This is a genomic window from Rhodobacter sp. P2_H5 (genome assembly GCF_056403335.1).
Genome location: NZ_JBFUFS010000005.1, coordinates 1 through 55,400, shown reverse-complemented (window position 1 = coordinate 55,400; position 55,400 = coordinate 1). Strand labels below are relative to the sequence as shown.

General features: G+C 65.2%; 52 protein-coding genes, 2 tRNA genes and 1 other RNA gene (1 of these 55 running past the window's edge). 21 read left to right on the top strand and 34 right to left on the bottom strand.

Features of this window, described 5'->3' with window-relative positions:
• On the top strand, positions 1-1,633 hold the 3' portion of the coding sequence (locus AC1DVR_RS08180; RefSeq protein ID WP_478000061.1) for a sensor histidine kinase. 182 nt of this gene lie to the left of the window's left edge; only the last 1,633 of its 1,815 coding nucleotides appear in the window; its start codon lies off the left edge, out of view; it ends in the stop codon at positions 1,631-1,633.
• Between the two features lie 7 nt (positions 1,634-1,640).
• Positions 1,641-2,969 (top strand): sigma-54-dependent transcriptional regulator, encoded by a 1,329-nt coding sequence (locus AC1DVR_RS08175; protein ID WP_478000060.1) that lies wholly within the window; start codon positions 1,641-1,643, stop codon positions 2,967-2,969.
• A gap of 39 nt (positions 2,970-3,008) precedes the next feature.
• Here AC1DVR_RS08175 and AC1DVR_RS08170 read toward each other — a convergent pair whose 3' ends face one another.
• From AC1DVR_RS08170 to AC1DVR_RS08160, 3 genes are read right to left on the bottom strand one after another with little or no spacing between them, the layout of a single operon-like run.
• Positions 3,009-4,352 (bottom strand): cytochrome P450, encoded by a 1,344-nt coding sequence (locus tag AC1DVR_RS08170; RefSeq protein WP_478000059.1) that lies wholly within the window; start codon positions 4,350-4,352, stop codon positions 3,009-3,011.
• The gene (locus tag AC1DVR_RS08165) at positions 4,349-5,569 is read right to left on the bottom strand and encodes a hypothetical protein (protein ID WP_478000058.1); all 1,221 of its coding nucleotides are present in this window, start codon (positions 5,567-5,569) and stop codon (positions 4,349-4,351) included. Before AC1DVR_RS08165 ends, AC1DVR_RS08170 begins: the two co-directional genes overlap by 4 nt.
• Positions 5,570-5,617: 48 nt before the next feature.
• Positions 5,618-6,358: a cytochrome c biogenesis CcdA family protein gene (locus AC1DVR_RS08160; RefSeq protein WP_478000057.1), complete on the bottom strand. Its 741-nt coding sequence runs from the start codon at positions 6,356-6,358 to the stop codon at positions 5,618-5,620.
• A 112-nt stretch (positions 6,359-6,470) separates the two neighbouring features.
• On the opposite strand from AC1DVR_RS08160, the gene AC1DVR_RS08155 reads away from it, so the two are divergent.
• Positions 6,471-6,698 carry a sulfurtransferase TusA family protein gene (locus AC1DVR_RS08155; RefSeq protein WP_478000056.1) on the top strand — a complete coding sequence of 76 codons (228 nt, stop codon included), beginning with the start codon at positions 6,471-6,473 and terminating at the stop codon, positions 6,696-6,698.
• A gap of 58 nt (positions 6,699-6,756) precedes the next feature.
• Here the strand turns inward: AC1DVR_RS08155 and AC1DVR_RS08150 are convergent, their stop codons facing one another.
• The 10 genes from AC1DVR_RS08150 to ssrA form a co-directional block, all read right to left on the bottom strand.
• Positions 6,757-9,636, bottom strand: coding sequence for an Rne/Rng family ribonuclease (locus AC1DVR_RS08150; protein ID WP_478000055.1), 2,880 nt, complete (start codon positions 9,634-9,636; stop codon positions 6,757-6,759).
• Positions 9,637-10,103: 467 nt separating this feature from the next.
• Positions 10,104-10,340, bottom strand: a complete 237-nt coding sequence (locus tag AC1DVR_RS08145; protein WP_478000054.1) for a ribbon-helix-helix domain-containing protein — start codon at positions 10,338-10,340, stop codon at positions 10,104-10,106.
• Positions 10,341-10,449: 109 nt separating this feature from the next.
• Positions 10,450-10,710 (bottom strand): N-(5'-phosphoribosyl)anthranilate isomerase, encoded by a 261-nt coding sequence (locus AC1DVR_RS08140; protein WP_478000053.1) that lies wholly within the window; start codon positions 10,708-10,710, stop codon positions 10,450-10,452.
• Between the two features lie 37 nt (positions 10,711-10,747).
• Positions 10,748-10,936: a DUF4169 family protein gene (locus tag AC1DVR_RS08135; RefSeq protein WP_478000052.1), complete on the bottom strand. Its 189-nt coding sequence runs from the start codon at positions 10,934-10,936 to the stop codon at positions 10,748-10,750.
• 1 nt (position 10,937) lies between these two features.
• Positions 10,938-12,332: a class II fumarate hydratase gene (fumC, locus tag AC1DVR_RS08130; protein WP_478000051.1), complete on the bottom strand. Its 1,395-nt coding sequence runs from the start codon at positions 12,330-12,332 to the stop codon at positions 10,938-10,940.
• An 87-nt stretch (positions 12,333-12,419) separates the two neighbouring features.
• The gene (locus tag AC1DVR_RS08125; protein WP_478000050.1) at positions 12,420-12,974 is read right to left on the bottom strand and encodes a class I SAM-dependent methyltransferase; all 555 of its coding nucleotides are present in this window, start codon (positions 12,972-12,974) and stop codon (positions 12,420-12,422) included.
• A 3-nt stretch (positions 12,975-12,977) separates the two neighbouring features.
• Positions 12,978-13,430, bottom strand: coding sequence for an SspB family protein (locus AC1DVR_RS08120; RefSeq protein WP_478000049.1), 453 nt, complete (start codon positions 13,428-13,430; stop codon positions 12,978-12,980).
• Between the two features lie 63 nt (positions 13,431-13,493).
• Entirely contained in the window at positions 13,494-14,750 is a 1,257-nt protein-coding gene (chrA, locus tag AC1DVR_RS08115) for a chromate efflux transporter (protein ID WP_478000048.1), read from the bottom strand.
• Positions 14,747-15,547, bottom strand: a complete 801-nt coding sequence (locus tag AC1DVR_RS08110) for a chromate resistance protein ChrB domain-containing protein (RefSeq protein ID WP_478000047.1) — start codon at positions 15,545-15,547, stop codon at positions 14,747-14,749. Before AC1DVR_RS08110 ends, chrA begins: the two co-directional genes overlap by 4 nt.
• A 236-nt stretch (positions 15,548-15,783) precedes the next feature.
• Positions 15,784-16,139: a transfer-messenger RNA gene (gene ssrA / locus AC1DVR_RS08105) on the bottom strand.
• Between the two features lie 69 nt (positions 16,140-16,208).
• On the opposite strand from ssrA, the gene AC1DVR_RS08100 reads away from it, so the two are divergent.
• Positions 16,209-16,769: an NAD(P)H oxidoreductase gene (locus AC1DVR_RS08100; protein WP_478000046.1), complete on the top strand. Its 561-nt coding sequence runs from the start codon at positions 16,209-16,211 to the stop codon at positions 16,767-16,769.
• A 91-nt stretch (positions 16,770-16,860) separates the two neighbouring features.
• Here AC1DVR_RS08100 and AC1DVR_RS08095 read toward each other — a convergent pair whose 3' ends face one another.
• Positions 16,861-17,922, bottom strand: a complete 1,062-nt coding sequence (locus AC1DVR_RS08095; protein WP_478000045.1) for an ABC transporter substrate-binding protein — start codon at positions 17,920-17,922, stop codon at positions 16,861-16,863.
• 389 nt (positions 17,923-18,311) lie between these two features.
• Here AC1DVR_RS08095 and AC1DVR_RS08090 point away from each other — a divergent pair, with 389 nt between their 5' ends.
• The 5 genes from AC1DVR_RS08090 to AC1DVR_RS08070 all read left to right on the top strand — a co-directional run bounded on the left by AC1DVR_RS08090 (position 18,312) and on the right by AC1DVR_RS08070 (position 23,839).
• On the top strand, positions 18,312-19,544 hold the full coding sequence (locus tag AC1DVR_RS08090; protein ID WP_478000044.1) for an aminotransferase class V-fold PLP-dependent enzyme: 1,233 nt from the start codon (positions 18,312-18,314) through the stop codon (positions 19,542-19,544).
• A 64-nt stretch (positions 19,545-19,608) separates the two neighbouring features.
• Positions 19,609-21,021, top strand: a complete 1,413-nt coding sequence (locus AC1DVR_RS08085) for a cryptochrome/photolyase family protein (protein ID WP_478000043.1) — start codon at positions 19,609-19,611, stop codon at positions 21,019-21,021.
• A 52-nt stretch (positions 21,022-21,073) separates the two neighbouring features.
• Positions 21,074-22,285 (top strand): class I SAM-dependent methyltransferase, encoded by a 1,212-nt coding sequence (locus AC1DVR_RS08080; RefSeq protein WP_478000042.1) that lies wholly within the window; start codon positions 21,074-21,076, stop codon positions 22,283-22,285.
• A 41-nt stretch (positions 22,286-22,326) separates the two neighbouring features.
• Positions 22,327-22,770: a TrgA family protein gene (locus AC1DVR_RS08075; protein ID WP_478000041.1), complete on the top strand. Its 444-nt coding sequence runs from the start codon at positions 22,327-22,329 to the stop codon at positions 22,768-22,770.
• Position 22,771: 1 nt separating this feature from the next.
• A complete protein-coding gene (locus AC1DVR_RS08070) occupies positions 22,772-23,839 on the top strand; it encodes an NUDIX domain-containing protein (protein WP_478000040.1) in 1,068 nt (355 codons plus the stop codon).
• A gap of 137 nt (positions 23,840-23,976) precedes the next feature.
• On the opposite strand, the gene AC1DVR_RS08065 is transcribed toward AC1DVR_RS08070, so the two are convergent.
• Positions 23,977-25,155 carry a Gfo/Idh/MocA family protein gene (locus AC1DVR_RS08065; RefSeq protein WP_478000039.1) on the bottom strand — a complete coding sequence of 393 codons (1,179 nt, stop codon included), beginning with the start codon at positions 25,153-25,155 and terminating at the stop codon, positions 23,977-23,979.
• A gap of 4 nt (positions 25,156-25,159) precedes the next feature.
• Positions 25,160-26,215: a sugar phosphate isomerase/epimerase family protein gene (locus AC1DVR_RS08060; RefSeq protein ID WP_478000038.1), complete on the bottom strand. Its 1,056-nt coding sequence runs from the start codon at positions 26,213-26,215 to the stop codon at positions 25,160-25,162.
• Between the two features lie 352 nt (positions 26,216-26,567).
• On the opposite strand from AC1DVR_RS08060, the gene AC1DVR_RS08055 reads away from it, so the two are divergent.
• From AC1DVR_RS08055 to AC1DVR_RS08045, 3 genes are all read left to right on the top strand, one after another.
• Positions 26,568-27,224 (top strand): GntR family transcriptional regulator, encoded by a 657-nt coding sequence (locus AC1DVR_RS08055; protein ID WP_478000037.1) that lies wholly within the window; start codon positions 26,568-26,570, stop codon positions 27,222-27,224.
• 112 nt (positions 27,225-27,336) lie between these two features.
• Positions 27,337-28,731, top strand: a complete 1,395-nt coding sequence (locus AC1DVR_RS08050) for an aspartate aminotransferase family protein (protein ID WP_478000036.1) — start codon at positions 27,337-27,339, stop codon at positions 28,729-28,731.
• Between the two features lie 140 nt (positions 28,732-28,871).
• The gene (locus AC1DVR_RS08045; RefSeq protein WP_478000035.1) at positions 28,872-30,050 is read left to right on the top strand and encodes an MFS transporter; all 1,179 of its coding nucleotides are present in this window, start codon (positions 28,872-28,874) and stop codon (positions 30,048-30,050) included.
• Here the strand turns inward: AC1DVR_RS08045 and AC1DVR_RS08040 are convergent.
• The 5 genes from AC1DVR_RS08040 to AC1DVR_RS08020 all read right to left on the bottom strand — a co-directional run bounded on the left by AC1DVR_RS08040 (position 30,047) and on the right by AC1DVR_RS08020 (position 34,666).
• A complete protein-coding gene (locus tag AC1DVR_RS08040) occupies positions 30,047-30,853 on the bottom strand; it encodes an alpha/beta hydrolase family protein (protein ID WP_478000034.1) in 807 nt (268 codons plus the stop codon). The genes AC1DVR_RS08045 and AC1DVR_RS08040 overlap by 4 nt on opposite strands.
• Positions 30,850-32,013: an alpha-hydroxy acid oxidase gene (locus AC1DVR_RS08035; RefSeq protein ID WP_478000033.1), complete on the bottom strand. Its 1,164-nt coding sequence runs from the start codon at positions 32,011-32,013 to the stop codon at positions 30,850-30,852. Before AC1DVR_RS08035 ends, AC1DVR_RS08040 begins: the two co-directional genes overlap by 4 nt.
• 4 nt (positions 32,014-32,017) lie before the next feature.
• On the bottom strand, positions 32,018-32,596 hold the full coding sequence (locus AC1DVR_RS08030; RefSeq protein WP_478000032.1) for a TMEM175 family protein: 579 nt from the start codon (positions 32,594-32,596) through the stop codon (positions 32,018-32,020).
• Between the two features lie 74 nt (positions 32,597-32,670).
• Positions 32,671-33,462: a tryptophan synthase subunit alpha gene (gene trpA, locus AC1DVR_RS08025; protein WP_478000031.1), complete on the bottom strand. Its 792-nt coding sequence runs from the start codon at positions 33,460-33,462 to the stop codon at positions 32,671-32,673.
• A gap of 232 nt (positions 33,463-33,694) precedes the next feature.
• Positions 33,695-34,666: a glycoside hydrolase family 43 protein gene (locus AC1DVR_RS08020; RefSeq protein ID WP_478000030.1), complete on the bottom strand. Its 972-nt coding sequence runs from the start codon at positions 34,664-34,666 to the stop codon at positions 33,695-33,697.
• A 179-nt stretch (positions 34,667-34,845) separates the two neighbouring features.
• Here AC1DVR_RS08020 and ychF point away from each other — a divergent pair, with 179 nt between their 5' ends.
• Positions 34,846-35,943 carry a redox-regulated ATPase YchF gene (ychF, locus tag AC1DVR_RS08015; RefSeq protein WP_478000029.1) on the top strand — a complete coding sequence of 366 codons (1,098 nt, stop codon included), beginning with the start codon at positions 34,846-34,848 and terminating at the stop codon, positions 35,941-35,943.
• 124 nt (positions 35,944-36,067) lie between these two features.
• On the opposite strand, the gene AC1DVR_RS08010 is transcribed toward ychF, so the two are convergent.
• Together AC1DVR_RS08010 and hisF are read right to left on the bottom strand one after the other, a co-directional pair.
• Positions 36,068-36,376, bottom strand: a complete 309-nt coding sequence (locus tag AC1DVR_RS08010; RefSeq protein WP_478000028.1) for a phosphoribosyl-ATP diphosphatase — start codon at positions 36,374-36,376, stop codon at positions 36,068-36,070.
• Positions 36,377-36,387: 11 nt separating this feature from the next.
• On the bottom strand, positions 36,388-37,149 hold the full coding sequence (gene hisF, locus AC1DVR_RS08005; protein WP_478000027.1) for an imidazole glycerol phosphate synthase subunit HisF: 762 nt from the start codon (positions 37,147-37,149) through the stop codon (positions 36,388-36,390).
• A 150-nt stretch (positions 37,150-37,299) separates the two neighbouring features.
• Here hisF and AC1DVR_RS08000 point away from each other — a divergent pair, with 150 nt between their 5' ends.
• On the top strand, positions 37,300-38,220 hold the full coding sequence (locus AC1DVR_RS08000; RefSeq protein ID WP_478000026.1) for an HNH endonuclease: 921 nt from the start codon (positions 37,300-37,302) through the stop codon (positions 38,218-38,220).
• A 3-nt stretch (positions 38,221-38,223) separates the two neighbouring features.
• Here the strand turns inward: AC1DVR_RS08000 and hisA are convergent, their stop codons facing one another.
• The 6 genes from hisA to AC1DVR_RS07970 all read right to left on the bottom strand — a co-directional run bounded on the left by hisA (position 38,224) and on the right by AC1DVR_RS07970 (position 44,937).
• A complete protein-coding gene (gene hisA, locus AC1DVR_RS07995; RefSeq protein ID WP_478000025.1) occupies positions 38,224-38,943 on the bottom strand; it encodes a 1-(5-phosphoribosyl)-5-[(5-phosphoribosylamino)methylideneamino]imidazole-4-carboxamide isomerase in 720 nt (239 codons plus the stop codon).
• Positions 38,944-39,043: 100 nt separating this feature from the next.
• Complete coding sequence (locus tag AC1DVR_RS07990; RefSeq protein WP_478000024.1) at positions 39,044-39,982, bottom strand: glutaminase; 939 nt, start codon at positions 39,980-39,982, stop codon at positions 39,044-39,046.
• Complete coding sequence (hisH, locus tag AC1DVR_RS07985; protein ID WP_478000023.1) at positions 39,979-40,629, bottom strand: imidazole glycerol phosphate synthase subunit HisH; 651 nt, start codon at positions 40,627-40,629, stop codon at positions 39,979-39,981. Before hisH ends, AC1DVR_RS07990 begins: the two co-directional genes overlap by 4 nt.
• Entirely contained in the window at positions 40,626-41,210 is a 585-nt protein-coding gene (hisB, locus tag AC1DVR_RS07980) for an imidazoleglycerol-phosphate dehydratase HisB (protein ID WP_478000022.1), read from the bottom strand. The genes hisH and hisB overlap by 4 nt, the downstream gene beginning before the upstream one ends.
• Before the next feature lie 373 nt (positions 41,211-41,583).
• Positions 41,584-42,864 (bottom strand): L-rhamnose catabolism isomerase, encoded by a 1,281-nt coding sequence (gene rhaI / locus AC1DVR_RS07975; protein WP_478000021.1) that lies wholly within the window; start codon positions 42,862-42,864, stop codon positions 41,584-41,586.
• 3 nt (positions 42,865-42,867) lie between these two features.
• Positions 42,868-44,937, bottom strand: a complete 2,070-nt coding sequence (locus tag AC1DVR_RS07970; RefSeq protein ID WP_478000020.1) for a bifunctional rhamnulose-1-phosphate aldolase/short-chain dehydrogenase — start codon at positions 44,935-44,937, stop codon at positions 42,868-42,870.
• Between the two features lie 132 nt (positions 44,938-45,069).
• Between AC1DVR_RS07970 and AC1DVR_RS07965 the strand changes: the two genes are divergently transcribed.
• The 6 genes from AC1DVR_RS07965 (at position 45,070) to rhaM (ending at position 50,821) form a co-directional block, all read left to right on the top strand.
• Positions 45,070-45,870, top strand: coding sequence for a DeoR/GlpR family DNA-binding transcription regulator (locus tag AC1DVR_RS07965; protein ID WP_478000019.1), 801 nt, complete (start codon positions 45,070-45,072; stop codon positions 45,868-45,870).
• Positions 45,871-45,901: 31 nt separating this feature from the next.
• Complete coding sequence (locus tag AC1DVR_RS07960; protein WP_478000018.1) at positions 45,902-46,945, top strand: substrate-binding domain-containing protein; 1,044 nt, start codon at positions 45,902-45,904, stop codon at positions 46,943-46,945.
• Between the two features lie 75 nt (positions 46,946-47,020).
• Positions 47,021-48,532 carry a sugar ABC transporter ATP-binding protein gene (locus tag AC1DVR_RS07955; protein ID WP_478000017.1) on the top strand — a complete coding sequence of 504 codons (1,512 nt, stop codon included), beginning with the start codon at positions 47,021-47,023 and terminating at the stop codon, positions 48,530-48,532.
• Positions 48,532-49,539, top strand: a complete 1,008-nt coding sequence (locus AC1DVR_RS07950; RefSeq protein ID WP_478000016.1) for an ABC transporter permease — start codon at positions 48,532-48,534, stop codon at positions 49,537-49,539. The genes AC1DVR_RS07955 and AC1DVR_RS07950 overlap by 1 nt, the downstream gene beginning before the upstream one ends.
• Positions 49,539-50,501 (top strand): ABC transporter permease, encoded by a 963-nt coding sequence (locus AC1DVR_RS07945; RefSeq protein ID WP_478000015.1) that lies wholly within the window; start codon positions 49,539-49,541, stop codon positions 50,499-50,501. Before AC1DVR_RS07950 ends, AC1DVR_RS07945 begins: the two co-directional genes overlap by 1 nt.
• Before the next feature lie 8 nt (positions 50,502-50,509).
• The gene (rhaM, locus tag AC1DVR_RS07940) at positions 50,510-50,821 is read left to right on the top strand and encodes an L-rhamnose mutarotase (RefSeq protein ID WP_478000014.1); all 312 of its coding nucleotides are present in this window, start codon (positions 50,510-50,512) and stop codon (positions 50,819-50,821) included.
• A gap of 7 nt (positions 50,822-50,828) precedes the next feature.
• Here the strand turns inward: rhaM and AC1DVR_RS07935 are convergent, their stop codons facing one another.
• From AC1DVR_RS07935 to AC1DVR_RS07925, 3 genes are all read right to left on the bottom strand, one after another.
• Positions 50,829-52,181, bottom strand: coding sequence for an FGGY-family carbohydrate kinase (locus AC1DVR_RS07935; protein WP_478000340.1), 1,353 nt, complete (start codon positions 52,179-52,181; stop codon positions 50,829-50,831).
• 177 nt (positions 52,182-52,358) lie between these two features.
• Positions 52,359-52,433 (bottom strand) — tRNA-Gly (locus tag AC1DVR_RS07930).
• Positions 52,434-52,732: 299 nt separating this feature from the next.
• Entirely contained in the window at positions 52,733-53,113 is a 381-nt protein-coding gene (locus AC1DVR_RS07925; RefSeq protein ID WP_478000013.1) for a pentapeptide repeat-containing protein, read from the bottom strand.
• Positions 53,114-53,637: 524 nt separating this feature from the next.
• On the opposite strand from AC1DVR_RS07925, the gene AC1DVR_RS07920 reads away from it, so the two are divergent.
• Positions 53,638-54,609: an ABC transporter transmembrane domain-containing protein gene (locus AC1DVR_RS07920; protein ID WP_478000012.1), complete on the top strand. Its 972-nt coding sequence runs from the start codon at positions 53,638-53,640 to the stop codon at positions 54,607-54,609.
• 99 nt (positions 54,610-54,708) lie between these two features.
• On the opposite strand, the gene AC1DVR_RS07915 is transcribed toward AC1DVR_RS07920, so the two are convergent.
• Together AC1DVR_RS07915 and AC1DVR_RS07910 are read right to left on the bottom strand one after the other, a co-directional pair.
• Positions 54,709-54,783, bottom strand: a tRNA-Gly gene (locus AC1DVR_RS07915).
• A 197-nt stretch (positions 54,784-54,980) separates the two neighbouring features.
• On the bottom strand, positions 54,981-55,400 hold a 420-nt coding region (locus AC1DVR_RS07910), incomplete at its 5' end, for a transposase (RefSeq protein WP_478000011.1).

Sequence of the window (55,400 nt, the reverse complement as noted above, 5' to 3'; positions counted from 1 at the left end):
ATTGCGGCTGGCGCTCTACTCGGGCAACGTGGTGTCAGAGTTGCAGCGCACCTCGGTGGTGCCGCTCCTCCTGTCGCGCGACCCCGCGATTTCCGAGGCGCTGACCAAGGGCGATTTCTCGCGCACCACGCAGCGTCTGGTGCAGGTTCAGGCCGATATCGGCGTCGCCTCGATCCTGCTGCTGGACAGTTCGGGGCGCACGGTGGGGGCGACCAACCGCAACCTTCTGGGCACCAATTACCGCAACTCCGACTTTTACGTCGCGGCGGCGCGTTCGGTCGATACGGTGTTTTCGGCGGTGCAGCGTGATGGCGGCGGCTATGATTTCACCTATTCCCGTGTGGTGGTGGTGGATGGCAAGGCCAAGGGCGTCATCGTCGTGGCCGTCGATCTGATGAAGTTCGAACGCGCCTGGGCCGCCCTGCAGGACGTGGTTCTGGTCACCGATTCGGAAGGCCGTGTGATCCTGTCGACCGAACCGCGCTGGCGCGGCCAGATGGTGGAAACCGCGATTGCCGCGCATGATCGGCCCTCGGCCTTCGACCTTGCGCTGAACCGGGCGCTGTCGGTCACCTCGGATCTGACGCAAAACCGGCCCGACACCTATCTGCGCGGCGTGGCCGTTCTGCGCACCGACAACCGGATGACCTTCCGCGGCTGGCGGATGGCCAGCTTCACCGCCTATGATTCGGTGCGCGAGAAGGTGAACGGGATTTTGGCGCTCGAGATCATGGGTTTTGCGATTCTCGCCGCCCTGACCTTTTACCTTCTGTCGCGCCGGGCCTGGTCGCAGACCCTGTCGTTCCGCCGCGAATCGCTGGAACTGCGCCAGCTGAACGCCCGCCTGCAGCGCGAGATTGCTGAACGGGAGAAGGTCCAGAAGGACCTTGCCGTGGCCGAGCAGACCTTGGCGCAATCCTCCAAACTCGCGGCTTTGGGTGAGATGTCGGCCGCGGTCAGCCACGAGCTGAACCAGCCCCTCGCCGCGATGAAGACCTATCTCGCCGGCGCCAGATTGTTGTTGCAGCGCAAGCGGATGGAGGAGGCGCTCTCCTCCTTCCAGCGCATCGACGATCTGATCGACCGGATGGGCGCCATCACCCGCCAGCTGAAGTCTTATGCCCGCAAGGGCGGCGAGGCGTTCGAGCCTGTGGACCTGCGGCTCTGCCTCTCCTCGGCGCTTGCGATGATGGAACCGCAGTTGAAACTGCGCGTTGTCAAGATCACAAGGTCCATCCCGCGCCAGCCGGTCATGGTGATGGCGGACCGGCTCCGTCTCGAACAGGTGATCATCAATCTGTTGCGAAATGCGCTGGATGCGATCAAAGACACGAAGGAACCCCAGATTGATCTGGTGCTTGCGGCGGGAGAGGCCGCCACGCTCAGCGTGCGCGATAACGGCCACGGCATCGCCGATCTGGTGAACCTGTTTGAACCTTTCTACACCACCAAGAAGGCAGGCGAGGGCATTGGTCTGGGGCTGGCGATCAGCTCTGGCATCGTCACCGATCTTGGCGGCCGGTTGACCGCGCGCAACGCCGAATCCGGCGGCGCGGTATTCGAAATGCAGCTCCCGATCCTGCAGCCCGCAACGGGCGAAGATCGCGGGCCAGACGTAAAAGCAGCGGAATGAGGAATTGATGGCGCGGGCAATGAAAGTGGCAATCGTCGATGACGAGGCCGATATGCGGCAATCCATCAGCCAATGGCTGGCCTTGTCAGGCTTTGACACCGAAACCTTCCCCTCGGCGGAAGAGGCCCTGAAGTCGATCGGGCCGGAGTTTCCCGGGGTGATCGTGTCCGACATCAAGATGCCGGGCATGGATGGCATGGCCTTCCTGAAACGGTTGATGGGGATGGATTCGGGCCTGCCGGTGATCCTGATCACCGGCCACGGCGATGTGCCGATGGCGGTGGAGGCGATGCGGGTCGGGGCCTATGACTTCCTCGAAAAGCCCTTCAACCCGGACCGGATGACTGAACTGGCCAAGAAGGCGACACAGGCGCGCCGGATGACCCTGGACAACCGGGCCTTGCGCAAGGAATTGTCCGACGGTTCGGTGCTGATGAAGAAGCTGATCGGCACGTCTCCGGTGATGGAGCGGCTTCGCGAGGATATCCTCGACATCGGTCAGGCCGATGCCCATGTGCTGATCGACGGCGAGACCGGCACCGGCAAGACCTTGGTCGCCCACGCCCTTCATGCCGTGGGGCCGCGGGCGGGCAAGAAGTTCGTGACGATCTCTTGCGCCGCCTGGTCGGAGGATCAGCTGGCCACGCGCCTGTTCGGGCCGGCGGAAGACGGCACGATCCCGATGGTGGAAGAGGCCCGCGGCGGCACGATCTGCCTTGAGGATATCGAGGCTTTGTCGGGCGCCATGCAGGCGCGCCTGCTGACCTTGATCAACGAACAGGGCACCCCGCCCGAGACCCGCATCATCGCGATCTGCAACCACCACGCGCCCGACAAGACGCTGGAAGACACGCTGCGCCCGGATCTGTTCTACCGCCTGGGTGCGATGACCATCGTCCTGCCGCCCCTGCGGTCGCGTGGGGAGGATATCCTGACCCTGTTCAACCGTCTGACCGAACAATTCTCGGAAGAATACGGCTGCGAGGCGCCGCAGGTGACGGCACAAGAGGCGGCGCAGTTGTTGCAGGCGCCCTGGCCGGGCAATGTGCGGCAGCTGGTGAACATCGCCGAGCGGGCGGTTTTGCAGAACCGTCGCGGCTCGGGCTCCATCGCTTCGCTGCTGATGGCCGACAACGAGGCGGCGGGTCCGGCGCTGACCACCGAGGGCAAGCCCTTGAAAGATTACGTCGAAGCCTTCGAGCGGATGCTGATCGACAACACGATGCGGCGCCACAAGGGCTCGATCGTCGCGGTGATGGAAGAACTGTGCCTGCCGCGCCGGACCCTGAACGAGAAGATGGCCAAATACGGCCTGCAACGCCAGGACTACGTCTAAGTCCACGGGGGCGCGGGGGTGGTAAACCCCCGCCCTTCCTTACCTTTTCGTGAGTTTCAGCCAAATCCCATCCCTGGCCCGCACGGTCAGATGCGCCACCGGCACCGGGATTTTCTCAGGCAGCGCTTCCAAGCGGAAGGCCCCGACGAGAAGGGCCAAGAGCAGCGTCCCCTCCACCATCGCAAAGCCCGCGCCCGGGCAGACACGCGGGCCGGACGAGAAGGGCATATAGGCCTCACGCGCGGAATTGCGGTTGGCCTCAGATGTCCAGCGGTCGGGGTCGAAGCTGTCGGGGTCGGGCCAGAAGCGGTCGTGGCGGTGCAGGTGCCAGGGCGAGAGGACGACCTGCGCGCCGGGGGCAACCTTTCGGCTGCGGAAGTCCTCGGGCCTTGCCGTCTCGCGCACCATCATCGGGACGGGAGGATAGAGGCGCAAAGCCTCGCGGAAGGTGTCGCGGGTGAATTTGAGGCGGGAGAGGGCGGAGAAATCTGGGCTTTCGGGGAGGGTGGCGGCCTCGGCTGCGACGCGGGCCTGGGCCTCGGGGTGGGTGGCGAGCAGGTAGAGCGCCCAGGCGAGGGCGGAGGCGGAGGTTTCGTGGCCGGCGAGGAAGAAGATCGCGACCTGGTCGACCATCTCGCTGGTTTCAAAGCATTTCCCGGTGAGCGGGTCGGGGGTGGTCATGATCTTGGTGGCCAGATCATCGGGCGCCGTGCCTGCGGCGATGGTTTTGGCGCGGGCCTCGGTCAGGCGGGTGATCAGGCTGCGGATGATTTTGGCGGAGCGTTTGGTCGCGGCACGGTGGAAGCGCGGGACCCAGCGGGGCAGGGGGAGGAAGGCCGCGAGGTTCAGGATCGGCTGGCTGCGCTGATAGGCCTTGAACTCGGTGAAGGTGGCGGCGGCGATTTCGTGTTCGATCGGGATGGAGAAGAGGGTGCGGAAGATCACGTCGGCGGCGGCGTGGCTGGTCTGCTCCTCGATCTCGACCCGGCCTTCCGGCATGCGGGCCACGGCGGCCTGACCTGCGGCCCAGATGCCGGGGAGGGCGTCGCGGATGCGGCCGCCCTCGAAGGCGGGGTCGATGATGCGGCGCTGGCGTTTCCAGATCTCGCCATTGGTGACGAAGACCGACTGGCCGAGGAGGGGGCGCAGACCCTCGGCGACGCGCATCGACTTGGGGAAGTCGTCGGGGCGTTCGGTCAGGACGCGGGCGATCAGGGCGGGGTCGTTGACCATGAAGCTGCGGAAGAAGGGGGTTCGGAATTCGGCCATCCAGGCGTGGTAGAGGCGGGCGGGCTGGGCCGAGAGGATGTCGGCGCGGAACAGCCGCAAATAGCGCCAGAGCGAGACCTTGTCGGGCCGGGCCTGCGGCTTCGGCGGGGTCACATCGACCGCCAGGGCGAAAGGGGCGTTTCGATCCGCGATCTGGAGGGGGCGCGGTCGCGGTAGCGGTCTGCCAGAGTGATCGGGCCGGCGGTGATCTGGAAGTAATCGTAGTCGCCGGGGCGGTCGAAGGCGCAAAGGTATTGAAAATGCAGGCGGAAGAAGCGCCAGCGCAGTTCGGCCCAGCGTTCGGGGGATAGGGTCTGCGTGAAGGCGGCGGAGATGATGAGGGGCCAGATTTTACCTTCTGGTGCCACGCCTGTGACGGCCACGGGATCGCACAGCGCAAAGGCGCAGCCGTCGCCGGGGGCGGTGACATCGACCCAGGTGAGCTCGGGGCGGGCGGAGAGATAGGCGAGGTCGCGGCGCAGACGTTGGGCTTTGGGCAGGAAAGAGACCATCGGCACGACTTGACCAAGGCTCAGGAAGGCCAGCGCCGGGCGCGGTTCGGGCAGGCCCTCGCGGAGGATGTCCGACAGGATCGACACCGCCAGATGCGCGCCGGAGGAATGGCCGACCACCAGCACCTCGTCGCAATCGTGGAGGGCGGCGCGGATGCGGGTGGCAAATTCAGCCATCCGCGCCTCCAAGGGCGGGGGATTGGCACCGCCGGATTGTGCGGAATAGGCGTAGTCGTGCATCAGGTAATAGGCGAAAAGCCGGTTGTCGTGGCGCCGGAAGCTGCGCAGGATCAGGGCGGGCATCGGCAGGCCCGCCATCAGGCCGAGAAGCGGATGCACCGTGGCGCCGAGCCGGTAGAGGCCGTAGCCGATGCCAAGGGCCACCGCCAGTTGCAGCAAGAGCATCCCGATCGGGTAAAGTGCTGCGATCATCGGCCCCTTGCGCAGCCGCATCAGGCGGAAGAGCGCGCCGGAGCCGATATAGGCCCAGGCGGTGCGCAGAAGCTGGACATAGGTCGCCAGAATCCCCTGCTCCATCGAGCCGCGAACGATGTCGGACCAGATGAGAACCTCGAACTCGGCCTCAGTCGGCCCGCCGATCTGACCTTCCACCCGCCAGCCATAAGGACCGCTGCTTTTGCGCGGCAAAAGCTTCAGGCCATAGCCGGAGATTGCGGCCTGCGCGGCGCCCTCCTTTCGGTAAAGCTCGCGGTAGCGGCGCGGATGGATCGGGTCATAGCCGGGAATATAAAACACCTTGCGGCGGAAGTCGGGCTCCGCCGGCGGGGTCGTCTTGGGGTCTGGTGTCACTGCTTCCATCACGGCCTCCGCGCCACTCTGCGCAGAAAATGCGGCGGATGGAAGGCCTTAGCCGAGCGCCGACAAGGCGGGCACATGCTCCAGCAGCCAGTAGGAGAACTGCGAGAAGCCGCCAGTCAGCATCAACAAGCCGATGGTCCAGAGCATCAGGCCCATCAGCCGCTCGATCCGCTCCATATGCGCCTTCATGAAGGCGAGGACCGGGGCGAGGCGGGCGAAGAAGGTGGCGACCAGGAGGAAGGGCAGGCCGAGGCCGAGCGCATAGACGCCGAGCAGCAGGGTGCCGCGCCCGACCGAGCCTTCCTGCGCGGCCAAGGTCAGGATGGCGCCGAGTTGCGGGCCGATGCAGGGCGTCCAGCCGAAGGCGAAGGCGAGGCCGAGGACATAGGCGCCCAAGGCCGAACCGCCACGGTCGCCGGCATCCATCCGCAGATCCTGGTCGAGGAATTTCAGCCGGAAGATCCCGATGAAATGCGCGCCGAAGATCATCACCACGATGGCGGAGAGCGTCGCAAAGGTTTGCGAGCGGGCGAGGAAGAAGGCGCCGAAGGCCGAGGAAGCGGCGCCCATGAGCAGGAAGACCGTCGACAGGCCGAGGACGAAGAAACAGGCGGCCAGAACGGCGCGGCGGCCGGATTTCATCTCGCCCACGCTGATGCCGGACATATAGGCGAGGTAGGGCGGCACGATGGGCAGGACGCAGGGCGACAGGAAGGAGAGAATCCCCGCCGTCAGCGCCACGAGCGCTGCGGGAAGAAGGCTTGCGTCTAGAAGGTCTATGCCGAACATGTCTCGTGCTTAGCGGGTTTGGCGGGGCAGGTCACGCGAGGAAAGGTCAACTCGCCGTGTGGTGTTTTGGCGCGGCGACCGTTAAGGCGCGGTGAAACGGGGAGTGCGCGCGATGTGGGACGTGGAACTGGACTGCGAGGGGCTTCTCTGCCCGCTGCCAGTCTTGAAGGCGCGCAAGCGGCTGGCGGCGATGGCGCCGGGGCAGGTGCTGTGCCTGCGCGCCTCGGATGCGATGGCGCGGATCGACCTGCCGCATTTCTGCGGCCAGACAGGGCATGTCTATGTTGAGGCGCGCGAGGAGGGCTCGGTCACCCTGCACCTGATCCGGGTCAAGGGGTGAGACGAAAAACGCCCGGCACCAAGGGGTTGCCGGGCGTTCTTCAGTTTTGATCAGGCGCTCAGCGGCCCAAGGACCACCAGCCCTTGCGCTTGGGCTTGTTCGGATCCTCGGCCTCGGCCTCTGCCGGGTCGGCCTGCAGGACGGGTGCAGCGGCGGCCGGGGCCTCGGTCACGCCGGGATCGGCGACGAGGACCGGCGCGGCTGCGGCCATTTCCACGGGTGCTGCCTCAGGGGCAGCTTCGGTCGCAGCGGCGGCGGCCTTGCGGGTCCGGCTGGCCGAGGTGCGGGTCCGGGTTGCGGCGGGCTTCTTGGCCGGAGCCTCGCCCTCAACCGCAGCTTCCGCCACCGCTTCCACCGCAGCGCCGGCTTCGGCCGCAGCAGCCTTGCTGCGGGTCGAGGTCGCCTTGGTGGTGCGCGGCGTGGTGGCCTTGGCGGCCGGCGCCTTCTCGGCTGCCGGTTTCGCCGCCGTGGTCTTGGCCGCACCCGCCTTGGCGCTGGTCGAACGCGACCGGGTGGCGGGCTTCTTCACCGGCGCTTCAACCGGCTCGCCCGCGGCTTCGACCGGGGCCACGGCGTCAACGACCGCTTCGGCTGCGACATCGGGCGCCGCTTCGCTGGCAATCGCCTGCGCCAGAACCGCTTCGACTTCGGCCGTCACTTCGACGCTTTCCACCGTGGTGGCGTCAGCTTCGGTGCCGTCCTCGGCAGAATCGTCCTCGGCGCCATCGTCTTCGCTGCCGTCGTCGTCCTGGCCCTCGTCCGAGGACTCTTCACCGGCGGCGGCAGTGCCCTGCGCGCCGTTGCCCGACTTCTTCTTCCGCCGACGCCGACGCTTCTTCTTGCCGGGAGCCGTGGTGCCCGCCGCAGAAGGCGCTGCGGCTGCGGTCTCGGTCACGTCTGCGGCCTCGGCCTCTTCCTCGGCGACATCGGCTTCGATTTCGTCTTCGATCTCCTCGTCGAGGATATCCTCCTCGATCTCATCCACGGCCGCGCCCATCAGGCTGGCGTTGCCCGAGATCACCGCCGGGGTTTCCGGCACGACGCGGGTCGCGGTCTTGAACTTTTCGATCAGGAAATCGGGGCTGATCATCTGGGGATCAGCCTCGATCCGCACCGACATGCCATAACGCGCCTCGATCAGGCCCAGATGCTCGCGCTTCTGGTTGAAGAGGAAGTTGACGATGCCAACCGGCGCCTTCAAGAGCACCTCTTTCGACCGCTTGCGCGTGCCCTCTTCTTCCAAAGCGCGCAGCACTTGCAGGCCAAGGCTGTCGTCCGAACGGATCAGGCCGGTGCCGTGGCAATGCGCGCAGGGCTGGGTCGTGCTTTCMAGCATGCCCGGACGCAGACGCTGGCGGCTCATCTCCAGCAGGCCAAAGCCCGAGATGCGGCCGACCTGAATGCGGGCGCGGTCGGTCTTCAGCTTGTCCTTGATGCGCTTTTCCACCGCGAGGTTGTTGCGGCGCTCTTCCATGTCGATGAAGTCGATCACGATCAGACCGGCGAGGTCGCGCAGGCGCAGCTGGCGGGCGATCTCTTCGGCGGCCTCAAGGTTCGTCTTGAGCGCGGTGTCCTCGATGGACCCCTCTTTGGTGGCACGGCCCGAGTTCACGTCGATGGCAACCAAAGCTTCGGTCACGCCGATCACGATGTAACCGCCGGATTTCAGCTGCACGGTCGGGTTGAACATGCCGCCGAGATAGCTTTCGACCTGGAAGCGGGCGAAAAGCGGCATCTGTTCGGCATAGCGCTGCACGACGCGGGCCTGGGACGGCATGATCATCTTCATGAAGTCCTTGGCGGTGCGATACCCCGCCTCGCCCTCGACCAGAATCTCGTCGATCTCGCGGCTGTAGAGGTCGCGGATCGAGCGTTTGATCAGGTCGCCTTCTTCGTAAATCGCGGCCGGCGCGATGGATTTCAGGGTCAGCTCGCGGATCTGCTCCCAAAGCCGCATCAGATATTCGTAATCGCGGTTGATTTCCGGCTTGGTGCGCTTGGCGCCGGCGGTGCGGATGATCAGACCCGCGCCTTCCGGAACCTCAAGCTCGGCGGCGATTTCCTTCAGCTTCTTGCGGTCGGCGGCCACGGTGATCTTGCGGGAAATCCCGCCGCCGCGCGCCGTGTTGGGCATCAGCACGCAATAGCGACCGGCCAGCGAGAGATAGGTGGTCAGCGCGGCACCCTTGTTGCCACGCTCTTCCTTGACGACCTGGACCAGCATGATCTGCCGGACCTTGACGACTTCCTGGATTTTATAGCGGCGGGCGCGGGGTTTGCGCGGCGCGCTGATTTCCTCGTGGACGTCTTCTTCGGCGATGGATTCGATCTCGTCATCGGAGTCCGAGGCGTGGTCGATGGCGCGGAAGGGGGCGTCGGTGTCGTCGCTGTCATGCACATGGGCGTTGTCATGCGCATGGTCGTGGGGGGCGTGGTCGTGCGCATGATCATGGGGCTGTTCGCCGTGATCAGCTTGCGTGGTGTGGGAATCGGCGGAGGAATCCTCTGCCAGATCAATGACATCCATGCTGCCGATTTCGGCGGGACCGTCTTGCGTGGCGTCCTGCACCTCGACCTTGGCGGGCTGGGGGCGCGGGCGCGGCGCCGGGCGCTGCGAGCGGCGGTTGTCTTCGTCATCCTCGGCCCGGGCGAAAGCCCGCTCTTCCTCGAGCAGGGCTTTGCGGTCGGCCACCGGGATCTGGTAATAGTCCGGGTGGATTTCGGCGAAGGCGAGGAAGCCGTGACGGTTGCCACCGTAATCGACAAAAGCCGCCTGGAGCGAAGGCTCCACGCGGGTCACTTTGGCGAGGTAGATATTGCCGGCAAGCTGGCGCTTGTTCAGGGTTTCAAAGTCAAATTCTTCGACCTTGTTGCCGTCCACCACGACGACGCGCGTTTCCTCGGCGTGGGTGGCGTCGATAAGCATTTTCTTGGACATGTTGTTCCATAGCGCCCGGTTTCCGTGGATCCACGCGGCGGCGATGCGCTGTGTGGAACGGTGGTCAGGGGGCGTCTTGTTCGGGCGATGGGGCGCATATGCAAAGAAGCGGCGTTGCCCGATGGGCCGCCCTCTTCTTGCACCGATGTCAACGCGCGCGTCATCGCGGTTCTCTTCCGGGCCGCCAAGGGCCCCAATGAAAGCCCGGAAAATCAATGACTTGCCGGGCAACTCTCCGGTCTTGCGACCGATCCGACTGCCTGCCGTTTCGGCGCCTGTAAGGGGCGCCAGAGCGGGCGGGCAGAGAATTCTTCCGCGAAAGCGTCGCGTGGATTGACCCTAAGGGCAAAGGGAGGCCAATGACAATGGGTGATTTGCGACATGATTTGCCCTCATGGCGCGTCGGGCCGGCCTGACGGGGCCGCAGGGGGCGTGGCGCGCAAGGTGGGCGTGCCTGTGCCACGGGTTCAGCCTGCGGCACCACGCCAGGCGTTCAGGATATGCACGCGGATCGCGGAGGCTAGGCCCACATCGGCGCGCGCCGCGTCAATCTCGGCGGCGAGTTCGTTCAGCGACAGGCCCTTTTTCGCGGCAAGTCTCTGAAACTCCTCCCAAAAGGCGGATTCGAGGGAGACAGAAGTCCGGTGGCCGCGCAGGGTCAGGCTGTGCTTGACCGGACGTGCCGAGGTTTGCAGCGCAGACATGCCTGGGGGCCTTTCGCAGGGGCAAGTCGCCGCCACGCGGCGGACCCGGGCCTTATCTCATGCGGCGGGCGTCATGGCCAGAGTCGGGGGCAGGCCCTGCACCCTTGGGTCAGACCATAATGCGCAGGGGTTCGCGGCGGAAGGTCAGCAGGAACTGCCCGGCGGATTCCTTGGCGCGGTAGCCGCGGATCTTGACCTCGGCCAGAAAGCGGGTTCGGCCGATCTTGGCCTCGACCTCGGCCACATCGCAGCGCAGGGCGCAGCCCTCGGCCACGGCGAGGGGGGAGAAGAGTTGAAACAGCCATTGATCGGGCGAGAAGGCCGGGATCGGGGCGACGGGGATCGGGGCGGGGGCGCTGTGTGTTTGCATGATGGAGCGACCCTGCCAGACCTCGGTTAAGGCCGGGTTAAGCCGACCCGTCCTCGTCCCGCTTTTTTCCATCCAATTCTGCCTTTGCCTTGGCAATTTCGGCCGCCTCCCGGGTTTTCTGCCCCTTGGTGCGGCCGAACTTCATCGCATTTTCATCACCCTCGGCACGGGCGGCCTTGCGGGCCGCCTCTTTTCTCTTGCCGCGCAGGTTGATGATTTCCGCCATCTCAACCCTTGGGTCCGACCATGTCCTCGGGGCGGACGATTCGGTCAAAGGTCTCGCCATCGACAAAGCCGAGCGCGATGGCCTCTTCGCGCAGCGTCGTGCCGTTCTTGTGCGCGGTTTTGGCGACCTTGGTGGCATTGTCATAGCCGATGGTGGGGGCCAGCGCCGTCACCAGCATCAGGCTTTCCTTCATCAGCTTTTCGATCCGCGGCAGGTTGGCCTTGGTGCCCACCACCATGTTATCGGTGAAGGACCCGGCCGCATCGCCCAGAAGCTGCATGGATTGCAAGACGTTATAGGACATCATCGGGTTGTAGACGTTCAGCTCGAAATGGCCCTGCGAGCCTGCAAAGCCCACTGCCGCGTCATTGCCCATGACATGGGCGCAGACCATGGTCAGCGCCTCGGCCTGGGTCGGGTTGACCTTGCCGGGCATGATGGAAGAACCCGGCTCATTCTCCGGCAGGATCAGCTCGCCCAGACCCGAACGCGGGCCGGAGCCCAGAAGCCGCAGGTCGTTGGCGATCTTGAACAGGCTCGCCGCCACGGTCTTGAGGGCACCCGAGAACATGACCATCGCGTCATGCGCGGCCAAAGCCTCGAACTTGTTCGGCGCGGTGACGAAGGGCAGGGCGGTGATTTCGGCGATCTGCGCGGCCACCCGGGCGTCAAAGCCGACCTTGGTGTTCAGCCCGGTGCCGACGGCGGTGCCGCCCTGCGCCAGCTCGTAGATGTCGGGCAGACACATCTTGACCCGCGCGATGCCTTTTTCGACCTGCTTGGCGTAGCCGGAGAATTCCTGGCCCAGCGTCAGGGGCGTCGCATCCTGGGTATGGGTGCGGCCGATCTTGATGATGTCCTTGAATTCCAGGGCCTTGGCGTGCAAAGCACCGTGCAGCTTTTCCAGCCCCGGCAGCAGCACATCGCGTGCCATCATGCCGATGGCCACATGCATCGCGGTCGGGAAGGTGTCGTTCGACGACTGGCCCATGTTCACATGGTCATTCGGGTGGACCGGCTTCTTGGAGCCCATCACCCCGCCCATCATCTCGATCGCGCGGTTCGAGATCACCTCGTTGGCGTTCATGTTCGACTGGGTGCCCGACCCGGTCTGCCAGACCACCAGCGGGAAGTTGTCGTCAAACTTGCCCTCGATCACCTCTTGCGCGGCGGCGGCGATCACGGTGCCAAGCTCGGCCGAGATGTCGCCCTGCGCGATGTTGACCAAGGCGCAGGCCTTCTTGATCACGCCAAGGGCGCGGATGATGGCCACGGGCTGGCGTTCCCAGCCGATCGGAAAGTTGATGATGGAGCGTTGCGTCTGCGCCCCCCAGTATTTGTCGGACGGAACCTCGAGCGGGCCAAAGCTGTCGGTTTCGGTGCGGAATGCGGTCATGGCGCAAGCTCCCTTGATTGCGCGGACCTTCTAACGCCGCAGCGCGGAAAATTCAATTGGTATACTGTCGTATACCAATTGCTTTGGTCAGGTTTTGCGCCGGAAGGTGTGCACCCGGGCTGGCGGCAGGTTCAGGAAGACATGCGCCGTCTCGCGCCATTCCAGCCCGAGGGCTGCGATCTGGGCATCGTCCAGCGCGGGGCGCGGGCCATAGGTGAACTGGACGTAGATGCCGTCGGGCGCCAGCACCTCGAACGCGGCGGAGACGATGGCGAGGCGCAGGGAAATCGGCATCGCCAGCAAGGGCAGGCCGGAAATCACGGCGCCGACGCCCTTTTCCATCACCGAAGGTGCGGTCTGAGCGCCGGCCAGTTGCACGGTCACGCCGGGAAAGGTCTCCCTCAGGTGGCCGACAAATTCCGGGTTCATCTCGAAAAGCGTCAGGTTTTCCGGCGCCACACCGGCTTTCAGGATTCCGCGCGTCAGGCGCCCGGTGCCTGGCCCGAATTCAACCACACGGCCGGTCTGGGGCCCGATCTCCTGCGCCATGGCCTTGGCCAGAAAGCGCGACGAGGGGGCGATGGCCGAAATCTGCGTGGGCTTGCTGATCAGCTGGCGCAGAAACAGAAGGGTGTCGGTCATCCCTTACGGTTTCCGGAACTGGTCAAGCCGGACGATCTGGGCGTCCTGCGGCGGGGTCGGATCGTCCTCGGGACCATCATCGTCTTCGTCCTCATCCTCTTCTTCGTGCGTTTCAAACCGGAGGCCGAACTCGACCGAGGGGTCCACGAAGGTGCGCAAGCTGTCGAAGGGGATCGTCATCCGCTCGGGGTTGTTGCCGAAGTTGAGCGTGATGGAAAAGCCGTCGTCAGTCACCTGCAGGTCATCGAACCAATGCTGAAGGACCACGGTCATCTCACCCGGATAACGGGCGCGCAGCCAGTCGGCCATCTCGACCCCCTCCACCGTCGTGTCGAAGGTGATGAAGAAATGATGCGCGCCGGGCAGTCCGTTGGCAGCCACGTCGTTCAGGACGGTCTGGATCAGACCGCGCATGGCTTTGTGCATCAGGTTACCGTAGTCGATTGACCGTGCCATGCATACTCCCGTGCTCTGATGGGCCCAACATAAGGGATTTGAAGGCGAAGGGAAGAGCGGGTGTCAGAGGAAGCTCGGCCCGATCGCGGCGATTGCTGCAAGTGCGAGGACGAGGGGCAGGGACCAATGCCGGCGCAGCAAGAGATAGGCGGCGGCCAGCGCCAGAATCGCGGGCAGAATGCGCAGCGACGTGACTTCGGGCCAGATCGTATGCAGGGGGCCGGCGTCGATTCGGGTGATCGTGGCGAAGAACACATGGGCCGCGAACCAGAGCGACAGGTTGGCGATGACGCCGACCACCGCCGCCGTGATGAAGCGCAAGGCGCCGGACAGGCGCGGCGCATGGGTCAGGCGCGAGATCCACGGGCTTCCGGCGAAAATCCACAGAAAACAGGGGGTAAAGGTCATCCAGAGCGTGATCGCCGCCGCGAAGACGCCACCCGTCCAGCCGTCGCGCTGTGCGGCTGCGACATAGCCCACGAACTCGGTCACCAGAATCAGCGGCCCCGGCGTCGTTTCGGCCAAGCCAAGCCCGTCCATCATCTGCGGCAGGGTGAGCCATTGGTGGTCTTGCACCACGGATTGCGTCATCCAGGCCAGGACCGCATAGGCGCCGCCAAAGGTCACCACCGCGAGTTTCGAGAAGAAGACCGCGATATCGGCATAGATCCCCGGCAGGAAGACGATCAGCGCCGCGAGGGGCAGGAGCCAGAGCGCGCCCCAGATCAGGACGGCGCGCAGGGTCTCGCCCCAGGGTTGCGGGCCCTGGGCCACGGGGGCCGCGCCCGGGCTCGTCAGATAGCCGTAAAGCCCGGCCGCGATGATCACCACCGGGAAGGGCAGGCCGAAGAAGAACAGAGCCACGAAAGCTAGCACCGCCGTCGCCCAATGCGCCCGCGATTTCAGCGCGCGTTTGGAGACGCGGAGCAGCGCCTCGACCACCACGGCGACCACCGCCGCCTGCACCCCGGTGAAAAGCGCCGCGACCAGGGGCACGCTGCCCAAGGCTGCATAAAGTGCTGACAGCGCCAGCACGACCAAGGCGCCCGGCAGCACGAAAAGCAATCCGGCGAGGATGCCACCCGGCACCCCGCGCAACCGCCAGCCGATCCAGGTGGCCAGCTGCATCGCCTCCGGCCCGGGCAGAAGCATGCAGAAGGACAGGGCCGAAAGGTACTCGGCCTCGGTGATCCACTTGCGCTCTTCCACCAGTTCGCGATGCATCAGCGCGATCTGCGCGGCGGGCCCGCCAAAGGACAAAATCCCGATGCGGCCAAAGGCGCGGAACAGGGTGGACCAGTCGTTCTGGTGCGCGCTCATGCGCTTCGCCCCGCCGGCCAGTCGTGGCCCTCTTCAAACCCGTCGCGCGCCCAGCGGTAAAGCGCGTCATAGATCGTCATGCCCGCCTCCAGCTGGGCCAGATCGTCGCGGTATTGCCGCGACAGCCCGACCGAGATGGCGAGGAGGCCCGCCGCCTGCGGCGACAGGTCGTGCCGGTCGGTATCGGCGGCGCGCACCACCAGCGCGAGCCGCGACAGGGCCTCGCTGGAAAGGCCGAAAACCTCGATCATCGTATCAAAGCTGCAGGTCTCGCCGCGGTGCGAGAAATCCACGCCTTCGATGTCAAAGGGCGTGGCGCCGAACCTTTCGGCCACCGCGGCGACTTCGCCGGGGGCGACATAGAGAAACCGCGCCGCGGGATCGACAAAGCGGCGGATCAGCCAGGGACAGGCGATGCGGTCGATCTTGGGCCGGTGCCGGGTCACCCAAAGCGCGGTCTTGGGCAGGGAAGCCATCGGCACCATCGGCAGGCCCGCCGCGGCCCAAGCGAGCGAGCCGCCCTCCAGCACTTCGGCCTGGGCGCCTTGTGCGCGCAGCAGGGCCGCCACCCCTTCGGACAATTTGCGCCCCTTGGCGCAGACCACCACGACCCGGCCCCGGCGCAAAGCCTCCGGTGCGGGGTCAAAGCGGTCATGGCTCAGCACAAGGCTGGTGGGGATCAGGCGCGGATCGGCGCCGAGATCCTCGGCCAGGCGCACATCGACGATGGCGGGCGCCTCGGGCGTGCCGATCAGGCGCATCAATTGGGCGGGGGTGATCTGATTGGGCTGCGGCATCGCGGGCCTCCTTCAAAGGGGGGACGGGATGCGACACTTGAGCCAAAGCCTCACGGGGCGGACGCGAACCCCATGGCTCTTGGTAGTGGGAGCAAGTCCCAAGGTCAAGCAAAGTGCCGAACCGCTTCCGCATCTCCCCCGACCCCCCTTCATTGGTCCATAAATATCCCACGGGGGTGCGGGGGTGTGAAACCCCCGCTTCTGACAGCGGGGCAGGGCGGAACATGTCGGGGAAAGGCGCAGGTTTCTGTTGCCAGGTACCTGCAAACCCCGCCTTACAGTGCTACCTGCAAGGACTTAGTTTGGCTTTCTCGAACTGCTCACGCAGCCAGAGCATAAGCCGGAGCACGGTTGTCATTGGCAACTGTGATCTTGGACCGATAACGGTGGTACCTCACCGAGCAAAAGCTGGCCCCTTTGAACGTCCGTCGATCCTGTTTCGGCCCCAGAACCTGCAATGAACAGGGTTTTGGTGGAGCCGCCGGGTACCGCCCCCGGGTCCGATCCGTCTATTATGGGTGCGTTTATCGCCATAGTCCGGATTGCGCCGGACAGGGGGAACATAGGGCCGCCGGGGCGGGGTTGCAAGTGGGGGATGCAAGTGGACGCGGCTGCCCACTGCAGGCAAACTGGGTCAGGTCGTCATCATGGAGGCGTCGCCATGCGCATTCTGCTTGTTCTGGCTCATCCAAGGTCCACATCGCTGTGTCATGCCACCGCCCGCGCCTTTGCGGCGGCGGCACAGGCTGCGGGTCACGAGGTCGAATGGGCCGACCTCGCCGCCGAGGGCTTTGACCCGGTGCTGCGCCCGGAGGACGAGCCGGACTGGGACAATCCCGCCAAGGTCTATTCGCCCGCAGTCCAGGCCGAGATGGCCCGGATCGAACGCAATCTGGCCACGGTCATGGTCTTTCCGGTCTGGTGGTGGTCGATGCCCGCGCTGATGAAGGGCTGGGTGGACCGGGTCTGGAACAATGGCTGGGCCTATGGCGGGGCAACCTATCCCCATGCCAAGGTCGCCATGCTGGCCGTCGCCGGCGGCAGTGCCGCCTCGTTTGCCAAGCGCGGCTATGATCAGGCGATCGAGGTGCAGCTCGAAACCGGCATCCTGCGCTATTGCGGCGTGGCCGAGCCCGCGCTCCACCTGCTTTACGACAGTTTCGAGCCCGAGGGGCAGGCGCGGATTCTGGCCCGCGCGGCCGAGATCGGCGCTGCGTTCTGAGGGGCCTTCTGCGGGGCGTTCTGCGGGCGGGCTTTCGAAACAGCAGCGCCCGGGACGGGCCCGGGCGCTGGAAGTCTTGAGTGCAGGGGGCTCAGAAGCCCGCTTTGATATTCTCGAACTCTTTCACCATCTTGTCACGCTCGGCCGGATCGATCGGGGTCTGGGCCAGAAGCGTGGTGTCGATCGGATCGACATCCGCCGCCTTCAGGTCTGCCGGGTCGATCGTCTTCATGCCTTCGGTGTTGGTCGAGGCATAGCCGACATTGGTCAGAAGCGCCTTGGCCGCGCCATGGTCGAGCCAGGCGTTGATGAAATCATAGGCCTTGTCTTCCTTGCCCGGTCCGTTCTTCAGGTTCACCCAGCCGCAAAACCAGCTGGAGGCGCCTTCCTTGGCCTGACGCTGGAAGCCCACCGGGAAGTTCTCGGCGCGCAGAAGCGCGATGGTGTCGTTCCACGACCAGGCCACCTGCACCTCACCCGAGGCCATCAGCTGGCTCAGTTGCGACGGGTCGGCCCAATAGGCCACCACATTCGGATGCACCTTGCGCAGCCAGTCCGCCGCCGCCTTGAACTGTTCGTCCGAGACATTGGTCCAGTCCTTCACGCCGGTGGCGAGCAGGGCCAGCGCCCAGACGTCATCGGCATTGTCGGGCAGGGAGATCCGGCCAGCATATTTCGGGTTGGTGAAGACGTCGAGCGAGGCCACATCCTCGGCCGGGACATCCTTGGTGTTATAGGCGATGGCGGTATAGGCGTAGTCGGTCGGGATGTACCAGACGCCCGTGTCATCCTTGAAGATCTTGGAATTCAGGAAACGCGGGTCGATTTCCTTGAAATTCGGGATCTTGGCGGTGTCCCATGGCTCGATCAGCCCGGCATCGCGGTATTTCTGGATCATCTGGCTGCAAGGATGCGCCACATCGGCCTTGAAACCGGAGGAGAGCTTCTGGAAGGCCTCGTCGTCATCGGCGAAGATCGAGTAGGTCGGCATCGCGCCGTTCTTGGCGACATAGGGCGCCATCAGATCGGGCAGCTGGAAGCCCGACCAGTCGAAGGCCGTCAGTTCGGCATCATCGGCGCGGGCGAGCGTGCCGCCCAGGCCAAGCGACAGCGCCAGAGCGGTGCCAGTGATAAATTTCGAGATGCGAGACATGAGTTCTCCTTGTTGGATCGTGCCTGTTGGATCAGGCCGGTTTTTTCCTTTGCCAGAATTTGATCAAACCCTGTCAAAGTGCAACCGTTCCGCGATTTCGACGCGCTTATTTTGCGGCAAAGTGCCGATGCCGCAAGTCACCTTTTCGCGCAGAGGGTGTCTTCGCCCGAAAAAGCAGCAAATCGGCCCGGATACTGCCTGTCGGGCGGGCTGCGGGGCGGGTGCTTCTGCTCGCTTGCCTGCGCAGATCCGGCTTGCTAGGTCTTGGGGCGGCGCATCCTGCGGCACCTTGCCCGCAGCCTGCACCTGCCGCCACACCTGCGGCTCGGCTGGAAGACCTGCCACACCACCCCCCACGCGGGGACCTCAGCCTGATGGAGCGGCATCCGATGACCAAACTCGACCTCGATTTCGTGCGCAGCCAGTTTCCGGCCTTTCAAAGCCCGATGCTGTCCGGCCATGCCTTCTTTGAAAACGCCGGCGGATCTTTCCCCTGCAAACAGGTGGTGGACCGGCTCCACCGCTTTTACACCCACCGCAAGGTGCAGCCCTATGCGCCCTATCCCGGGTCCGAGGACGGCGGGGCCGAGATGGACGAGGCGCGCGCCCGGCTTGCGGCCCTGATGGGCTGCGCAAAAGAGGAGCTGTCCTTTGGCCCCTCGACCAGCGCCAACACCTTCGTTCTGGCCAATGCGGTCAGGCTTTGGCTGCGCGGCAAGGATGCGGCGATCGTCGTGACCAATCAGGACCACGAGGCCAATTCCGGCGTCTGGCGCAGGCTCGCCGACGAGGGGATCGAGGTGCGCGAGTGGCAGATTGATCCTGCGACCGGATCTTTGGACATCGCGACGCTGCGGCCCCTGCTGGCCGATGGCAAGGTCAAGCTGATGGCCTTCCCGCATTGCTCCAACGTGGTGGCCGAGTTGAACCCGGTGGCCGAGATCTGCGCCCTGGCCAAGGCTGCCGGTGTGCGCACCGTGGTCGATGGCGTCAGCTATGCGCCGCATGGCCTGCCGGACTTTCCGGCGCTTGGTGCGGATGTCTACCTCTTCTCCGCCTACAAGACCTATGGCCCGCATCAGGGCATCATGCTGATCGGGGCGGAGTTTGGCGCCGAACTGCCGGCACAGGGCCATTGGTTCAACGCAGGCTCGCTGTACAAACGTTTCACCCCGGCGGGCCCGGACCATGCCCAGATCGCGGCGAGTGCCGGCATGGCCGATTACATCGACGCACTTTATGCCCATCACGGCGGCACCTCGGCCGCCCCGGCCGAGCGCAACCGGATGGTCCACGACCTGATGCGCGCGCAGGAAGTGGCGGTGATCCAGCCGCTGCTGGACTATCTTGCTGGCCGCAACGACCTGCGGCTGATCGGGCCGCGGGACGGCGCCTTGCGCGCGCCCACGGTGGCTGTGGCGCTGGACCGTGAGGCGGAGACCGTCTCGCAGGCCCTCGTAGCCGAGGGCATCGCCTGCTGGGCCGGCGATTTCTACGCCGTGCGCCCGATCGAGGCGATGGGCCTTGACCGCGCCCGGGGTGTGCTGCGGATGTCGGCGGTGCACTATACCTCCGATGCCGATGTGGCGCGGCTGATCGCGGGCCTTGAGCGCGTGCTTTAAGGCGGGGGCGAAGTGATCCATCCGGTCCTCTCGGGCGTAAACCCTTGAAAGACATGGAGTGCGGATGACCAAGCCCCCGATTATCCTGTGGTTCCGCCGCGATCTGCGGCTGGCGGACCACCAGGCCCTCAGCGCCGCCCTGGCGCTGGGGCATCCGATCCTTCCGGTTTTCGTGCTGGATGACCACACAAGCTCCATCGGGGCTGCGGCGCGCTGGCGGCTTGGCCTCGCGCTCGAAAGCTTTGCGGCGCGGCTGGAGGCTTTGGGCAGCCGCCTGATCCTGCGCCGCGGGCCCGCCGGCCCGGTGCTGGAGGAGCTGGCGGCCGAGACCGGGGCCGCGGGCCTGTTCTGGAGCCGGAGTTACGACCCCGAAACTCAGGACCGCGATGCGGCGATCAAATCCGCCTTCCGGGCGAAGGGGCTTCTGGCGCAGTCGCATCAGGGATTTCTGCTGCACGAACCCTGGACGGTGACCAACGGGGCGGGGGTGTTCTACCGGGTCTACACGCCGTTCTGGAACGCGGTGCGCGACCGGCCGATCGCAGCCCCGCTGGCCGCGCCGCAGCACCTGCCAGCACCCGCGCAGTGGCCGCAAAGCGACCGGCTGGAAGACTGGGCGCTCGGCGCTGCGATGCGGCGGGGGGCCGCGGTCGTAGCCAAGCACCAGCATGTGGGGGAGGCTGCAGCGCAAGCCCGCCTCGCCCGCTTCATCGCCACCAAGGTGGACGCCTACAAGGCCCGGCGCGATTATCTGGCGGAGGGCGCAACCTCGGGCCTGTCGGAGAACCTGACCTATGGCGAGATCAGCCCGCGTCAGATCTGGCATGCGGGCCAGCGCGCCCGCGTCGAGGGCGCGGCGGGGGCGGAGCATTTCCTGAAGGAACTGGTCTGGCGCGAGTTTGCCTGGACCCTGCTGTTTCACACCCCCCATATCGCCCACACCTCCTGGCGCCCGGAGTGGGAGAGCTTTCCCTGGCGCGGCGACACTCCCGATGCCGAGGCCTGGCGCCGTGGCCTGACCGGCGAGCCCGTCGTCGATGCCGCGATGCGCCAGCTTTATACCACCGGCACCATGCACAACCGGGCGCGGATGATCGTGGCCTCGTATCTGACCAAGCACCTCCTGACCCATTGGAAGGTCGGGATGGACTGGTTCGCCGAGACGCTGACCGACTGGGACCCGGCCTCCAATGCGATGGGATGGCAATGGGTTGCAGGATCGGGCCCCGATGCGGCGCCCTATTTCCGAATCTTCAACCCCGAGACCCAGGCCAAGACCTACGACCCCGATTCCCTCTACCGCCGCCGCTATGTGGCGGAGCTTTCGGCCCGGCCGGGGGCGGAGGCGCTGGATTACTTTGCCGCCGTGCCGCAAAGCTGGGCGCTCAGTCCCCAAACCCGCTATCCCGCCCCGTTGATCGCGCTGGACGCCGGGCGGGCGCGGGCGCTGGACGCCCTTGCGCAGCAAAGGGCTTGAGTGTGCGCAAATGTTCTGGAAACATGTCGTTAAGACTTAAATCGAGGGCGCCATGACAATCCTCACCTCCACCAAGGGCCAGAAGGGCCTGCCGCGCTATTTCGGCCCGGCCTTCGCGGCGATCAAGGGCTTGCAGCGCGGGCGGCTCGACTTCCGCCTGCCCGATGGCCGCATCTTCCGCGCCGAGGGCAAGAACCCCGGACCCGCCGCCCTGATCGAAGTGCACAACCCCGACATCTTCGCCCGCCTGATCCGCGAGGGCGATCTGGGCTTCTGCGAGGCCTATCTGGAGGGCTGGTGGACGACGCCCGACCTTTTGGGCTTCATGGACCTGATCCAGCAGGGCAATGACCAGGTCTATGACGCCTTCCCAGGCATGGGGCTGGTGCGGGCCTATGAACGCCTGCGCTTCTGGCTGCAGTCAAACTCCAAGACCCAGGCCCGGAAGAACATCAGCTACCACTACGACCTCGGCAATGATTTCTACGGCCTCTGGCTGGATGAGAGCATGACCTATTCCTCGGCGCTGTTCAAATCCGGGCAGGAAAGCCTTGAGAAGGCGCAGGAGCAGAAATACGCTTCGATGGTCGACCTGATGCGGGTGAAGCCGGGCGACCATGTGCTGGAAATCGGCTGTGGCTGGGGCGGTTTTGCCGAATATGCGGCGGCCAAGCGCGGGCTGAAGGTGACGTGTCTGACGATCAGCGCCGAGCAGTTCAAATATGCCGTGGACCGGATGGCGCGGCTTGGCCTGTCCGACAAGGTCGAGATCAAGCTGCAGGATTACCGCGACGAGACCGGGGTCTATGACGGCGTGGCCTCGATCGAGATGTTCGAGGCGGTGGGCGAGAAATACTGGCCGACCTATTTCGACACCGTGCTGAAGCGGCTGCGCCCGGGCTGCCTTGCCACCTTGCAGATCATCACGATCGCCGACCATCGCTTTGAAACCTATCGCAAATCGGTGGACTTCATCCAGAAATACATCTTCCCGGGCGGCATGCTGCCCTCGCCCTCGGTTCTGCGACGCGAGGTGGAGAAGGCGGGGTTGAAGGTTCTGGGCTCGATCGAGTTCGGCAAGAGCTACAGCCAGACCCTGCGGCGCTGGCATGATGTTTTCAACGCGCGCTGGTCCGACGTCGCCTCGCAGGGGTTCGATGACCGGTTCCGCCGGATGTGGAACTTTTACCTGACCTCTTGCGCCGGCGCCTTCGAGGGCGGAAACTGCGACGTCACGCAGATCACCATCGCCCGTCCGGCCTAAGCGGACCGGCGAGACAAGACCAGAACAGGAAGCCCGCGCCGATGCCGACAGCCACCAAACTGGTCTCTGCGCTGGTCTTTACCGTGGTCGGGCTTTGGGCGGCGCTGGAATATGTGCCGCAGCTGCCGGAAGGCATGGATGTCGGGTTCTTCCCGCAGATCATGATGGCGCTGGGCTTCGTGATCGGCTGGCGCGCGCTGGGGCGGACGGCGGGGCGGGGCTATGGGGAATCGGTGGGTCACGGCATGCGGACCTCGGTCCTGCTGACCTTCTGGGCGCTGTTCGGCTTCAGCACCTATACGATGATCATGCGGTCGACCAAACAGATCTACCGGGCCGACCCGGGGCGGGCGCTGTTGGATATTCCCAAGATCATGATGGAATATGGCAAGCTTCTCGCCGCGCCCGAAGTGCTGGTGGCGCTGGGCGTCGGCGGGCTTTTGGGCGGCGTTCTGGCCGAAATGGCCGCGCGGCGGTGGAGTTAGCATGAGCGTGCAGGTGTTTCTGGCCGGTCTGGCCGCAGAGGCCGGGCTGCTGCGCCTTGTCTTGGGCGAAGAGGCCGGGGCGCAGGGCTTTGCCAGCGGTCTGGCGCTGGCGCGCGCGACGGAAGGCCCCTGGTCCGTGCCGATCCGCGGCGCGGAACGGATAGCCGGGGTGATCCTGACGCTGGAGGCCAAGCCCTTTGCCCGGCTGGATTTTCTTCTGCGCGGCCTTGGGCTCTGGCCGGAATCCGTCTCGAGTTCGGAGGGGGATACGCTTGTCTATCTGGGGCAGGGCACGCCTGCCACCGATGCGGACCTGGCGCCCCGGGACCGCGAGGTTGTCCTCACGGTGGTCGCGGATATTCTGGCGCTTGAAGGCTTGCAGACCGCGGAAAAGATCGCGGCGCGGCTGTTCGTCCTGATGGTGCGGGCCGCCTCGCGGCTGCGCGCGCGCGCGGCCCCGCCCGCCACCTTGCGCCACCCGACCGCGCCGGGCGATTTCCGCGTCGCGGCCTTTCGCCAGCCCTATGCGCATTACTTCGCGGTCGAGGAATATGACGTCAGCTGGCGCCGCTTCGACGGCAGCGACAGCGAGACCGTGACGCGGGCGGCTTTCCTGTCGGGCGATGCGGTGACGGTGCTGCCCTATGACCCGTTGCGCGACCGCGTGCTGGTGGTGGAGCAGTTCCGCGCCGGCCCCCTCGCACGCGGCGATCGCGAGCTCTGGCAGATCGAAGCCATCGCGGGCCGGATCGACCCGTTCGAGACGCCCGAGGAGGCCGCCCGCCGCGAGGCCAAGGAGGAGGCCGGCCTCAGCCTGGACGAGCTCTTGCCGGTCTCGCGCTTTTACCCGAGCCCGGGAGCGGTGGGGGAATATATCTATTCCTTCGTCGCGCTCACCGACCTGCCCGATGGCTGCGCGGGGGTCTATGGCGTGCCGGGCGAGGCCGAGGACATCCGCGGCCACCTGATCTCTTTCGCCGAACTGATGGATCTGGTGGCCAGCGGCGAGATCGAGAACGCGCCGCTGATCCTGACCGCCCTTTGGCTGCAGCGCGAACGCGGTCGCTGAGGGCCGGATTGTGCCGGGAAGATGGGCAGTATTGCCCATCCTACGGGATAACCGGGGTGCGGCGGGACCTGGGCCGGACCCCGGGGCTGTCTGCCCCGGACCCCGAGGATATTTTGCTCTGGATGAAGCCGGGGCCGTCAGAGCGCGAGTTTGGTCCAGCTGCCGTTCTTGCGCGAGGAGCGTACGCAGGCATCGACGAAGGCCACGCCCTGCAGACCTTCCGCCAGCCCGGGGAAGGTCACGGCGGCATCGGGGGCCGTGCCGTCGCGGCGGGCGATGATGGCGCGGGCGGCTTCGGCGTAGATATTGGCGAAGCCTTCGAGATAGCCTTCCGGGTGGCCGGAGGGCACGCGGGTGACGCGGGCGGCAGCCTCGCCGGTGCCGGGGCCGCCGCGGGTCAGGCGGTATTTCGGCTGGCCGAGCGGGCCGACGTAGAGATAATTGGGGTTCTCCTGTTCCCATTCGATGCCGGCCTTGGTGCCGAAGACGCGGAGGCGCAACCCGTTTTCCTGGCCGGCGGCGACCTGGCTGCACCAGAGCGTGCCGCGCGCGCCGCCCTGGTAGCGCATCAGGACATGGCCGTTGTCATCGAGGCGGCGGCCGGGGACGAAGCTTTGCAGGTCGGCGGAAAGCTCATCGAGGGTGAGGCCGGTTACGAAGCTTGCGAGGTTGAAAGCATGGGTGCCGATGTCGCCCGTCGCTCCGCCTGCGCCGGAGCGGGCCGGGTCGGTGCGCCAGTCGGCCTGTTTCTGGCCCGTCGCCTCGACCGGTTCGGAGAGCCAGTCCTGAATGTATTCGACGTTGACCAGGCGGATCTCGCCCAATTCCCCGGCGGCGATCATCTCGCGCGCCTGACGGATCATCGGGTAGCCGGTGTAATTATGGGTCAGGGCGAAGATCACGCCGGAAGCCTCGGCGGCTTTGGCGAGTTTCTTCGCCTCGGGCAGGGTGGCGGTCAGGGGTTTGTCGCAGATCACATGGATGCCGCGCTTGAGGAACTCCAGCGCCACCGGGGCGTGGAGGTGGTTCGGGGTGACGATGGCGACCGCCTCGATCCCGTCCTTCCGGCGCGCCTCTTTCTGCGCCATTTCGGCATAGGAGGTATAGCTGCGCGCCACGCCGAGGTCGGCGGCGGAGTCGGCGCTGCGGGCGGCATCCGAGGAGAAGGCGCCGGCCACCAGTTCGTACTGGTCGTCCAGACGGGCGGCGATGCGGTGGACGGCGCCGATGAAGGCGCCCTGGCCGCCGCCGACCATGCCGAGGCGGATGCGCGGGGCGCGGGCGGTCTTGCTGTCGGGGGTTGCGGTGATGGTCATGGGCTTACTCCAGTCCAAGCATGCGGCGGTTGGCGGCGCGGTCGGTGCCGGCATCGGCGAAATCGTCAAAGGCCTTTTCGGTGACCCGGATGATATGGTTCTTCACGAAGGCCGCGCCTTCACGGGCGCCGTCCTCGGGGTGTTTCAGGCAGCATTCCCATTCGACCACCGCCCAGCCGTCAAAGCCGTATTGCGTGAGTTTGGAGAAGATGCCGCCGAAATCGACCTGACCATCGCCGGGCGAGCGGAAGCGGCCGGCGCGGTTGACCCAGGACTGGAAGCCGCCATAGACGCCTTGCCGGCCGGTCGGGTTGAACTCGGCATCCTTGACGTGGAACATCTTGATCCGGTCGTGGTAGATGTCGATATGGTCAAGGTAATCAAGGCATTGCAGCACATAGTGGCTGGGATCGTAGAGCATGTTGGCGCGGGTGTGACCCTCGACCCGGTCGAGGAACATCTCGAAGGTCACGCCGTCATGCAGGTCTTCGCCGGGGTGGATCTCGTAAGCGACGTCGACGCCGCAATCCTCGGCATGGTCGAGGATCGGGAGCCAGCGCCGGGCCAGTTCGTCAAAGGCCTCTTCCACCAGACCGGCGGGGCGCTGCGGCCAGGGGTAGAGATAGGGCCAGGCGAGGGCACCGGAGAAGGTGGCATGGGCGGAAAGGCCAAGGCGGCGGCTGGCGCTGAGGGCCTGCTTGACCTGATCGGCGGCCCAAGCGGCGCGGGCCTTGGGATCCTTGTGCACCGAAGGCGTGGCAAAGCCGTCGAACTGGGTGTCATAGGCAGGATGGACGGCGACGAGTTGGCCTTGCAGGTGGGTCGAAAGCTCAGTGATCTGCACGCCATTGGCTTCGGCCACGCCCTTGATCTCGTCGCAATAGGTTTGCGAGGTGGCGGCCTTGGTCAGATCGAACAGCCGCGCGTCCCAGGAGGGGACCTGGACCCCCTTGTAGCCGCAAGAGGCGGCCCATTTCGTGATGCTGTCCCAAGAGTTGAAGGGTGCCGCATCGCCCGCGAATTGCGCCAGAAACAGCGCCGGGCCCTGGATCGTCTTCATGTCAATTCTCCTCCTGTCAAATCCTGTGGGCTTTCGGCCCGGTCCGGGGCGCTTGCGCTAACAGGCGGCGCACCCGGTCACTCCCGGCGGGATGATGCCTTGAGAAAATGGGCGCAGGCAAGGGCTGGACTGTGATGCGGGACGGGAATTATCGGGGGCAAGTCGGGGGGGCTGCGCGCCCCCCCGAACCCCCCGCGCCCAAGGGCGCTGCGCGCGCCCTTGGGGAACCCCGGCGGGATATTTTTGTCTGGATGAAGCGGGAAGGGGGGCGGCCTTGATCCCTTGGGGAAATACGGCCTTGATTGCGGGGAAAAAGCGGTCATAACGGCGTTTGATCAAACCAGGATGGCTGATGGACGACACGCGCAAGATCCCGACCCATGAAGTCACCTATGCCCGGCTCAGGGACATGATCCTTTTCGGGCTGCTGGAGCCCGGGGCGCCGGTGACCATTCAGGGGCTGATCAATGATCTGGGCGCGGGGATGACTCCGGTGCGGGAAGCGATCCGCCGGCTGGCGGCCGAGGGCGCGCTGCTGCCGCAGGGCAACCGGCGGGTCACCGTGCCGCGCCTGACCCCGGGGCTTCTGGACCAGATCGCCTTTGCCCGCCTGACCATTGAGCCGAAGCTGGCCGAGCTCGCGGCCGCCAACCTGACCCCGGCGCTGATCGCGCGGCTGGAGGAGATCGACAGCACCGTCGATGCCGCGATCCGCGAGGGCGACATCACCGCCTATCTGGCCAGCAACCACGCCTTTCACTTCGCGCTTTACGAGGCCTCAGACGCGCCGGTGCTGGTCGACATGGCGCGCTCGCTCTGGCTGCGCTTCGGGCCCTCCTTGCGGATCGTGATTGCCAAGGGCGCGGCTTCCACCCTGCCGGACCGCCATGAAGAGGCGGTGGAGGCGATGAAGCGCGGCGATGCGGCGGTGCTGGCGAAATCGATGTATTCCGACATCGCCCAGGGCGTCGATCAGGTGCGCGCTGCCCTGGAACGTGGCGAAATCTGAGCCTCTTGCCGGCGTGCGCAGATAATTTGATCAAATTTCTTGATTGGCCGGGGATTTGATCATAAACTGCCGCGAAGGGCAGCGGATTCGCCCATAGTTTGCAGGGGTCACCATGAACAAGATCACCAACCACATGCCGACGGCCGAGCTTCAGGCGCTGGACGCGGCCCACCACATGCACCCTTTCACCGATAATTCGGCGCTGGCCAAGAAGGGCGCCCGGATCATGACCCAGGGCAAGGGCGTCTGGCTGACCGACTCGGAAGGTCACAAGATCATCGACGGCATGGCGGGCCTGTGGTGCGTCAACATCGGCTATGGCCGCACAGAGCTTGGCGATGTCGCCAAGGCGCAGATGGACCAGCTGGCCTATTACAACACCTTCTTCCAGACCAGCCATGTCCCGGCCATTGCTCTGGCCGCCAAGCTAGCCCAGCTTGCGCCCGAAGGCATGAACCACACGTTCTTTGCGGGGTCGGGCTCGGAAGCCAATGACACCAACATCCGCATGGTGCGGCGTTATTGGGACATCAAGGGCCAACCGGAAAAGCGCATCATCATCGCGCGGACCAATGGCTACCATGGCTCGACCCTGGGCGGCGGATCGCTCGGCGGCATGTCGGGGATCCATGCCCACGGCGGCAAGATCGCCGGCATCGTCCATATCGGCGAGCCGAACTGGTGGGCGCAGGGCGGCGACATGACGCCGGAGGCCTTTGGCCTGATGCGCGCGCAGGAACTGGAAAAGATGATCCTGAACCTCGGCGTCGAAAACGTCGCGGCCTTCATCGGCGAGCCGGTGCAGGGCGCCGGCGGCGTGATCATTCCGCCGACCACCTACTGGCCGGAGATCCAGCGCATCTGCGACAAATACGGCATCCTCCTGATCGCGGACGAGGTCATCACCGGCTTTGGCCGCACCGGCAACTGGTTCGGGTCGCAGACCTTCGGGATCAAGCCGCATATCATGACCATCGCCAAGGGCCTGTCCTCGGGCTACCAGCCGATCGGCGGCTCGATCGTCTGTGACGAAGTGGCGGAAGTCATGGGGTCTTCGGGCGATTTCAACCACGGCTATACCTATTCCGGCCACCCGGTGGCCGCCGCCGTGGCGCTGGAGAACCTGCGGATCATGCAGGAAGAGCATATCGTCGAGCATGTCCGCGACGTGGCCAACCCCTACCTCGCCAAGCTGTGGCAGGGCCTGACCGAGCATCCCCTGGTCGGCGAGGCCAAGCTGGTCGGTCTGATGGGCTCGATCGCGCTGACGCCGGACAAGGCGACCCGGGCCAAGTTCGCGGGCGAGCAGGGCACCGTCGGCTACCGCTGCCGCGAGCGTTGCTTTGCCAATGACCTGATCATGCGCCATGTCGGCGACCGGATGATCATCTCGCCGCCGCTGGTCATCACGACCGAGGAGATCGACATCCTGATCGCCCGGGCCTGGAAATCGCTGGACGAATGCTATGCGGGGCTGAAGGCCGACGGGCTGTTGAAAGCCGCCTGAACCGGGGCTGAAATCGCGACGGGAAGGGGTCTCGCGGGGCCCCTTTTTGCTGCGCGAACCGCGGGCCCGGTGCCGCGGACAGAATGTGCGAAGTCGGCCCCGGATGCGCAGGGGCCGGCCCGATCCTGTAGGGCAAGGCCATGATCAGAACCGAAGTCCAAAACCCGACCTCCAGCCTCGTCCTGGCCCGCCCCGCTCTGGCGGCCTTTTTCGGCATGGGCCTGATCTGGGGCTGCTTTGCCGCCGATCTGCCCGACATCAAGGCCCTGCTCGGGGTCAACGAAAGCCAGCTTGGCCTTTTGCTGCTGATGACGCCGATCTCGGCCATGTTGGCCATGCTGGCCGCGGGACGGATTGGCGAGGCCTTGGGCCGTTTTGCGCTGCCGGGGACTGTCCTGGCCATGGCGCTGGCCTATGCGGTGACCGGGCAGGTCTCGGTCTGGTATCTGTTCCCGCTGGCCATGCTGGGCTGCGGGGCGGCGACCGGGGCGCTGGACGTGCTGATGAACGCCCGCGTCGCGGCGATGGAGGCGCGGGGGCGGCCCTTGATGAACCTCTGCCATGCGGCTTATTCCTTCGGCTATGCCTTTGGCGCGCTGGGCACCGGAGCCCTGCGCTCGTTCGAGGCGAGCCCGGCGGTGGTGCTGGGGGTGATCGCGCTTTGCGCCGCACTGGCCGCCCTGATGACGCTGGAGGCGGATGGCCGGATCACCGGCTTGCGCCGTCTGAAGGGCGAGACCGGACCGGGTCTGGGGATGATCCCGCTGATCGGCGGCGGGATCGTGCTGATCGCCTTCCTGTCGGAGAATGCCGCCGAAAGCTGGTCGGCGCTGCATATCGAGAAGACGCTGCACGGCTCGCCCGCGCTGGGCTCGGCGGGGCCGGCGGTGCTGGCGATGACCATGGGGCTGGCGCGGCTTCTGGGGCATGGGCTGTCGGAGCGATTCACGCCGCTCAGGCTGTTGCTGACCGGCTCGGCGATTGCCGCGACCGGCGCCGTCGCCGTGGCGGCGGCCACCAGCCCGGCGCTGGCCTATGCGGGCTTCATCGTGATGGGGATGGGGGCATCGGTGATCTCGCCCACCGCCTTCACCATGGTCGGCGCTTCGGCCCTGCCCAAGGACCGCGCCCGCGCCGTGGCCCGCGCCACGATGCTGGGCTATGCGGGCTATTTCGTGGGGCCGCCGAGCCTTGGCCTGATCGCCGGCGCCTTCGGCCTGCGCGCGGCCTTCGTCTTTGCCGCCGTCATGCTGGCCTTTGTCTGGCTTCTGGCCCCGGTCCTGGTGCGGCTTGGCAAGGCCGCGAAGGGCGGGTCTTAAAGCCCGGCCTGCCGGTAAAACGCCACCGTGCGGTCCAGCAAGGTGTCGAGCATCTGCGGGCCTTGGGTTGCGTTGAAGGAATGGTCCATCTCGGCCAGATAGGCCTGCTGCGGGCCATCGTGGGCATCCAGGAACTTGTCGGCGGCATGGGGCAGGACATCGACGTCCTTGGTGCCATGCGCCACGAAGAGCGGGCCCTGATAGGCCGCGATCTCGGCCGGCGGGTCAAAGTCGCGCATCCCCTCGAAATAGCCCTGCTTCAGCGCGATATCGCCCCAGATCATCTTGATCCGCACCGGCGTCTCGCCCGCCGTCAGGCCCTTTGCCACCACCTCCGCCCCCAAGAGCGCGCCAAGGCTTTCCTGCGGGTCGGCCAGCGCCGCCCAAAGCGCCACCGCAACCGGCACATTGGTGCGCCCGGCGATGGCCGAGGCGACAAGCCCGCCCTGGCTCCACCCCAGCACGGCGATCCGGTCGCCCTGCACCCGGGGTTCGGCCTGCAGCACCTGAAGCGCCATCAGGGCATCGGCGATCTGGCCCTCATAGGTCGTGTCGGCGAAATCGCCCTCGCTTTGCCCACTGCCGCGAAAGTCGATCCGCAGCGAGGCCAGCCCCTGCTGCGCCATCCGCCGGGCCGAGCGGGAAAACACCCCCTCGCCGGTGCCGGTCACGGGCATCTCGTCCCGCGTGCCGGTGAAGCCATGCAGCATCAGCACGACCGGCGCCGGCGCGCCCGAGGGCAGGCAGAGCGTGCCGATCACCTGCTGACCGTTTACGGTGAAGTGCAACAGAGTTTCGATCATTCCCAGCGTCCTTCAAATCCCTCGGGCACCAGCACATGCTCCCGCCCGAATTCGCGTGCCTTCTGCACGCCGCACAGCGCCATGGTGATGTCCATTTCCTTGTGGATCACCTCCAGCGCCTTGGTCACGCCAGCCTGGCCCATGGCGCCAAGGCCGTAGAGGAAACTGCGCCCGATGAAGGTGGATTTCGCCCCCATGGCCAGCGCCTTCAGCACATCCTGACCCGAGCGGATGCCGCCGTCGAGGTAGACCTCCATCTGGTCACCCACCGCGCGGACCACCTCCGGCAGGCTGCGGATGGTGGAGAGGGCGCCGTCAAGCTGCCGCCCGCCGTGGTTCGACACCAGGATCGCATCGGCGCCCGAGTCCAGCGCCAGCCGCGCATCCTCGGCATCCAGAATGCCCTTCAGGATCAGCTTGCCGCCCCATTTGTCGCGCAATTTCCGCACCTTGCCCCAATCGAGATGCGGGTCGTAATTGGCGTTGGACCAGGTGTTGAGGTCGTTGAGCGTCACGACGCCCTTGGCATGACCCACCACATTGCGGAAGGTCCGCCGCTGGGTCATCGCCATGCCGAGCGACCAGCCCGGATGCAGCGCCATGTCGAGGAGGTTGCGCGGCGTCATCTTGGGCGGGGCAGTCAGGCCGTTCTTGATGTCCTTGTGGCGCTGGCCGAGGATCTGCAGATCCAGCGTCAGCACCAAAGCCTCGCACCCGGCCCGGCGGGCGCGGTCGATCAGGCCATCGACGAAATCCTCGTCCTGCATGACGTAAAGCTGGAACCAGAAGGGCGTCTTGGTATGGGCCGCGATATCTTCGATCGAGCAGATCGAGAAGGTCGAGAGGGTGAAGGGCACCCCGAAAGCCTCCGCCGCGCGGGCGGCCTTGATCTCGCCATCGGCGCATTGCATGCCCGCCGAGCCTACCGGCGACAGCGCCACCGGCATCGCGACCTTGCGGCCCATCATCGTGGTCTCGGTCGTCCGCCCGCTCAGATCGCGCGCCACACGCTGGCGCAGGCGGATCTTGCTGAAATCGCTGGAATTCTCGATGAAGGTCTGCTCGGTGTAGGAGCCGCTTTCGCAGTAATCCCAGAACATCTTCGGCACGCGGCGCCGGTGGATCTGGCGCAGATCCTCGATGCAGGTGATGGGGGTCACGGGCTTACTCCTGAGCGGTGGCGCGGACAAAGCGGCGGTCGGGCACGATCCAGATCGCCGCAACAACGGCCACCAGCCCCATCGACATGAAAGGCTGGAAGAAGGACAGGATCAGCGCCCCCAGATAGGCCGCGATCGAGATGGCCTCCTTGCGGCTGCTGCCGTGGCTTCTGGAAAACTGGCTGTCGCGACCGTGCTGGCTTTCCAGGGCGCGGACCAGCAGGTAATAGGAAAAACCGCACATCAGCAGGTCGGCCGTGTAAAGGAACACTGTGACCCCGGCGAATTCATTCTCGCCGATCAGGCCTGTGACGAAGGGCATCAGCGAGAGCCAGAACAGAAAGTGCAGATTGGCCCAGAGCACCCAGCCGCCGATGTGGCGCACCGCCTGGAACATGTGGTGATGGTTGTTCCAGTAGATGCCGACATTGATGAAAGACAGGGCGTAGCACAGGACAATCGGCACCAGCGGTTTGAAATCCACCCACTCAACGCCGTGTGGGGCATGCAGCTCCAGCACCATGATCGTGATGATGATCGCGATCACCCCATCCGAAAACGCCTCGATCCGCCCCTTGGTCATGCTCGCCCTCTGATTGCTGGCCCGAGGTTAAGACGCCGTGGCCTGCCGACGCAAGGGCCGGCAGTGCGCCCGCCTCAGGCCTTGTGCGCGCCCGCCGCAAGGCCTGCGACAAAGGCCAGGATCTCGGACACCGGGCGACCGGTGCTGATTTCCTTGACGATGGCAGAGCCCACGACGCAGCCATCAGCCACGGCGGCGATGTTCTGGGCGGTCTCGGCGGTGTTGATGCCAAAGCCCACGATGACCGGCAGGTCGGTCTTGGCCTTGATCCGGGCCACCTCGGGGGCCACGTCGCGGGCCTGGGCTGCGGCGGCGCCGGTGATCCCGGTGATCGAGACATAATAGACGAAGCCCGAGGTGTTTTGCAGCACCTTGGGCAGGCGCTTGTCATCGGTCGTGGGGGTGGCCAGCCGGATGAAGTTCAGCCCGGCCTTCTGGGCGGGGATGCACAGCTCGTCATCCTCTTCCGGCGGCAGGTCGACGACGATCAGCCCGTCGATGCCCGCCTCGTTCGCCTCGGCCAGGAAACGGTCGACGCCGCGCGAATAGATCGGGTTGTAATAGCCCATCAGGACGATCGGCGTGGTCTGGTCGCCGGCGCGGAAATCGCGGATCATCTGCAGGGTCTTGTCTACCGTCATCCCGCCTTCGAGGGCCCGCTGACCGGCGAGCTGGATCGTCGGGCCGTCGGCCATCGGGTCGGTGAAGGGCAGGCCAAGTTCGATGATGTCGACGCCCGCACCCGGCAAACCGCGCATCACCGCCAGCGAGGTCGCCACATCGGGATCACCCGCCATGATGTAAGACACGAAGGCCTTGCGGCCCTCGGCTTTGAGCCGGGCGAAAGTGTCATCGATTCGGGTCATGTCAGCGATCTCTGCAAGGGAATTTCCTGCACGGATTTGCACGGGGGCGCAGGGAAAAGCAATGGGCAGGACGGAATTGCGCGCCCTGCACCCGCTTTGGATCTGGCGCTGCTGCCCTGAGGTAACGGCACCTCGGGTGCAGCGCCGTGGTTTCGGCGCGAAGGCCGCGGTCGGGGCGTGACGGCGCCGCGGTGACAGGCTTGTCGCGGCAGGCCGCGTCGCCCCTGCCGGATCAGGGCAGGGGTACAGGGTCCGGCTCGGCCACGCCCGTGGTGGCATTGGCGTTCAGGATGCCCTCCGCCGCCTTGGAATCGTCCAGCGCATCCAGGGTCAGGTCGCGCGGGCTGCGTTTCTGCGCGCTTTCCCTTTGCCGGTAGACCAGCCAGCTCTTGCCCGCGCCATCGACCACCACCGTGGGCACCCCTGGGGAATAGACCGCAGGATTGCGCGAATTGGCCAGGATCGGGTTGTTCGGCCCGCGCGTGAAGGGCCCGTCCGGTGATTTCGACACCGCATAGCCCACGGCATAGCTTTTCGCGCCAAAGGGACCGCCGGTGTAGATCAGGAAATACAGGCCGGCGCGCTGGATCACCGTCGGCCCCTCGACCGACGGATAGCCGCTGTCCTCAAAGGTGCCGGGCTGCGGATGCAGGATTTCCTTGGCCGAGCCTGCGACCGGCGTCGCCGGATCCGACATCTTCTGCACCCAGATGCCCTTCTGGCCCTTCGCGTCGTTCTTGAAGTAGAGCCAGAGCCCCCCGCTCGCGTCGCGCATCGGATAGGGGTCGATGCCATCCGGCGCCACGACGCCCAGATCGGTGAAGGGTCCGGTGAAATCCGCCGCTTTGGCGACATGGACGGCCTTGTTCGGCCCCTTGGTCACCGTGGTGTAATAAAGGTAGAGCTGCCCGTCGCCGTCGCGGAAGAAGCTGCCCTGCCACAGGGCCGTGCCCGGGTCCTGCTGCAGGATCGGCACCGGATCGGTCCAGTGCAGCAGATCGCGCGAGGTGCTGTAGAGGTAATATCCGCCATTGCCCCTGCCTTTGCCTTCCCCGACCGGATAGGTCAGGTGATAGACCCCGTCCATCTGGGCAACATCGGGATCGTTGATGTCGGTCAGGACCGGGTTTTCATAGGCAAGGGCGAGGCCCGGAAGACCCAGCACCAGCCCGAACAGCAGGGCGATGAAGCGGCGCAAAAGCATGAATACTCCTGATCGAGGCGGATTTGCCCCAGCGTCCTCTGGTCCGGTCCATCGTGCAAGTCAAACGGTTGCGAGGCGGTTAACAAATTGCGAAAGACGGAGTTACGGCGCGATTTTGCGGGCCTTGACCCCAAGCCGCGCTGCTCCTATGCCGCAATGCGTCAGATCCGGAGGGTGTCATGGGTTTCAAAATGGGTATCGTGGGGTTGCCGAATGTCGGGAAATCCACCCTTTTCAATGCGTTGACCCGGACGGCTGCTGCGCAGGCCGCCAACTTCCCGTTTTGCACGATCGAGCCGAATGTCGGCGAAGTGGCCGTCCCGGATGCGCGGCTTGATACTTTGGCCGCAATTGCCGGCTCAAAACAGATCATTCCGACCCGGATGACCTTTGTCGATATCGCCGGCCTGGTGCGTGGCGCGTCGAAGGGCGAGGGCCTGGGCAACCAGTTTCTGGCCAATATCCGCGAATGCGATGCCGTGGCCCATGTGCTGCGCTGCTTTGAAGATGGCGACATCACCCATGTCGAGGGTCGAATCGATCCGGTGGCCGATGCCGAGACGATCGAGACCGAACTGATGCTGGCCGATATGGAATCGATCGAGCGGCGCCGCGCCGGTCTGGCCCGCAAGCTCAAGGGCGGCGACAAGGAGCTGGCCGACCAGGACCGTCTGCTGGCGCTGGCACAAGTGGCGTTGGAGGCGGGCCGCCCCGCGCGCACCGTCAAGATCGACGAGGATGACCAGCGCGCCTGGCGGCTGCTGCAGCTGCTGACGGCAAAGCCGGTGCTTTACGTCTGCAATGTCGAAGAGGCCTGTGCTGCGACCGGCAACAGCCAGTCCGACCGCGTGGCCGCGATGGCCAAGGCGCAGGGCGCGGGCTCGGTCGTGATCTCGGCCCGGATCGAGGAAGAGATCAGCCAGCTTCCCGCCGACGAGGCCGCGATGTTCCTGGAAGAGATGGGCCTGCACGAGGCCGGGCTCGACCGGCTGATCAAGGCCGGCTACGACCTTCTGGGCCTGCAGACCTATTTCACCGTCGGGCCGAAGGAAGCGCGGGCCTGGACGATCCTGAAGGGCACGCTGGCGCCGCAGGCGGCGGGCGTGATCCATGGCGATTTCGAGAAGGGCTTCATCCGCTCCGAAACCGTGGCTTATGCCGATTATGTCGCGGGCAAGGGCGAGGCCGGGGCCAAGGAAGCCGGCAAGTTCCGCGTCGAGGGCAAGACCTATGAGGTGCAGGACGGTGACGTGCTGCACTTCCTGTTCAACGCCTGATCGGCTTCGTCACCTGAAACCTGGGCAAACCTCTGGGAAGATGGGCATATTGCCCATCCTACCGGCCCGCGTGGGATCTGGTGCCAAGGGCGGTTGGTAGGATGGGCAATGTGCCCATCTTCCTCTAGCGCGCGGCTTTCTCGGCGATGCCTGAGGTGCCCTCACGCCGGGCGAGTTCGGCTTCGACATCGGCCAGGGTGACGTCGCGGGCTTCCAGCATCACCAGTAGATGGTAGAGCACATCGGCAGCTTCGGAAGTCAGTTTGGCGCGGTCGCCCTTGACGGCTTCGATGATCGCCTCCACCGCCTCTTCGCCGAACTTCTCGGCACATTTCTCCGGGCCCTTGGCAAGGAGCTTGGCGGTCCAGCTGGTCTCGGGGTCGGCGCCCTTGCGGGCGGCGATGGTGGCGGCAAGACGGTCGAGCGCGCTCATGCCAATCTCCTTCAATTCAGCCGCATCGGGATGCCGGCGGCGGCCATATGGGCCTTGGCCTCGGCGATGCTGAAGGTGCCGAAGTGGAAGATCGATGCGGCCAGCACCGCCGAGGCGCCGCCCTGCGTGACACCCTCGACCAGGTGGTCCAGCGTGCCGACCCCGCCCGAGGCGATGACCGGGATGCTGACCCCATCGGAGATGGCGCGGGTCAGGGGCAGGTTGTAGCCGCCCTTGGTGCCGTCGCGGTCCATGCTTGTCAGAAGGATCTCTCCCGCGCCCTTGGCCGCCACGGTGCGGGCAAATTCCACCGCGTCGATGCCGGTGGATTTGCGGCCGCCATGGGTGAAAATCTCCCACTTTCCGGGGCTGACCGTCTTGGCATCAATCGCCACCACGATGCATTGCGAGCCGAACCGGTCGGCGGCCTCGGCCACGACATTTGGATCGGCCACGGCGGCGGAGTTGAACGAGACCTTGTCGGCCCCGGCCAAGAGAAGCGCGCGGACATCGTGATGCGTGCGCACCCCGCCGCCGACAGTCAGCGGCATGAAGCATTGCTCGGCGGTGCGGGTGACGAGGTCGAACATCGTGCCGCGGTTTTCGTGGGTGGCGTGGATGTCGAGGAAACACAGCTCATCGGCACCGGCCGCGTCATAGGCGCGGGCGGCCTCCACCGGGTCGCCGGCGTCGATCAGGTTGGTGAAGTTGACACCCTTGACCACACGGCCATCGGCGACATCAAGGCAGGGGATGAGGCGGGTTTTCAGCATGGCTCGAGTTTAGCGCGAAGCCCGGGCGGGGGGAAGGGGGCGCTGCCCCCCGGCTGCGCCTCCCCCCGGGATATTTGGGTCTGAATGAAGGGAGCAGGTTGAACCGGGGAAAAGGCTTGCCAAACGCGTGGGGATTGGTTTCCTGGCCGCATGGGCAAGCTGATACTTCTGCACAAGGCCGGTTCGATCTACGACGACGAGCCTGATGTCGTTTATGATTTTCCGAAATCCTACCTCAAGGCGGTGTTGGAGGGCGTCGGGGATTGGGTGATCTACTATGAGCCGGTGAAGGCGGGGCCGCGCGGCTATTTCGCGGTGGCCAAGATTGACCGGGTGGAGCCGAAGCCGGGGGCTGCGGGCTGCTTTCTGGCGCAGATCGTGCCGGGCAGCTTTCTGCCCTTTGACCATGAAGTGCCGCGCCTGATCGCAGGGCGTCCGCTTGAGAGCGCCCTGGCGGCCGAGGATGGCAGCGCCAAGTCCGGCGGGGCGCAGCAACTGGCCGTGCGGCGCCTGCCGGACCGCGAGTTTGCCGCGATCGTCCAGCTGGGCCTGCCGCAGGATCTGGAGGCGCAGGAGGCCAGGCGCTACGATCCGCCGGGGCAACAGCTTGATGACCCCGTGGCGCCCTTCGAGCGGCCGGTGATCGAGCGGTTGCTGAGCCGCCCCTACCGGGACATTGCCTTTCGCCGCAAGGTGCGGCTGGCCTATGATTATCGCTGCGCGATCTCGGGCCTGCGGTTGCGCAATGGCGGCGGGCGCCCGGAGGTTCAGGCCGCCCATATCCGCCCGGTGGAGCGGCAGGGCAGCGACTCGGTCCGCAATGGGCTGGCTCTGTCGGGGACCCTGCACTGGATGTTCGACCGCGGCCTGATCTCGGTCGCGGAGGATTACACGATCCTGGTGTCGCGCAACAAGGTGCCGTCGGAGGTGGTGGATCGCCTGATCCTGCCGCAGGGCAAGCTGTCGCTGCCCCGCGATGCGCGCGACTGGCCGCACCCCGAGAACCTGAAATGGCACCGGGAGAACATCTTCGGCCAGATCATGAGCGATGAGCCGGCGCCCTGGGGCTGAGGCTCAGGCGGCCAGCACGGCGAGAGCGGCGCGCAGATCAATCGCCCCATCGTAAAGCGCCCGGCCCGAGATGGCCCCGGCGATGACTCCGGTGTCGCGCAGCGCCAGAAGGTCGTCCAGCCGCGAGACGCCGCCGGAAGCGATGACCGGGATGGCGACGGCGCGGGCCAGGGCCTCGGTTGCGGCGATATTGGGGCCGCCCATGGCGCCATCGCGGTCGATGTCGGTGTAGATGATTGCGGCGACACCGGCATCCTCGAAGGAGCGGGCGAGGTCGGTGGCCTGGATCGTGGTCTCGGTCGCCCAGCCCTTGGTTGCGACAAAGCCCTTGCGGGCGTCGATGCCGACGGCGACCTGGCCGGGGAAGGCTTTGGCGGCCTGGCGCACGAGGTCAGGGTTTTCCACCGCGACGGTGCCGAGGATGACACGGGCGAGGCCCTTCTTCAGCCACATCTCGATGGTGGCCATGTCGCGGATGCCGCCGCCGAGCTGGCAGGGGACGTTGACGGAGGCGAGGATTGCCGCGACCGCCGCAGCGTTCACCGGGGTTCCGGCGAAGGCGCCGTTCAGGTCCACCAGATGCAGCCATTCGCAACCCGCGGCCACGAAGGTCGCGGCCTGTGCCGAGGGATCATCGCCGAAAACGGTGGCGGCGGACATCTCGCCGCGCAGCAGGCGGACGCATTGGCCGTCCTTGAGGTCGATGGCGGGGTAGAGGATCATGGGTGCTCTCCTGCTTTGAGCGCGGGTTTAGGCGCAAGGCCGGGGCAGGGCAAGTGCGGTTTGGGGCGAGGGCCCCAGGAATGAACCTCAGGAATGGGCCTCAGAAATGGGCCTGGCCGAAGACCGACCAGCCGAGGCGGCGGACCAGCATCTCGATCGCCTTGGCGCCGAGCTTCGAATTGCCCTGGGCGCTCAGACCCGGCGACCAGACGGCGATCGAGGCGCGGCCGGGGGCCACGGCGAGGATGCCGCCGCCGACCCCGCTTTTGCCGGGCAGGCCGACGCGGTAGGCGAAGTCGCCCGAGGCGTCATAATGGCCGCAGGTCATCATCAGCGCGTTGATCCGGCGCACCCGGTCCAGCGAGACCAGCCGTGGCATGCCGGGGGCCGCCATCAGGAACCGGCCGGCGCGGGCCAGCTGGTCGCAGCTCATCTCGATGGCGCATTGGTGGAAATAGGTGCCAAGCGTCAGTTCGGGCGCATGGATCAGGTTGCCGGCGGCCTTCATGAAATGGGCCAGCGCGAAGTTACGGTGGCCGGTGGCGGCCTCGGACCTTGCCACGGCATCGTCAATGTGGATGTCGGGGTCGTCGGCGGCATCGCGGATGAAGCGCAGAAGGTCGCCCAGCACCTCGCGCGGCTGGTGGCCGGCGAGGATCGCATCGGTGACCACAATGGCACCGGCATTGATGAAGGGATTGCGCGGGCGGCCGTTGTCATGCTCGAGCTGGAGGATCGAGTTGAAGGCGAGGCCGGAGGGTTCGCGCCCGACCCGTGTCCAGAGCTGGTCGCCGGTGCGGCCGAGGGCGATGGCCAGGGTGAAGACTTTCGAGATGCTCTGGATCGAAAAGCCCACCGCGGCATCGCCGACGCTGAACTGCCGCCCATCGGCCAGCGCCACCGACATGCCGAAATGGCCGAGGTCGATGCGGGCCAGCTGAGGGATGTAGCTGGCGGGCTGGCCGCGGTCCGCTTCGGCCGCGATGTCGCGGGCGATATCGCCCAGGATGCTTTCGATATCCGGGCTCTCGGCGCTCATGGCGTCCAGGTCAGGAAGTTGCCGATCAGGCGCAGGCCGGCCTTCTGGCTTTTCTCGGGGTGAAACTGGGTGCCGATGATCGTGTCGCGGCCGACGATGGCCGTCACATCGCCGGCGTAATCGACATGGGCGAGACGCTGCGCCGGATCGGTGACGCGGAAATGGTAGGAATGGACGAAATAGGCGTGATCGCCGGTGGCGATGCCGTCGAGCACCGGATGGGTGCTGGCGCCGGGGTCAAGGATCAGGTCGTTCCAGCCCATATGCGGCACTTTCAGCGCCGGATCGGCGGGGGTGATGCGAACCACCTCGCCCGGAATCCAGCCAAAACCCGCGACATCCTCATATTCGCGGCCCCAGGAGGCCAGCATCTGCATGCCGACACAGATGCCGAGAAAGGGGCGGGCCTTGTGGGTGACGGCTTCTTCGATGGCCTCGAAAAGCCCGCCATAGCTGCCAAGCGCGCGGCGGCAGGCGGGAAATGCGCCGTCGCCGGGCAGCACGATCCGGTCGGCGCGGGCGACATCCTCGGGGCGCGAGGAAACGAGGATCTGCCCGCCGTTTACCTCAGCCGCCATCCGCTCGAAAGCCTTCTGCGCCGAATGCAGGTTGCCCGAGTCGTAATCAACCAGGACCGTCAGGCTCATAGCGCGCCCTTGGTCGAGGGCAGGGCGTCGTTCCTCGGGTCCTTCTCCACCGCCATCCGCAGGCTCTTGGCCAGAGCCTTGAAGGCGGCCTCGGCGATGTGGTGGGAGTTGAAGCCGTGGCGCTTGTCGATGTGGAGCGTGATGCCGCCATGGGTGGCCAGGGCCTGGAAGAACTCGCGCACCAGTTCGGTGTCGAAGGTGCCGATCTTCTGGGTCGGGAAGTCGAGGTTGCAGATCAGGTAAGGCCGCGCCGACAGATCCAGCGCGCATTCGATCTGCGCGTCGTCCATCGCGAGGACAAAGTGACCATAGCGGCGGATGCCTTTCTTGTCGCCGACGGCGCGAGCCAGCGCCTGGCCGAGGGCAATGCCCACATCTTCGACCGTGTGGTGGTCGTCGATATGCAGATCGCCTTTGGCGGCGACCTTGATGTCGATCAGCGAATGGCGGGCGAGCTGGTCCAGCATATGGTCGAAAAAGCCGACCCCGGTCGAGATTTCCGCAAGCCCGCTGCCATCAAGGTTGACCGAAACGGAGATCTCGGTCTCGGCGGTCTTGCGGGTGATACTGGCGTCACGCATCGGGGGCCTCCATCGCTGCCCCGGCCTTATAGGGGCTGGCGCGGCGCGGGGAAAGGGCCGGAATCGGCGCAAGCCCCGGACCGCGCGACGCCCCAAGCCCAGCGGAGCGGCTGCGCCGCAAGCCTTTCAGGTCGCCTGCGCGGCCAAGCCGCTTGTCTCCGCGGCGCTCCGCGCGGGGAGTATTTGGACAGAGTGCAAAGGCGGCGTGTCGCGAGTATCCACCCCGATCCGAGCCCCTTCAATCCTTTGCTCTCTGTCCAAATACTCCCGCCGGAGGCGCGGCTTTGCCAACAGGCGGACCGGGTGGGACATCCTCCGCCCACCTTCCGGAACGCCATGACGTTCTTCTGATTTTTCGCAGAAAAATCGGGGCCTAGACGATGCCAGACGAAGATCCCTGCACGGCGGGGCGTTCTTTCGCCTTTTCGGCCCGGTAGCCGCTGGCGCGGTAGGTGGCGATCGGGTCGAGGGCACCGCCTTGCCTTGCGCGGGCTTCGGCGAGGATCGGGGAGACGTCGGTCAGGTAGGCGGCCTTCAGCATCCGGTGCGCGGCCAGGACGTCATTGCCCTCTTGCGCCGCGGCCAGGGCCTTGCGGTCGACAAGGCTCGCCTGGACATAGGCGCGGGCGATCTCTATGGCCGAGGACATCAGGCTTTCGATCGGGTCGGTCACATTGTGGCTCTGGTCGATCATATAGGCGAGCTTCTGGCCCTTGGGTTCGGCATCCACCAGCTCGTTGAAGACGAGAAACAGGCGGAAAGGGTCGACCGAACCGGCATCCAGATCGTCATCGCCATATTTCGAATCGTTGAAGTGGAAACCGGCCAGCTTGCCGACATGGATCAGCCGCGCCACGATCTGTTCGATATTGGTGTTGGGCGCGTGGTGGCCCAGATCGACGAGGCACTTGGCCTGCGGACCCAGCGTCTGCGCCGCGATCAGCGAGGAACCCCAGTCGGAGATCACCGTGGAATAGAAGGCCGGCTCGTACATCTTGTGTTCGATGTAAAGCGTCCAGTCCTTCGGCAGGCTGGCATAGATCTTGCCCATCGCGTCGAGATAATTCTCGAACATCCGGCCCATGTTCTGCTGGCCGGGGAAGTTGGTGCCGTCGCCGATCCAGACCGTCAGGGCGGTGGAGCCGAGAGCGCGGCCGATCTCGATACATTCGAGGTTATGCTCGACGGCCTGCTGGCGGGTCATCGGGCTGGCATTGGCCAGCGAGCCGAACTTGTAGCTTTGCGCCTGGCCGACCTGATCCTGAAAGGTGTTGGAGTTCATCGCATCGAAGCCGAGGCCATATTGCGCGGCCTCCTGGCGCAAGGCGTTGTAATCGCTCACCTTGTCCCAGGGGATATGGGGGGAGACGGTGCGGGTGCCGCGGGTCAGGGCCTGGATCACGCCGCAATCGGCCAGCTTGTCGTGGATGTTGCGTGGCTCGCCCGCGCCGGGGAACCGGGCGAACCGGGTGCCGCCGGTGCCGACGCCCCAGGTCGGGATCGCAACCGACCAGTCGATCGCGCGCTGGGTCAGGGTCTCGATATCCACTCCCCGGCGGGCGAGTTGCCGGCCGAGGGCGGCGTAGTCTTCGGCCTGGGCCTCGGCAGCTTCATGGTTCAGCGTGCCGATCAGGTCGGTTGAAATCTCGGTCATCGCTTACCTCGTGAAGGACACGGCATTGCCCGCGTCGATGTTCAGGAAATTGCCGGTGCTCTTGTTCGAGATGTCACTCGCAAAGAAATAGACTCCTTCTGCGATATCCTCGGGGAAGACCGAGCGCAGGAGCAGGCTGCGTTTGCGGTAATGCTCCTCCAGTTCATCCACGGCGATCTTGTTGGAGGCAGCGCGTTGCTGGCTCCATTCGCCTTTCCAGATCTTCGAGCCGCGCAGCACGGCATCGGGGTTCACCACGTTGACGCGGATACCCATCGGCGCCCCTTCCAGCGCCATGCAGCGGGCGAGGTGGATTTCCGCCGCCTTGGCGGTGCAATAGGCCGATGCGCCGGGCGAGGCGGCGACGCCGTTCTTGGACGAGATGAAGACCATCGAGCCGCCGATTCCTTGCGCTTTCAGCACCCGGTACCCCTCGCGCCCGACGAGGAAATAGCCGGTGGACAGGATGTCCATCGTCTTGTTCCACATGGCCAGGGTCGTGTCCTCTACCGGGGCGGCGGTGGTGATGCCGGCGTTGTTGACCAGAACATCCAGCCCGCCGAACTCCGCCACGGTGTATTCCACGGCCTTGATGACCTGGTCTTCCTGCGTCACGTTCATCAGAACGCCGCGCACCATGTCGCGGCCGTAGCGCTTGGAGAAACCGGCCACGACTTCATCCAGTGCCGTCTGGTCGATGTCGGCCAGAACCACGTTGCAGCCTTCGCGCAGCAGACGCTCGGCGGAAGCCGAACCGATGCCGCCAGCACCACCGGTGATGAAGGCCACGCGGCCCTGCATCGACTTCGGTTTCGGCATCCGCTGCAGCTTGGCCTCTTCAAGCAGCCAGTATTCGATGTTGAAGGCTTCCTGTTCGTCCAGTCCCTGGTATTCCGACACACCGGAGGCCCCGCGCATCACGTTGATCGCGTTGACGTAGAACTCGGCCGAGATGCGGGCGGTCGCCTTGTCCTTGGCGAAAGACAGCATGCCGACGCCGGGGATCAGGTAGATCACGGCATTGGGGTCGCGCATCGCCGGCGAGTTCGCGTGCTTGCAACGCTCGTAATAGGCGGCATAGTCGGCGCGGTAGCTGGCGATCAGGGCGTCAAGCGTGGCCGCATCGGCATCTGCGGGCACGATCAGCGGTTTGATCTTGGTGCGCAGGAAGTGGTCGGGACAGGAGGTGCCCAAGGGTGCGAGGGATTCCAGGGCGTTGGAATTGACGAACTCCAGCACTTCCGGCGCGTCGGTGAAATGGCCGGCCTTCATCTCGGATTTGGAGATCCGGCCGCGGATCAGCGGCATCAGGCGGCGGGCGACGTCCTTGCGGGCGTCAGCAGTCAGGGCCGGGGTCTTTTCCCCGCCGAAGACTGGCTTTTTCACATTTGCGTCCAGCCAGACGGCGGCCTTGTTGATGATGCGGAGCGTCTGTTCGTAGCAGTCTTTCGCAGTCGGCCCCCAGGTGAAAAGCCCGTGGCTGCCGAGCACCAGACCCACCATCTTGGGGTTCTCCTCGGCCATCTTGCCGAGCTTGATGCCAAGGTCGATGCCGGGGCGCTGCCAAGGCAGGTAGCCGATCTCGTCGCCGAAAATCTCTGCCGTCAGGCGCACTTGGTCCTTCGAGGCCGCAATCGCGATCACCGCGTCGGAGTGGACGTGATCGACATGGGTGTGCGGCACAAAGCCATGCAGCCAGGTGTCGATCGAGGGCGCGCGCGGGTTGAGGTTGAAGATCGTGTGGCCCAAAGCCTCCACCATCGCATCCTCCTGATCGAGGCTTTTGTACTGGGCGCGCAGCTGGAAGAGCTTGTCCATATAAAGGGTCGAAAACCCGTCCAGCTTCATGCTGCCGATGTCGCCGCCCGAACCCTTGACCCAGAGCACGGTCACATCCGCGCCGGTCAGCGGGTCTTTTGCCGCGACCTTGGCGGAGGTATTGCCCCCGCCAAAATTGGTGATCCTCAGGTCCGAGCCCAGCAGGTTCGACCGGTACAGGAGTTTGCCCGGCTCATCGAGCGGGGCGGCGATGGCATCGTCCCAGAGGGACTTGAGGAGGAGATTTTGGGTCATGGCAGCGAAGCTAGGGCGAGAATCGCTCATGGTCAATCATTTTACTGCATACTGCGTCGCAGAAAACTTACTGCAATGCAGCATTGCGATTGGTTGTTGACGGATATGAGCGATTCTGACTAGCTTGACGTCATGCATGAACGTGAAAGATGGCAACTTATCCTGACAAGGCTGCGTGAACGCGGCATCGTTCGTGTGAACGATCTCGCCGCGCTGACCGGAGCTTCTGTCGCAACGCTGCGCCGCGATCTGGCGCGGCTGGAAGACTCGGGCCAATTGCGCCGGGTCCATGGCGGGGCGGAAACCGCAGAGGTATCCGGGCAGGGTGACCTGACGGCGGCCTCTTTCGGGGTCAGCCAGACCACCAATGCCGAGGCCAAGCGCGCCGTGGCGCGCAAGGCGGCAAGCCTGTGCGCAGATGGCGATTCGATCATCCTCAACGCCGGGTCGACCACCTGGTTCATGGCGCAATGCCTGCGCCAGCACCGGATGCAAGTGCTGACCAACTCTTTCCCGATTGCGCAGGAGCTGATTGCCAACTCCGGCAACCGGGTCGTGCTGCCGGGGGGTGAATTGTACCGCGAGCCGGGGATCATCCTGTCGCCCTTTGAAGAAGATGCGATCCAGCACTTCGCGGCGGGCAAGATGTTCATGTCCTGCTACGCGATCACGCCGATGGGCGTGATCGAAAGCGATCCTTTGATCGCACGGGCCGAGGCCAAGCTGCTCAGCCGGGCCGAAAAGCTGATCGTAATCGCGGACAGTTCGAAATTCGAGGCGCGGGGCAACATGGTTGTCTGCCCCTTGAGCCGGGTGTCGACGGTAGTGACCGATCCGGGCGCGCCGCAGGCGATGATAGATCATCTTCGGTCGGTGGGGGTGGAGGTCCTCATCGCCGAAGCAGAAGCGGAGACCAACCTTTCGGCCGCATGAGCCGGAAGTGAAACCAAGAGGGAGGAACGTTATGAAGATGAACAAGCTTGGGCTTGCGATCTCGCTGGCGGCGGGGCTGATGGGCTCCACCGTGATGGCCGATGTGATCGAGGCCAAACCGGGCCAGGCCGCCAATATGGTCCTGCTGCCGAAATTCCTGGGCATCCTGCCCTTCGATCAGGCCAACCGTGGCGCGCAAGAAGCCGCCAAAGAGCTCGGCAATACCGGAGAGCTGCAGTACATCGGCCCGACCGCCGAGAACTCGGCTGCTGGCCAGATCGAGATGCTGACCACCGCCACCACCCAGAAACAGGCCGTGGTGATGCTGTCGAACGGCGCTGGCGACCAGATCGCGCCGACCGCCGAGGCCGCACAGGCCGCGGGCACCAAGGTCGTCACCTGGGACAGCCCGATCCCTTCGGGCAAGGGCGAAAGCGTCTTCGTGGCGCAGGTCGACTTCGGCTCGATCGGCACCGTGATGGCCGACATGGTCTATGACGAGGCAGGTGGTGCGGGCGAGTTTGCCATCCTGTCGGCCTCGCCTGATGCGGCCAACCAGAACGCCTGGATTGATGCCATGAAGAAGGTCCTGGCTACCGACGCCAAGTACAAGGATCTGAAGCTGGATGACGTCGTCTATGGCAACGACCAGTCCGAGGAATCCTACAACCGCGCCCTGGGCCTGGTCGACAAATATCCGAACCTGAAGGTGATCATGGCGCCGACCACGGTGGGCATTGTCGCCGCCGCCAAGGCGATGCAGGACGAAAAGCTTTGCGACAAGGTCAAGGTCTCGGGCCTCGGTCTGCCGGCGGAGATGGTCAGCTACACGATGAACGGCTGCGCGCCGGAATTCGCGCTGTGGAGCTTTGTCGACCTTGGCTATCTGACCTATTACACCAGCTACATGCTCGCCACCGGGTCGCTGAAGGGCGAAGTGGGGGAAGAGTTCAAGGCCGGCCGGATGGGCAACTTCAAGATCGAAGCCGATGCCAGCCGCGCCGGTGCCAAGCGCATCCTGATGGGGCCCTTCACGGTCTACAACAAGGACAACGTCGAAGCCGCCGCGAAGTAAGCGCGACACTTCAATGCCTTTGCAGGGCCGCCCCGGTGGCGGCCCTGTCTGCTCTTGCATCCTGGAATCCCCGCCGTGACCCAAGCCGCCATCCTTGACCTGCGCAGCGTTTGCAAAAGCTTTGCCGCCACCCAGGCGCTGAAGGACATGAACCTGGCCATCCAGCCCGGCGAGATCCATGCCATCGTGGGGGAGAATGGCGCGGGCAAATCCACCCTGATCAAGATCATGACCGGGGTGCACCAGCCCGACAGCGGCACGATCCAGGTGAATGGCCAACCCGTCATCCTGCGCACGACGCAAGAGGCGCAGAGTCATGGCATCGCCGCCATCTATCAGGAACCCATGGTGTTTCCCGACCTCGACGTGGCCGAGAATATTTTCATCTCGAACCGCGCCGAGGGCGCTTTCATGAACTGGAAGCGCATCTATGCCGCGGCGGAACGGCTCGTGGCGCAGCTTGGCGTCACGCTGGACGTGCACCGGGCGGCCTCGGGCCTCACCTTGGCCGAACAGCAGACGGTCGAAATTGCTCGCGCACTTTCGCTCAACGTCAAGGTTCTCATCATGGACGAACCCACCGCCAGCCTTTCGGCGCATGAGGTGGCGCGGCTGTTGAACATCGCCCGCGCCTTGAAGGCCAAGGGGGTGGCGGTGATCTATATCTCGCACCGACTGGACGAGATTTTCGAGATCGCCGACCGCGTGACCGTGATCCGCGACGGCCAGCACATCTCGACTAAACCCTTGGCCGAAGTGACAACCGACAGCATGGTCAAGGACATGGTCGGCCGCGCCATCGACACCTTTGCGCTCAAGACCGAGGCCAACCCGCATGGGGCTTCCGTCCTGCGGCTGGAAAATCTGGGCCGTGCGGGTGTGTTTCGCGGTATCAATTTCGACCTCAGCGCCGGGGAGGTCCTGTGCTTTGCCGGTCTTGTGGGTGCCCGGCGGACCGATGTGGCGCTGGCGCTCTTCGGCATCGCCCCCGCCACCGAAGGCCGCATCCTGATCGACGGGGCTGAAGTCACCATCCGCACTCCAGCGGAGGCGATGGCGCGCAAGATCGCCTATGTCTCGGAAGACCGCCGCAAGCTGGGCCTCGCGATGAGCCTGCCGATCTTTGCCAATATCTCGCTCGCCAGCCTGAAGAACCTTCTGGGCCTCTTCGGCCTGATTGATCGGAAGGCCGAAATGGCCCTGGCCGAGGGCTACCGCAAGCAGCTGGCGATCAAGTCGCCGGGCGTGCGGATCGAGGTCGGCAAGCTGTCGGGCGGCAATCAGCAAAAGGTCATGCTGGCCAAATGGCTGGAGACCAAGCCCCGCATCCTGATCTTTGACGAGCCGACCCGCGGCGTCGATGTGGGTGCGAAGGCCGAGGTGCACAACATCATCCGGCAGCTGGCGAAGGAGGGGGTGGCGGTCGTGGTGATCTCCTCCGATCTGCCCGAGGTTCTGGCTTTGGCCGACCGGGTTCTGGTGATGCGGGAAGGAAAACAGGTGGGGATTCTGGATATTGCCGAGGCGAGCCAGGAAAGGGTGATCACCCTTGCCGCCGGCCATGACGCTGTGGCGGGGGCGGCGTGATGGGGGCTTTTGGCAAAATCCACCCGCAACACCTGCGGCTGATCGCTTTGGGCATCGCCCTTCTGGCCACGGTGGCCTTCTTTGCCACGCAGATCGACGGGTACCTTTCGGTGCGGATGTTCACCCGGATCTCGACCTCGGCGGCGGTGATCCTGCCGATCGCGGTGGGACAGGCCATCGTGGTGATGACGCGCAACATCGACCTGTCGATCGGCTCCACCGTCGGCGTGGTGGCCTATGTCACTGGCGCCTTTCTGGCGGGCCATGGCGATATGAGCCCGATCATGGTGGCCGTCCTCGCCATGGGGATCGGGGCTGGGATGGGGGCGATCAACGGGGTGCTGGTGGCCTGGGGGCGGGTGCCCTCGATCATCGTCACGCTGGGGACGCTGGCTTTGTACCGGAGTTTCCTTGTCCAATACTCCGACGCGCGGACCATCACGACGGCGAGCTTGCCGCAATGGCTGGTCGATCTGCCGCAGGCCAATGCCTTCTCGATCTTCGGGCTTGAGGTGCGGGTGACGGTGGTCATGGCGGTGGCGGCTGCCATTGCGATGGGGCTGGCGCTGACGCGGCTGCGCGCAGCGCGCCGGTTCTATGCCGTGGGGTCGAACCCCGATGCGGCGGTGATGGCCGGGATCAATGCGGGCGCGGTGGTCTTTACCGCCTTCGTGCTGTCGGGCGCTTTGGCGGGGCTTTCGGGTCTGATCTTCCTTGCGAAGTTCGGCAACATCACCGTGGTCGCGGGCTTGGGCTTTGAACTGAAAGCGGTGGCGGCGGTCGTGGTCGGCGGGGTTTCCATCCTTGGCGGTTCGGGCAGCATGATCGGCGTCGTGATCGGCTGCGTGCTGGTCGACACCATCGACAACTCGCTGACCCGCTGGGCCGTGGTGTCGGAATTCTGGCGCGACGCGCTTCTGGGGATGCTGATCATGGCGGCGGTGACGGTCGATACCTTCATGTCGCGCTCGCTGAGCCGGCTTGGCGCCAAGAAGGGAGCCTTGTGATGGAGCGGACCTTGCGGTTTCTCAAAAGCTGGGAGGGGATGCTCTTGATCCTGTTCCTGATCACCTTCGCGGGCAATGCCCTGCTGGCGCCGTCCTTCCTGACCCTGCGCAACCAGATCAACCTGTTCCAGCTGTCGATCGAGAAGATCATCGTGGCGCTGGTGATGACGCTGATCATCATCAATGCCGAGATCGACCTCTCCGTCGCCTCGGTCATGGGGCTTTCGGCCTGCGCCTTCGGCTATATGTTCACCCATGGCGTGCCGATCGGCTTTGCCGTGGTGATCTGCCTTGGCATCGGGCTGGTGGCCGGGTTGATCAACGCCTTCCTGATCGCAAGGGTCGGCATCCCCTCGTTGGTGGTGACCCTGGCCATGCTGATCGGCATTCGCGGCTTTGCCCGGGTGCTGGCCAAGGACCAGAGCATGGGCGACTTTCCCGAGTGGTTCGACGGTCTTGGAGCACAGGGTCTGATCGGGCCGGTGCCGCTGTCCTTGATGATCTTCGTCGTGCTTTTGTTGGGGTTGGGCATCCTCTTGCACCGCACCGGATTTGGCCGGGCGGTGGTGGTGATCGGCACCAATGCCGAGGTGGCGCGGTTTTCCGGCCTTGATGTGGCGCGGGTCAAGACGACGCTGTTCCTGATGTCGGGCTTTGTCGCGGCCCTCGCGGGGCTGCTTTACGCCGGGCGGCTCGGATCGGTGCGCGGCGATGCGGCCTCGGGGTTCGAGTTGGACATCATCACCATGGTCCTGCTCGGTGGGGTCAGCATCTTTGGCGGCAAGGGCTCGATGCCCGGGGTGTTCCTGTCGATCCTGATCATCCTGAATCTGAGGAACGGCATGGCGCTGACCAACATCACCGGCCATCTGCAGACCGGGGTGATCGGCATCCTCCTGATCGCCTCGGTCCTGATCCCCAACCTTGCGGCCGATTTCCGCACCCGCCGCAGCCGCGTGTAGGAGGTCCGATGCGCCACGCCTTCAAGATGTTCCTCAACCCCGGGCAGGAGGCAGAATATATCCGCCGCCATGACGCGATCTGGCCCGAACTGGTGGCGCTTCTCCGTGAAGCGGGGGTTCGCAACTACGCCATCCACCTCGACCGCGAGACGGGCACCCTCTTCGCCACGCTGGAGCGGGACGCGGGTCACCGCATGGCCGACCTGCCCAAACACCCGGTGATGCAGCGCTGGTGGGCGCATATGGGTGATATCATGCGGACCAACCCCGATGGCTCGCCCGTCGCCGTCGATCTGGTCGAGACGTTTTTCATGGCGTGAGGCGGCCTTAGCCTGGCCGAGCCTGCCACAAGGCCGCGACTTTGGCGCGCCAGGCCTGCGCGTAGGGCACCAGGGTCGGGTCGGGCATGACCGGCTCCGCTTTCGCCCGCTCGACCAGAACCGGACCCGCCAAAAGCGCCGCCCCCAGACCCGTGCCGGCAGATTGACCCGAGGCGATCACCGGGCGGCCCGTGGCACTCGCCAGCATGAGGGCAAAGTCCGGGTTGCCGCCGAAGGGCCCTTCGACATGGATCGGTCCCTCGGCCCCGATCAACTCCAGACAGGCCGCACCCATCAGGGCGGTGTAATAGCTCGCGGCGAGGACGCGCTGGCCATCCGTCGCAGGCGTGTCCGTCCAGCGCAGGGGCAGGCCGGGGAAGGGGCCGGTATCGGGGTGGAGGGAGGGCAGGATCATCAGCCCGGCCAGAACCGCCTGCCGGTCCTGCGGCGAGGGTTCGACCACGCGCCCCTCGGTCAGCATGTCGAACTCGCGCCCGCCCATGTAGCGCGCGGTGGGGGTAGGGCCGCCCTTGGCATTGACGTTGACCAGCACATCGCGCTGCGGGTCGAGCGCGACCTGCGGCCCGCCGACCGCAAGGCTGATCATCCAGGTCCCGGTCGAGATCACCGAAAAGGCTGCGTCCTCGGCCAGATAGGGCAGAAGCGAGGCGTTGGAATCATGGATGCCCGACAGAACCGGCGTGCCTTCGGCGAGGCCCAGTTTCTGCGCAAGGTCGGGGCGCAGGGCAAAGCGGGCGGCGGCGGGCGCAACCTTGGGGAACAGCGCCTGCCAGCCCATCCGGCTGACAAGGCTGGAAAATCGCCCCGCCCAAGGGTTCCACAGATCGGTATGGCAGCCAAGCGAGGTCACCTCGCTCGCCGCCACCCCGGTCAGGCGCATCGCCCAATATTGCGGATAGGTCAGGATGTGGCGGACCCTGGCAAAATCCTGCGGAAAGCTCTGCGCTTGCCAGTAAAGCTGCGCCCCGACGTTCAGCCCGCCGGGCAGACGCGGAGAGCCGGTTTCGGCAAAATCCGGGCGCAGGGTATCGTATTCCGGCAAGCTGTCCGGCCCGGCAAATTCATAGTCGAGGATCGGCAGCACCAGATCCCCCGCCGCATCAACCAAGGCGGCCGAAGCGCCATGCGTGGTGATCGAAATCGCATCGACCGGGCCTTCAGCGGCCAGCTTCTGCAGGCCGGATTGCAGGAAATCCCACAAGGCATCCGTGTCGAAATGCGGATAGGGCGGGGTGGTCAGAACCCGGTTCGGCATCTTGAAAACCCTGGCCTCCCGCCCGGTGGCAAGGTCGATCAGAAGCAGCTTGGCATTGGTCTTGCCAATGTCGATCACGGCCACATGCTGCAAGAGATCCTCCCCGAAATCCGCCTGCAAAGCCTAGCCGATTTGCGATGAAATCCCAAGGAAAACAAAGGCTCGGGCCGAGATCTTTCACCGATTTCCGGAGGGTGGGGGAGAGGGTATCTGCGGGCCTCGCCAAAGCAAAAGGCCAGCCTTGCGGCTGGCCTTTTTGACTGGAGCGGGCGAAGGGATTCGAACCCTCGACCCTAACCTTGGCAAGGTTATGCTCTACCCCTGAGCTACGCCCGCACTCCGTGGCGGTGTACTAGCGCGTGTCGCAGGCAGGGGCAAGCGGGTTTGTGCAGGGAATTTGCGCGTGGGCGGAGATTTTGGGGAAACCGGAATGGCCGGTGGCCGAGCCGCGAGGAGAAAGGCTCTTGGACAGGCCGCTCGACGGGTTTTGACACGGCAGTTCGCGCCATGCCCTCGGGCGGACAACGGCCAGGATGCCTGGCTCTCGCCAGACCCGCCTATCACGCAAGACATCAGCGCTTCGGCACGAAGGTCGGCGCGGCGGATGCAGCAGCGGTTCCGCCCCGCTCCCCCCGTCAGGCTTGCGCTCGCTCATAGGCCGCGAACAGATCGCTTACCAGAACGCCATTGATCCTCATGCCGGTCAGATCAACGTCCTCGATCTCCGAATGCGACAGGGTGGCGCCACGAATCTTCGATCCGGACAGGTTGGCATTCGTGATGGTGACACCAGACAGGTTCACATTGTCAAAGCGCGCCTCTGCAAGATTGACATCGTCAAAACGGGCTGCCGCCAGGTTGGTATCGGTGAAGGTCGTTGATGTCATCACAGCGAAAAATCGGGCGCCCTGCAGGTTCGCACCGTCAAAGAAGGTGCCCGACATATCGGCCCGCTGAAAATGGCCGCCCTGCATTTGGGCGCCGTCAAAGGGCGTGCTCGTTTCGTTTTCGGTCATCGCAATTTCCTTTTGGGAACCATACCGTGAACGGCCAATTAGCCCGATCGAAGGTCGCACGAGGGCTCTGCCTTGGCAATATGCCGACCGGGGCCGGCTCCTTCCGTTGGACCGCCCGCTTTGGAAACTGCACGCATGATAGCAGGTTGATCATGTCTCACGGGAAGCCCCGGTCCAAAGCAAGGGCGCCAATACGCGGCCGCATCACAAAAGCAAAGGGCGCCGTGCTGATCCAGCAAGGCGCCTTTTGACTTTCGACTGGACCGGGCGAAGGTAATCCAACCCTCGTCTTGGCAAGGTCATGCTCGCCCCCTGAGCTACGCCCGCACTCCGTGGCGATGTACGCGCGCGTGTCGCAGGCGGGTTCGTGACGGGATTTTGCGACAGGGATGAAATTTCGGGAAGGAACCCGGCGCGGCATCGCCTGTTGCCGGAAAGGGCCGGGACCCCTTCGCAACCTTGGCGGACCACTTGCAGTTCCTCTCGCGGGGAATAAGCATGGAGACCGCAACCCATGGACATGAATGCAATTGTCGACACGCTTGCCCCTGACGCCGGTGCCCTCGCTGCAGATCCCGCTTTATGCTTTCGTGTGGCGGACGACCAGACGGCTGCAGATCCGGATCTGCGGCCTCACGGCGCTGTTGTCGCCGCTCGCCCTGGTGCCGCTGGAACTGCAGCGCCGCATCATCGACGATGTGACCGTGGCGCGCGATGTCCCCTTGCTGGTCGCGCTGGGTCTGGCCTATCTGGCCGCGACCATTGTGCTGGGGGCGTTGAAATATGCGCTCAACATCCAGCGCGGCAAGGCGCTGGAGACTGCGGCGCGCGACCTCAGGCGGCGCATCCTCCTGCGGGTCAACGCGCCGAGCCAGCGGGCCGAGGGCGCCACACCGGAGATTGATGCGGGGAAGGTCGTCTCCATGCTGGCCTCGGAAAGCGAGGATGTCGCGGGCTTTGCGGCCGATGCTTTCTCGCTGCCCTTGCTGCAGGGGGGGACGATCCTCTTCGTGCTTGGCTATCTGATCTGGCTGAACCCGATCATCGCGGTGCTTGCGCTTGTCATTTACTTTCCGCAGGCGGTGATCGTGCCGAAGACGCAGAAGATCATCAACCGCTGGACGGTGATCGTCAGGCGTTCTCTGCGCCATCTGGGGCTGCTCGCGGTGCAATTCACGCCGCGCGGAGCGGTGGATGCGCAGCGCCCGCCCGGCAGCGACCTGATCGACCGCGTCTACGGCGTGCGCATCAAGATATACCTGCGCAAGTACCTGCTGACCGCGCTCGGCAACTTTCTCGATGCGCTGGGGCCCCTTGTGGTGCTTGTGATCGGGGGCTGGCTGGTGATCGGCGGCAAGACCGAGGTCAGCACGCTGTTCGTGTTCATTTCCGGTTTCCAGAGGGTATCCGACCCCTGGGACCAGATCGTCACCTTCTACCGGACGATTTCCAACACCGAGGTCCTGTACCGGATGATCGGCGACACGATCGAATAGGGTGACCGCCCTGGAACCGCGCCACATATCCATATTCTGGAAACTGGCCGCCGCGGGCCTCGGCTCGCATCACCCCTTGGGCGAATTAGAGCTTTCGACTGGAGCGGGCGAAGGGATTCGAACCCTCGACCCTAACCTTGGCAAGGTTATGCTCTACCCCTGAGCTACGCCCGCACTCCGTCGATGGCGCGGATTTAGGGGAGAGGCCGCGGCGCCGCAAGAGGAAAAGCGCAGGCCCGGCGCGATTTTGTGGATTTTCTGACGAGGCCCGGAACGCCGGCGCTCTTGCCGGGGGCAGGGCGCCTTGGCCGATCCGAGAAGCGCCCGCCCGAGGTGCACCATGCGCAAGGCCGGTTGGTAGCAACTGTCTTTCAGGCTTTGGTTTGGTTGTAGTCTTTGCCTGTTTTGACCATTGCGTTGAGAATTGTCAGGAGTTTTCTTGCGCAGGCGATGATGGCGACTTTTGTCGGTTTTCCGGCGGCGGCGAGTCGTGCTCTGAAGGCTTTGATGTTCGGATCGTGGCGTGAGGCGATGAAGCCTGCCAGATAGAGGCTGCGTCTGATCACGGGCCGCCCGCCCCAGATGCGGCGTTTGCCGCGCAGGGTGCCTGAATCGCGGGCGTGGGGTGCCATCCCGGCCAGGGCCGCGATGCGCCGGTGATCGAGCTGTCCAAGCTCTGGCAGGCGGGCGAGGATCACGGCGGCCAGTACAGGTCCGATCCCGGGGGCCGATCGCAAACGGCGGCTGGCGCTGGCCAGGGCGTCCCGGCTTTCGATCAGGGCGGCGATTGC

Excerpts from the sequence above, each read along its gene's own strand:
- AC1DVR_RS08160 (WP_478000057.1), bottom strand. The coding sequence starts at position 6,358 with ATGTTCGGCATAGACCTTCTAGACGCAAGCCTTCTTCCCGCAGCGCTC.
- AC1DVR_RS08155 (WP_478000056.1), top strand. The coding sequence starts at position 6,471 with ATGTGGGACGTGGAACTGGACTGCGAGGGGCTTCTCTGCCCGCTGCCA.
- AC1DVR_RS07945 (WP_478000015.1), top strand. The coding sequence starts at position 49,539 with ATGGAGCGGACCTTGCGGTTTCTCAAAAGCTGGGAGGGGATGCTCTTG.
- AC1DVR_RS07925 (WP_478000013.1), bottom strand. The coding sequence starts at position 53,113 with ATGACCGAAAACGAAACGAGCACGCCCTTTGACGGCGCCCAAATGCAG.
- AC1DVR_RS08010 (WP_478000028.1), bottom strand. The coding sequence starts at position 36,376 with ATGAGCGCGCTCGACCGTCTTGCCGCCACCATCGCCGCCCGCAAGGGC.
- chrA (WP_478000048.1), bottom strand. The coding sequence starts at position 14,750 with ATGAGCGCGCACCAGAACGACTGGTCCACCCTGTTCCGCGCCTTTGGC.
- AC1DVR_RS08040 (WP_478000034.1), bottom strand. The coding sequence starts at position 30,853 with ATGATCGAAACTCTGTTGCACTTCACCGTAAACGGTCAGCAGGTGATC.
- AC1DVR_RS08120 (WP_478000049.1), bottom strand. The coding sequence starts at position 13,430 with ATGGCACGGTCAATCGACTACGGTAACCTGATGCACAAAGCCATGCGC.
- AC1DVR_RS08055 (WP_478000037.1), top strand. The coding sequence starts at position 26,568 with ATGGACGACACGCGCAAGATCCCGACCCATGAAGTCACCTATGCCCGG.
- AC1DVR_RS08100 (WP_478000046.1), top strand. The coding sequence starts at position 16,209 with ATGCGCATTCTGCTTGTTCTGGCTCATCCAAGGTCCACATCGCTGTGT.
- ychF (WP_478000029.1), top strand. The coding sequence starts at position 34,846 with ATGGGTTTCAAAATGGGTATCGTGGGGTTGCCGAATGTCGGGAAATCC.
- AC1DVR_RS07970 (WP_478000020.1), bottom strand. The coding sequence starts at position 44,937 with ATGACCCAAAATCTCCTCCTCAAGTCCCTCTGGGACGATGCCATCGCC.
- AC1DVR_RS07960 (WP_478000018.1), top strand. The coding sequence starts at position 45,902 with ATGAAGATGAACAAGCTTGGGCTTGCGATCTCGCTGGCGGCGGGGCTG.
- AC1DVR_RS07920 (WP_478000012.1), top strand. The coding sequence starts at position 53,638 with ATGCAATTGTCGACACGCTTGCCCCTGACGCCGGTGCCCTCGCTGCAG.
- rhaI (WP_478000021.1), bottom strand. The coding sequence starts at position 42,864 with ATGACCGAGATTTCAACCGACCTGATCGGCACGCTGAACCATGAAGCT.
- AC1DVR_RS08020 (WP_478000030.1), bottom strand. The coding sequence starts at position 34,666 with ATGCTTTTGCGCCGCTTCATCGCCCTGCTGTTCGGGCTGGTGCTGGGT.
- AC1DVR_RS08030 (WP_478000032.1), bottom strand. The coding sequence starts at position 32,596 with ATGACCAAGGGGCGGATCGAGGCGTTTTCGGATGGGGTGATCGCGATC.
- AC1DVR_RS08080 (WP_478000042.1), top strand. The coding sequence starts at position 21,074 with ATGACAATCCTCACCTCCACCAAGGGCCAGAAGGGCCTGCCGCGCTAT.
- AC1DVR_RS08110 (WP_478000047.1), bottom strand. The coding sequence starts at position 15,547 with ATGCCGCAGCCCAATCAGATCACCCCCGCCCAATTGATGCGCCTGATC.
- AC1DVR_RS08140 (WP_478000053.1), bottom strand. The coding sequence starts at position 10,710 with ATGCAAACACACAGCGCCCCCGCCCCGATCCCCGTCGCCCCGATCCCG.
- AC1DVR_RS08145 (WP_478000054.1), bottom strand. The coding sequence starts at position 10,340 with ATGTCTGCGCTGCAAACCTCGGCACGTCCGGTCAAGCACAGCCTGACC.
- rhaM (WP_478000014.1), top strand. The coding sequence starts at position 50,510 with ATGCGCCACGCCTTCAAGATGTTCCTCAACCCCGGGCAGGAGGCAGAA.
- AC1DVR_RS08085 (WP_478000043.1), top strand. The coding sequence starts at position 19,609 with ATGACCAAGCCCCCGATTATCCTGTGGTTCCGCCGCGATCTGCGGCTG.
- AC1DVR_RS08070 (WP_478000040.1), top strand. The coding sequence starts at position 22,772 with ATGAGCGTGCAGGTGTTTCTGGCCGGTCTGGCCGCAGAGGCCGGGCTG.
- AC1DVR_RS08000 (WP_478000026.1), top strand. The coding sequence starts at position 37,300 with ATGGGCAAGCTGATACTTCTGCACAAGGCCGGTTCGATCTACGACGAC.
- AC1DVR_RS08135 (WP_478000052.1), bottom strand. The coding sequence starts at position 10,936 with ATGGCGGAAATCATCAACCTGCGCGGCAAGAGAAAAGAGGCGGCCCGC.
- AC1DVR_RS08060 (WP_478000038.1), bottom strand. The coding sequence starts at position 26,215 with ATGAAGACGATCCAGGGCCCGGCGCTGTTTCTGGCGCAATTCGCGGGC.
- AC1DVR_RS08090 (WP_478000044.1), top strand. The coding sequence starts at position 18,312 with ATGACCAAACTCGACCTCGATTTCGTGCGCAGCCAGTTTCCGGCCTTT.
- hisF (WP_478000027.1), bottom strand. The coding sequence starts at position 37,149 with ATGCTGAAAACCCGCCTCATCCCCTGCCTTGATGTCGCCGATGGCCGT.
- AC1DVR_RS08165 (WP_478000058.1), bottom strand. The coding sequence starts at position 5,569 with ATGGAAGCAGTGACACCAGACCCCAAGACGACCCCGCCGGCGGAGCCC.
- AC1DVR_RS08175 (WP_478000060.1), top strand. The coding sequence starts at position 1,641 with ATGGCGCGGGCAATGAAAGTGGCAATCGTCGATGACGAGGCCGATATG.
- hisA (WP_478000025.1), bottom strand. The coding sequence starts at position 38,943 with ATGATCCTCTACCCCGCCATCGACCTCAAGGACGGCCAATGCGTCCGC.
- AC1DVR_RS08045 (WP_478000035.1), top strand. The coding sequence starts at position 28,872 with ATGATCAGAACCGAAGTCCAAAACCCGACCTCCAGCCTCGTCCTGGCC.
- hisH (WP_478000023.1), bottom strand. The coding sequence starts at position 40,629 with ATGAGCCTGACGGTCCTGGTTGATTACGACTCGGGCAACCTGCATTCG.
- AC1DVR_RS07990 (WP_478000024.1), bottom strand. The coding sequence starts at position 39,982 with ATGAGCGCCGAGAGCCCGGATATCGAAAGCATCCTGGGCGATATCGCC.
- AC1DVR_RS08095 (WP_478000045.1), bottom strand. The coding sequence starts at position 17,922 with ATGTCTCGCATCTCGAAATTTATCACTGGCACCGCTCTGGCGCTGTCG.
- AC1DVR_RS08125 (WP_478000050.1), bottom strand. The coding sequence starts at position 12,974 with ATGACCGACACCCTTCTGTTTCTGCGCCAGCTGATCAGCAAGCCCACG.
- trpA (WP_478000031.1), bottom strand. The coding sequence starts at position 33,462 with ATGACCCGAATCGATGACACTTTCGCCCGGCTCAAAGCCGAGGGCCGC.
- AC1DVR_RS08065 (WP_478000039.1), bottom strand. The coding sequence starts at position 25,155 with ATGACCATCACCGCAACCCCCGACAGCAAGACCGCCCGCGCCCCGCGC.
- AC1DVR_RS08075 (WP_478000041.1), top strand. The coding sequence starts at position 22,327 with ATGCCGACAGCCACCAAACTGGTCTCTGCGCTGGTCTTTACCGTGGTC.
- AC1DVR_RS08050 (WP_478000036.1), top strand. The coding sequence starts at position 27,337 with ATGAACAAGATCACCAACCACATGCCGACGGCCGAGCTTCAGGCGCTG.
- hisB (WP_478000022.1), bottom strand. The coding sequence starts at position 41,210 with ATGCGTGACGCCAGTATCACCCGCAAGACCGCCGAGACCGAGATCTCC.
- AC1DVR_RS07965 (WP_478000019.1), top strand. The coding sequence starts at position 45,070 with ATGCATGAACGTGAAAGATGGCAACTTATCCTGACAAGGCTGCGTGAA.
- fumC (WP_478000051.1), bottom strand. The coding sequence starts at position 12,332 with ATGACCGCATTCCGCACCGAAACCGACAGCTTTGGCCCGCTCGAGGTT.
- AC1DVR_RS07950 (WP_478000016.1), top strand. The coding sequence starts at position 48,532 with ATGGGGGCTTTTGGCAAAATCCACCCGCAACACCTGCGGCTGATCGCT.